At 64.0% G+C, this 56048-nt stretch carries 54 protein-coding genes (2 of these 54 running past the window's edge); 36 read left to right on the top strand and 18 right to left on the bottom strand.

Annotation, left to right across the window (positions count from 1 at the left end):
* The 3 genes from QQL28_RS12195 to QQL28_RS12185 form a co-directional block, all read left to right on the top strand.
* A protein-coding gene (locus tag QQL28_RS12195; RefSeq protein WP_284265243.1) for a 2Fe-2S iron-sulfur cluster-binding protein crosses the window boundary here: on the top strand, positions 1–165 show its 3' portion. Its footprint begins 159 nt before the window's first position; the window shows 165 of its 324 coding nt (coding positions 160–324); its start codon lies off the left edge, out of view; the stop codon is at positions 163–165.
* 75 nt (positions 166–240) lie between these two features.
* Positions 241–1452 carry an ABC transporter substrate-binding protein gene (locus tag QQL28_RS12190; RefSeq protein WP_284265237.1) on the top strand — a complete coding sequence of 404 codons (1212 nt, stop codon included), beginning with the start codon at positions 241–243 and terminating at the stop codon, positions 1450–1452.
* A 292-nt stretch (positions 1453–1744) separates the two neighbouring features.
* On the top strand, positions 1745–1984 hold the full coding sequence (locus tag QQL28_RS12185) for a hypothetical protein (protein ID WP_284265235.1): 240 nt from the start codon (positions 1745–1747) through the stop codon (positions 1982–1984).
* A gap of 180 nt (positions 1985–2164) precedes the next feature.
* Here the strand turns inward: QQL28_RS12185 and QQL28_RS12180 are convergent, their stop codons facing one another.
* A complete protein-coding gene (locus tag QQL28_RS12180) occupies positions 2165–3430 on the bottom strand; it encodes an NAD(P)/FAD-dependent oxidoreductase (protein ID WP_284265233.1) in 1266 nt (421 codons plus the stop codon).
* Positions 3431–3734: 304 nt separating this feature from the next.
* Between QQL28_RS12180 and QQL28_RS12175 the strand changes: the two genes are divergently transcribed.
* From QQL28_RS12175 to QQL28_RS12155, 5 genes are all read left to right on the top strand, one after another.
* The gene (locus QQL28_RS12175; RefSeq protein ID WP_284265231.1) at positions 3735–4907 is read left to right on the top strand and encodes an ABC transporter substrate-binding protein; all 1173 of its coding nucleotides are present in this window, start codon (positions 3735–3737) and stop codon (positions 4905–4907) included.
* 200 nt (positions 4908–5107) lie between these two features.
* Positions 5108–6499 (top strand): hypothetical protein, encoded by a 1392-nt coding sequence (locus QQL28_RS12170; protein WP_284265229.1) that lies wholly within the window; start codon positions 5108–5110, stop codon positions 6497–6499.
* A 275-nt stretch (positions 6500–6774) separates the two neighbouring features.
* Positions 6775–7233 carry a hypothetical protein gene (locus QQL28_RS12165; protein WP_284265227.1) on the top strand — a complete coding sequence of 153 codons (459 nt, stop codon included), beginning with the start codon at positions 6775–6777 and terminating at the stop codon, positions 7231–7233.
* 141 nt (positions 7234–7374) lie between these two features.
* A complete protein-coding gene (locus QQL28_RS12160; RefSeq protein WP_284265225.1) occupies positions 7375–9153 on the top strand; it encodes a type I secretion system permease/ATPase in 1779 nt (592 codons plus the stop codon).
* Positions 9150–10571, top strand: a complete 1422-nt coding sequence (locus tag QQL28_RS12155; RefSeq protein WP_284265223.1) for an HlyD family type I secretion periplasmic adaptor subunit — start codon at positions 9150–9152, stop codon at positions 10569–10571. The genes QQL28_RS12160 and QQL28_RS12155 overlap by 4 nt, the downstream gene beginning before the upstream one ends.
* Positions 10572–10590: 19 nt before the next feature.
* On the opposite strand, the gene QQL28_RS12150 is transcribed toward QQL28_RS12155, so the two are convergent.
* Together QQL28_RS12150 and QQL28_RS12145 are read right to left on the bottom strand one after the other, a co-directional pair.
* Entirely contained in the window at positions 10591–11370 is a 780-nt protein-coding gene (locus QQL28_RS12150) for a helix-turn-helix transcriptional regulator (RefSeq protein WP_284265221.1), read from the bottom strand.
* A gap of 262 nt (positions 11371–11632) precedes the next feature.
* A complete protein-coding gene (locus QQL28_RS12145) occupies positions 11633–12217 on the bottom strand; it encodes a hypothetical protein (protein WP_284265219.1) in 585 nt (194 codons plus the stop codon).
* 280 nt (positions 12218–12497) lie between these two features.
* Here QQL28_RS12145 and QQL28_RS12140 point away from each other — a divergent pair, with 280 nt between their 5' ends.
* Positions 12498–12788: a hypothetical protein gene (locus QQL28_RS12140; RefSeq protein ID WP_284265217.1), complete on the top strand. Its 291-nt coding sequence runs from the start codon at positions 12498–12500 to the stop codon at positions 12786–12788.
* A 106-nt stretch (positions 12789–12894) separates the two neighbouring features.
* Here QQL28_RS12140 and QQL28_RS12135 read toward each other — a convergent pair whose 3' ends face one another.
* The 9 genes from QQL28_RS12135 to QQL28_RS12095 all read right to left on the bottom strand — a co-directional run bounded on the left by QQL28_RS12135 (position 12895) and on the right by QQL28_RS12095 (position 21766).
* Positions 12895–14766 carry a bifunctional sugar phosphate isomerase/epimerase/4-hydroxyphenylpyruvate dioxygenase family protein gene (locus QQL28_RS12135; RefSeq protein ID WP_284265214.1) on the bottom strand — a complete coding sequence of 624 codons (1872 nt, stop codon included), beginning with the start codon at positions 14764–14766 and terminating at the stop codon, positions 12895–12897.
* Positions 14763–15500 (bottom strand): ABC transporter ATP-binding protein, encoded by a 738-nt coding sequence (locus tag QQL28_RS12130; RefSeq protein WP_284265212.1) that lies wholly within the window; start codon positions 15498–15500, stop codon positions 14763–14765. Before QQL28_RS12130 ends, QQL28_RS12135 begins: the two co-directional genes overlap by 4 nt.
* A gap of 10 nt (positions 15501–15510) precedes the next feature.
* A complete protein-coding gene (locus QQL28_RS12125; RefSeq protein ID WP_284265210.1) occupies positions 15511–16254 on the bottom strand; it encodes an ABC transporter ATP-binding protein in 744 nt (247 codons plus the stop codon).
* On the bottom strand, positions 16251–17249 hold the full coding sequence (locus QQL28_RS12120; RefSeq protein WP_284265208.1) for a branched-chain amino acid ABC transporter permease: 999 nt from the start codon (positions 17247–17249) through the stop codon (positions 16251–16253). The genes QQL28_RS12125 and QQL28_RS12120 overlap by 4 nt, the downstream gene beginning before the upstream one ends.
* Positions 17246–18121 (bottom strand): branched-chain amino acid ABC transporter permease, encoded by an 876-nt coding sequence (locus QQL28_RS12115; protein WP_284265206.1) that lies wholly within the window; start codon positions 18119–18121, stop codon positions 17246–17248. Before QQL28_RS12115 ends, QQL28_RS12120 begins: the two co-directional genes overlap by 4 nt.
* A 102-nt stretch (positions 18122–18223) precedes the next feature.
* The gene (locus QQL28_RS12110) at positions 18224–19351 is read right to left on the bottom strand and encodes an ABC transporter substrate-binding protein (RefSeq protein ID WP_284265205.1); all 1128 of its coding nucleotides are present in this window, start codon (positions 19349–19351) and stop codon (positions 18224–18226) included.
* 57 nt (positions 19352–19408) lie between these two features.
* Entirely contained in the window at positions 19409–20296 is an 888-nt protein-coding gene (locus QQL28_RS12105; protein WP_284265203.1) for a shikimate dehydrogenase, read from the bottom strand.
* A gap of 131 nt (positions 20297–20427) precedes the next feature.
* Positions 20428–21366, bottom strand: coding sequence for a LysR family transcriptional regulator (locus QQL28_RS12100; protein ID WP_284265201.1), 939 nt, complete (start codon positions 21364–21366; stop codon positions 20428–20430).
* Between the two features lie 223 nt (positions 21367–21589).
* On the bottom strand, positions 21590–21766 hold the full coding sequence (locus tag QQL28_RS12095; RefSeq protein ID WP_284265199.1) for a hypothetical protein: 177 nt from the start codon (positions 21764–21766) through the stop codon (positions 21590–21592).
* 171 nt (positions 21767–21937) lie between these two features.
* Here QQL28_RS12095 and QQL28_RS12090 point away from each other — a divergent pair, with 171 nt between their 5' ends.
* The 7 genes from QQL28_RS12090 (at position 21938) to QQL28_RS12060 (ending at position 27344) form a co-directional block, all read left to right on the top strand.
* The gene (locus tag QQL28_RS12090) at positions 21938–22666 is read left to right on the top strand and encodes a helix-turn-helix transcriptional regulator (RefSeq protein ID WP_284265197.1); all 729 of its coding nucleotides are present in this window, start codon (positions 21938–21940) and stop codon (positions 22664–22666) included.
* A gap of 80 nt (positions 22667–22746) precedes the next feature.
* The gene (locus QQL28_RS12085) at positions 22747–23406 is read left to right on the top strand and encodes an acyl-homoserine-lactone synthase (RefSeq protein ID WP_284265195.1); all 660 of its coding nucleotides are present in this window, start codon (positions 22747–22749) and stop codon (positions 23404–23406) included.
* 10 nt (positions 23407–23416) lie between these two features.
* Positions 23417–23635: a hypothetical protein gene (locus QQL28_RS12080; protein ID WP_284265193.1), complete on the top strand. Its 219-nt coding sequence runs from the start codon at positions 23417–23419 to the stop codon at positions 23633–23635.
* A gap of 372 nt (positions 23636–24007) precedes the next feature.
* Positions 24008–24925: a branched-chain amino acid ABC transporter permease gene (locus tag QQL28_RS12075; RefSeq protein ID WP_284265192.1), complete on the top strand. Its 918-nt coding sequence runs from the start codon at positions 24008–24010 to the stop codon at positions 24923–24925.
* A complete protein-coding gene (locus QQL28_RS12070) occupies positions 24922–25866 on the top strand; it encodes a branched-chain amino acid ABC transporter permease (protein WP_284265190.1) in 945 nt (314 codons plus the stop codon). The genes QQL28_RS12075 and QQL28_RS12070 overlap by 4 nt, the downstream gene beginning before the upstream one ends.
* Positions 25859–26626 carry an ABC transporter ATP-binding protein gene (locus QQL28_RS12065; protein WP_284265187.1) on the top strand — a complete coding sequence of 256 codons (768 nt, stop codon included), beginning with the start codon at positions 25859–25861 and terminating at the stop codon, positions 26624–26626. The genes QQL28_RS12070 and QQL28_RS12065 overlap by 8 nt, the downstream gene beginning before the upstream one ends.
* A 4-nt stretch (positions 26627–26630) precedes the next feature.
* Positions 26631–27344: an ABC transporter ATP-binding protein gene (locus tag QQL28_RS12060; RefSeq protein ID WP_284265593.1), complete on the top strand. Its 714-nt coding sequence runs from the start codon at positions 26631–26633 to the stop codon at positions 27342–27344.
* 178 nt (positions 27345–27522) lie between these two features.
* On the opposite strand, the gene QQL28_RS12055 is transcribed toward QQL28_RS12060, so the two are convergent.
* The 3 genes from QQL28_RS12055 to QQL28_RS12045 all read right to left on the bottom strand — a co-directional run bounded on the left by QQL28_RS12055 (position 27523) and on the right by QQL28_RS12045 (position 31341).
* Positions 27523–27921 carry a hypothetical protein gene (locus tag QQL28_RS12055; protein WP_284265185.1) on the bottom strand — a complete coding sequence of 133 codons (399 nt, stop codon included), beginning with the start codon at positions 27919–27921 and terminating at the stop codon, positions 27523–27525.
* Between the two features lie 342 nt (positions 27922–28263).
* Positions 28264–29700 carry a glutamine synthetase family protein gene (locus QQL28_RS12050; RefSeq protein WP_284265184.1) on the bottom strand — a complete coding sequence of 479 codons (1437 nt, stop codon included), beginning with the start codon at positions 29698–29700 and terminating at the stop codon, positions 28264–28266.
* Between the two features lie 282 nt (positions 29701–29982).
* On the bottom strand, positions 29983–31341 hold the full coding sequence (locus QQL28_RS12045) for an aromatic ring-hydroxylating dioxygenase subunit alpha (RefSeq protein ID WP_284265181.1): 1359 nt from the start codon (positions 31339–31341) through the stop codon (positions 29983–29985).
* 111 nt (positions 31342–31452) lie between these two features.
* Between QQL28_RS12045 and QQL28_RS12040 the strand changes: the two genes are divergently transcribed.
* From QQL28_RS12040 to QQL28_RS12030, 3 genes are all read left to right on the top strand, one after another.
* Entirely contained in the window at positions 31453–32238 is a 786-nt protein-coding gene (locus QQL28_RS12040) for an IclR family transcriptional regulator domain-containing protein (protein WP_284265179.1), read from the top strand.
* A gap of 113 nt (positions 32239–32351) precedes the next feature.
* Positions 32352–32681 carry a PRC-barrel domain-containing protein gene (locus QQL28_RS12035; RefSeq protein WP_284265177.1) on the top strand — a complete coding sequence of 110 codons (330 nt, stop codon included), beginning with the start codon at positions 32352–32354 and terminating at the stop codon, positions 32679–32681.
* A gap of 249 nt (positions 32682–32930) precedes the next feature.
* Positions 32931–34061, top strand: a complete 1131-nt coding sequence (locus tag QQL28_RS12030) for a glycoside hydrolase family 172 protein (RefSeq protein ID WP_284265175.1) — start codon at positions 32931–32933, stop codon at positions 34059–34061.
* Here the strand turns inward: QQL28_RS12030 and QQL28_RS12025 are convergent, their stop codons facing one another.
* Positions 34062–34970 carry a helix-turn-helix transcriptional regulator gene (locus tag QQL28_RS12025; RefSeq protein WP_284265173.1) on the bottom strand — a complete coding sequence of 303 codons (909 nt, stop codon included), beginning with the start codon at positions 34968–34970 and terminating at the stop codon, positions 34062–34064. It lies immediately after the preceding gene.
* 122 nt (positions 34971–35092) lie between these two features.
* Between QQL28_RS12025 and QQL28_RS12020 the strand changes: the two genes are divergently transcribed.
* The 5 genes from QQL28_RS12020 (at position 35093) to boxB (ending at position 41506) form a co-directional block, all read left to right on the top strand.
* A complete protein-coding gene (locus QQL28_RS12020) occupies positions 35093–36634 on the top strand; it encodes a benzoate-CoA ligase family protein (RefSeq protein ID WP_284265171.1) in 1542 nt (513 codons plus the stop codon).
* A gap of 114 nt (positions 36635–36748) precedes the next feature.
* A complete protein-coding gene (locus QQL28_RS12015; protein WP_284265169.1) occupies positions 36749–37567 on the top strand; it encodes an alpha/beta fold hydrolase in 819 nt (272 codons plus the stop codon).
* Positions 37568–37606: 39 nt separating this feature from the next.
* Entirely contained in the window at positions 37607–38110 is a 504-nt protein-coding gene (locus QQL28_RS12010; RefSeq protein WP_284265168.1) for a DUF309 domain-containing protein, read from the top strand.
* Positions 38111–38229: 119 nt separating this feature from the next.
* Complete coding sequence (gene boxC, locus QQL28_RS12005) at positions 38230–39918, top strand: 2,3-epoxybenzoyl-CoA dihydrolase (protein WP_284265166.1); 1689 nt, start codon at positions 38230–38232, stop codon at positions 39916–39918.
* A 136-nt stretch (positions 39919–40054) separates the two neighbouring features.
* Positions 40055–41506 carry a benzoyl-CoA 2,3-epoxidase subunit BoxB gene (gene boxB, locus QQL28_RS12000; protein WP_284265164.1) on the top strand — a complete coding sequence of 484 codons (1452 nt, stop codon included), beginning with the start codon at positions 40055–40057 and terminating at the stop codon, positions 41504–41506.
* Positions 41507–41686: 180 nt separating this feature from the next.
* Here boxB and QQL28_RS11995 read toward each other — a convergent pair whose 3' ends face one another.
* Complete coding sequence (locus tag QQL28_RS11995) at positions 41687–42745, bottom strand: polysaccharide deacetylase family protein (protein ID WP_284265163.1); 1059 nt, start codon at positions 42743–42745, stop codon at positions 41687–41689.
* Between the two features lie 165 nt (positions 42746–42910).
* Between QQL28_RS11995 and QQL28_RS11990 the strand changes: the two genes are divergently transcribed.
* The 10 genes from QQL28_RS11990 (at position 42911) to phoB (ending at position 52916) form a co-directional block, all read left to right on the top strand.
* Positions 42911–44305 carry an OmpA family protein gene (locus QQL28_RS11990; RefSeq protein WP_284265161.1) on the top strand — a complete coding sequence of 465 codons (1395 nt, stop codon included), beginning with the start codon at positions 42911–42913 and terminating at the stop codon, positions 44303–44305.
* 1 nt (position 44306) lies between these two features.
* Positions 44307–44603 carry a hypothetical protein gene (locus QQL28_RS11985; protein WP_284265159.1) on the top strand — a complete coding sequence of 99 codons (297 nt, stop codon included), beginning with the start codon at positions 44307–44309 and terminating at the stop codon, positions 44601–44603.
* Positions 44604–45075: 472 nt separating this feature from the next.
* Complete coding sequence (locus QQL28_RS11980; RefSeq protein ID WP_284265157.1) at positions 45076–46131, top strand: putative bifunctional lysylphosphatidylglycerol flippase/synthetase; 1056 nt, start codon at positions 45076–45078, stop codon at positions 46129–46131.
* Between the two features lie 33 nt (positions 46132–46164).
* Positions 46165–47463 (top strand): ATP-binding protein, encoded by a 1299-nt coding sequence (locus tag QQL28_RS11975; protein WP_284265155.1) that lies wholly within the window; start codon positions 46165–46167, stop codon positions 47461–47463.
* Positions 47464–47605: 142 nt separating this feature from the next.
* Positions 47606–48616 carry a phosphate ABC transporter substrate-binding protein PstS gene (gene pstS / locus QQL28_RS11970; protein WP_284265153.1) on the top strand — a complete coding sequence of 337 codons (1011 nt, stop codon included), beginning with the start codon at positions 47606–47608 and terminating at the stop codon, positions 48614–48616.
* A gap of 192 nt (positions 48617–48808) precedes the next feature.
* Positions 48809–49798, top strand: a complete 990-nt coding sequence (gene pstC / locus QQL28_RS11965) for a phosphate ABC transporter permease subunit PstC (protein WP_284265591.1) — start codon at positions 48809–48811, stop codon at positions 49796–49798.
* Positions 49799–49802: 4 nt separating this feature from the next.
* Complete coding sequence (gene pstA, locus QQL28_RS11960; RefSeq protein ID WP_284265150.1) at positions 49803–50648, top strand: phosphate ABC transporter permease PstA; 846 nt, start codon at positions 49803–49805, stop codon at positions 50646–50648.
* On the top strand, positions 50645–51463 hold the full coding sequence (pstB, locus tag QQL28_RS11955; RefSeq protein ID WP_284265148.1) for a phosphate ABC transporter ATP-binding protein PstB: 819 nt from the start codon (positions 50645–50647) through the stop codon (positions 51461–51463). Before pstA ends, pstB begins: the two co-directional genes overlap by 4 nt.
* Before the next feature lie 11 nt (positions 51464–51474).
* Positions 51475–52191: a phosphate signaling complex protein PhoU gene (phoU, locus tag QQL28_RS11950; RefSeq protein WP_284265145.1), complete on the top strand. Its 717-nt coding sequence runs from the start codon at positions 51475–51477 to the stop codon at positions 52189–52191.
* Positions 52192–52205: 14 nt separating this feature from the next.
* Positions 52206–52916 carry a phosphate regulon transcriptional regulator PhoB gene (phoB, locus tag QQL28_RS11945; protein ID WP_284265143.1) on the top strand — a complete coding sequence of 237 codons (711 nt, stop codon included), beginning with the start codon at positions 52206–52208 and terminating at the stop codon, positions 52914–52916.
* Between the two features lie 243 nt (positions 52917–53159).
* Here the strand turns inward: phoB and QQL28_RS11940 are convergent, their stop codons facing one another.
* Complete coding sequence (locus tag QQL28_RS11940) at positions 53160–53672, bottom strand: GcrA family cell cycle regulator (protein ID WP_284265141.1); 513 nt, start codon at positions 53670–53672, stop codon at positions 53160–53162.
* 458 nt (positions 53673–54130) lie between these two features.
* Between QQL28_RS11940 and QQL28_RS11935 the strand changes: the two genes are divergently transcribed.
* Both QQL28_RS11935 and argF read left to right on the top strand, forming a co-directional pair.
* Complete coding sequence (locus QQL28_RS11935) at positions 54131–55339, top strand: aspartate aminotransferase family protein (RefSeq protein ID WP_284265139.1); 1209 nt, start codon at positions 54131–54133, stop codon at positions 55337–55339.
* On the top strand, positions 55339–56048 hold the 5' portion of the coding sequence (gene argF / locus QQL28_RS11930) for an ornithine carbamoyltransferase (RefSeq protein ID WP_284265137.1). Its footprint extends 214 nt past the window's final position; only the first 710 of its 924 coding nucleotides appear in the window; the start codon lies at positions 55339–55341; the stop codon falls past the right edge of the window. Before QQL28_RS11935 ends, argF begins: the two co-directional genes overlap by 1 nt.

Raw genomic sequence — 56048 nt, 5'->3', positions numbered from 1 at the left:
GACGACGGCTGGCTCGCGCGCCTGCCGGCGATGGCGGACGACGAGGACGCGCTGCTCGACGGCGCCGCCGCCGAACGCACGGCCAACAGCCGGCTGTCCTGCCAGATCAAGATCACGCCCGAGCTCGATGGGCTCGTGCTGCGCCTGCCGGAGCGGCAAGTCTGAAGCGGTAGGTCTGAGTTCTGATCGGCATCGGCAACGACCGGTGGCGCGATCGAAAAGCCAACAGGAGAGGGAACGATGAAGCACCTGAAGTGGACGCTGGCGCTCGCGGCAAGCCTGATTGCCGGCTCAGCCAGCGCCGAAATATCCGACAATGTCGTGCGCATCGGCGTGCTCAACGACATTTCCGGTATCTTCCAGGACACCAACGGCATGGGCTCGGTGGAAGCCGCGCGCATGGCGGCCGAAGATTTCAACGGCGGCGGCAAGAATATCAAGGTCGAGATCGTCTACGCCGATCACCAGAACAAGGCCGACGTCGGCGCGGCGATCGCGCGCAAATGGCTTGACGTCGAGGGCGTCGATGCGATCGTCGACGTGCCGAACTCGGCGGTCGGCCTTTCCATCAACACGCTGCTGCGCGACAGTCGCATGACGTTTCTGGCATCGTCCACCGCAAGCGCCGATCTCACCGGCAAGGCCTGCTCGCCCAACACCATCCAGTGGGTCAACGACACCTGGGCGACCGGCAACACCACGGCGGCCGCGATGGTCTCGCGCGGAGGCAAGGAGTGGTACTTCCTCACGGTCGACTTCGCGCTCGGCAAGGGCATCGAGGCGGAGGCGCAGAAATACATCGAAGCGCATGGCGGCAAGGTGATCGGCTCGTCAAAGCATCCGCTCGGCACCTCCGACTTCGCCTCGTTCCTGTTGCAGGCGCAGGGCTCGAAGGCGCAGGTGATAGGGCTGGCCAATGCCGGCGGCGATACCATCAACGCGGTGAAGCAGGCGGCCGAGTTCGGCATCCAGCAGAGCGGGCAGAAGCTCGTCGCCTTCCTGCTCTTCATCAACGACGTCCACGGCATGGGCCTGAAGGTCGCGCAGGGCCTCCAGCTTATGGAAGCCTTCTACTGGGACATGAACGACGACACCCGCGCTTTCGCAAAACGCTTTGCCGCGCGCCCCGGCATGAACGGCAAGATGCCGAGCGGCAACCAGGCCGGCGTCTATGCCTCGACGCGCGCCTATCTCAACGCGGTCGCCGCTACCGGCAGCGATAACGCTGGGGATGTCGTGCCGGAGATGAAAAAGTTCAAGGCAAAGGACAAGCTGTTCGGCGACACCGCGATCCGTCAGGACGGCCGCGTCGTGCACCCGATGTACCTGTTCGAGGTGAAGAAGCCGGAGGAATCGAAATATCCGTATGACTACTACAAGCTGGTCTCGACGATCCCGGCGGACCAGGCGTTCCGGCCGTTGGCGGAAGGTGGGTGTGTGTTGGTGAAGTAGCTGACGGGTTGCCGCGAGCGATCTCCTCAGCTCTCGCCTGGTGGGAGAGGTCGGCGCGGTCGCGTCGGTCGGACACAGGACGTCAATGCGCGATGGGCGCAATAGGACCAAGGTAAGATGACAGGTCGACAGCCCTCTGTACGATGGATCTCCTTCGTCAGAACAGAGGCTGGAACATGCAGAGAAAGCCCATCGCGTTTGAGAACGGGGTCGCAACCCGGATGGTACCGGTGGTCGACACCCGCTTGCGGAGTTCGCCGCCGCCAATCTGCCGTAGGGAAGGGGGCGACGCATGTTCGTGACGGTCGTTGCCGTTCTCTGCCACTTCGGTGGCGTCGCTGCGGGAAGTTGCGTCGAGGAAATCGTTACCGACAGCAACATGACGCCGGAGATTACGTTTCAAGACTGCATGAAAGGTGCGCAAGCACCACTTGCGAAGTGGATGGGTGAGCATCCGATCTATCATTCAAACTGGCATATCGAGCGCTACAAATGCGTGCCGGGTCACTATGAGATCAAGGGCAGGGTCTAGGCAGGACGAATAAAAGAGGCCGCCCAACCGGGGCGGCCGAGAAGGCACGAGGCCCGGCAGGGAGAAGCCGGAAGAAACGATCCAGAACCTCGCATTCAGAACGGCCAAGAGGAGAGCCGTTCGACCGATACCGTAAGTCATTGGCGACGGAACAAGGACAGTCCTAAAGTACTAGATATTCTACCCCACCACCTTGCTTGAGCCTTGCGTGATCAGGCGTGCGGCGCGCTGGTCGCGGACGTAGATCCAGAGCCAGGTGAGCGCGACGGCAAGGCGGTGGCGCAGGCCGATCAGGAAGTAGATGTGGGCAATGCCCCAGATCCACCACGCGATCGCGCCGCGCAGTTTGACGCGGCCGAAATCGATCACCGCGAGGCGCTTGCCGATCTGTGCGAGGCTGCCGGCGTGCTTGTAGCGGAATGGGCCGAGCTTCTCGCCGCGCAGTCGTGCCTTGATGAGGTTCGCAACATAACGCCCCTGCTGCTTCGCGGCCGGTGCGATGCCGGGCACCGGCTTGCCGTCCCACGCTGGGATCGTGACGGTGTCGCCGATGGCAAACACATCCGGATGGCCGGGCACGGTCAGGTCGTCTGCGACCTCGACGCGGCCGGCGCGGTCGGCCGGTGCATTCAGCCATTCGGCGGCGGGCGAGGCGCGCACGCCTGCGGCCCAGATCCTTGTCTTCGCGTTGAGCCGCTGCCCGCCATGGACCACGCCATCGCGGTCGACCTCGGTGACGGGCTGGCCGAGCACGACCTCGACGCCGATCTTTTCCAGCGAGGCCTGTGCATATGCCGAGAGATCGTCGGCAAAGCCGGCGAGCACGCGCGGCCCCGCCTCGATCAGCACGACGCGCGCCTTGCGCGTGTCGATGTTGCGAAAATCGCCCGGCAGCGTGTGATGCGCCATTTCGGCGATGGTGCCGGCAAGTTCGACGCCGGTCGGACCGGCGCCGATGATGACGAAGGTCAGCCGAGCCGCGCGGCGCGCCGGATCGGTCTCACGCTCGGCGCGCTCGAAGGCGACGAGGATGTGACGGCGCAGCGTGGTCGCGTCCTCCAGCGTCTTCAGGCCCGGCGCGAACTGCTCCCATTCGTCATGGCCGAAATAGGCGTGGCGGACGCCGGTCGCCAGCACCAGCGTGTCGTAAGGAACTTCGCTGCCATCATCGAGCAGCACGGCGCGCCGCTCGGCATCGACGCCGCTCACGGTCGCAAACAGCGTCGTCACCTCGCGTCGCGCCCGCATGAGGTGGCGGATCGGCCAGGCGATGTCGCTGGTCGCAAGCGAAGCGGTCGCAACCTGGTAGAGCAGCGGCTGAAACAGATGATGGTTGCGGCGGTCGATCAGCGTGATCTCGACCGGGCTGCCTGCGAGCCGATAGGTCGTCTCTAGCCCGCCAAAGCCGGCTCCGACGATGACGACGCGGTGGGGTTTCGCAGTCATGAAAGCGGCCCTCGATTCGCTGGGTGTGCACCACTCATTAAAGAGCGAGGACGGGGTCTCGGTCCAATAGCCGTCCTCAATTGAGGAATAGAGCCGGTATATCGAAAGGGGGCGCGAACATGCGCCGCACCCCCATCAGAGTGAGTAGAACTATATTTCTTGCCATCGGGGATTAGGGCGAATTATGGTGCAGGAGCAGGCGCTGAGCCATTGACGGCTCACACGATTTTGCGTCCTAAACAGAATGATCCGGAAGCGGGCCATCCGCCATTTCGGGGCAATGAAAATGAGGAGGGGAGTGGTTATGAGGACAGCATTCTGGCTGGCGGGTGCGGCTGCGCTCGCGCTGGCAAGCCCGGCATCGGCCGGCGACACCATCAAGATCGGCTTCGTCTCGACCTTCAGCGGCCCGACCGCTGTCATCGGCAACGACATGCGTAACTCCTTCGAGCTCGCGCTCGACCATCTCGGCCGCAAGATGGACGGCAAGCCGGTCGAGGTGATCTACGAGGACGACCAGCAGAAGCCCGACGTCGGCAAGCAGAAGACCGAAAAACTCGTGCAGTCCGACAAGGTCGATTTCATCGTCGGCTACATCTGGTCCAACGTGCTGCTCGCCTCGCTCAAGACCGCGGTGGATTCAAAGACCTTCCTGATCTCGGCCAATGCCGGCCCCTCGCAGCTCGCCGGCGAGCTCTGCTCGCCTTACGTATTCTCGACCTCCTGGCAGAACGACCAGACGCCGCAGGCGATGGGCCAATACATGAATCAGAAGGGCGTCAAGAGCGTCTTCCTGATCGGGCCGAACTACGCCGCGGGCAAGGACATGCTCGCGGGCGTCAAGAGCACCTTCAAGGGCGAGATCAAGGGCGAGGAATATACGGTGTGGCCGAGCCAGCTCGATTTCTCCGCCGAGCTGTCGAAGGCCCGCGCCTCGGGCGCGGATTCGATCTTCGTGTTCTATCCAGGCGCGGCCGGCGTGCAGTTCCTCAATCAGTATGTGCAGGCGGGCCTGAAGACCCAGATTCCGCTCTACACTGTGTTCACCGTCGACGAGCTGTCGCTGCCGCTTCAAAAAGAGAATGCGCTGGGTATTCCCGGCGCGCAGGAATGGGTCAACGATCTCCCGAACGAGGAGAACAAGCGCTTCGTCGCCGACTATCGCAAGAAGTACACCAACCTGCGCCCGACCTATTACGGCGCGCAAGCCTATGACGCGGCCCAGCTCGTCAACAGCGCGGTCGTGGCGGTGAAGGGCGACACCAGCAAGAAGGACGCGATGAAGGCCGAGATGGAGAAGGCCAACTTCAAGTCGCTGCGCGGCTCGTTCAAATACGGCAACAACCACATCCCGATCCAGAATTTCTATTTGCAGGACGTGGTCAAGGATGCCGATGGCCAGCTCGCGCTGAAGACGGTCGCCACCATCGTCAAGGACGACCAGGACCGCTTCCACGACAAGTGCCCGATGAAGTGAGCTTGAGTCTCCTCCTCTCCCCGTTCTTCGCGGGGAGAGGGACCGCTCCCAAACGGGTGTAGCCGATCTGGCGTCCATTATCCGAATCGCTGCACCCGAATTGACGACTCGGCTTTTGGCCTTCCCAGGCCGACACTCTCCTTGAGGTCGGGGAGAGGCCCGTCGGATTGTGCAGAGCGATTGCGACGAGGGAGGCGGCCATGAATTTCCGTTACCCGTCGGACGCGATCGTACCGCTTGATCGGTTCCACGACCATGTTGGGCATGATGGTCATAGCGGGCCTGTCTGGGCACTGAAGGATTCTTTGCCTCACGCCATGCCGGTTTGGGGCGACGATGGAGCTGGCGTTCATAGCCGCGTCTCGTTTGCAGCCCCAGAGGCGCATTCTCCAGTCGAGATTTCAAGCCGGCTGGATACTGCCCCCGCCCACTCCGATAGCGTCAACCACATCACGCCATCGGGCGGAATCGAAGCAGGATCGAGCAATCCATTGCTCGGTTCGGGCTCGATCGGGAGCGGGGACAACACGGCCGGTGATGGTGGAAATGGCTATTCTTATGGAGGCGTCATTCATGCCTCCATTCTGATCTATGAGCCGATCAATATCTCGGTGGCGGTAGGTTACGGCTCTGTAGCCCTGGCGCAGCAAATCAACGACGTGACGGTCGATCAATCCGCCTTTCAGATGGCCGGCGTCGGCGGCAGCGGCGGCAACGGCAACATGGCATCGGGAGGAAGCGTTAGTGCTTCCCCGGGCTTCGACGTCATCTCGACTGGCGGCAATGGCGCCGGCAATGGCGGCAGCGGCTACTTCTCGGGCGCGCTGGTAGATGCTCCCATCGTGATCTACCATCCGGTCAACATTGCGGTGGCGGGCCCAGGCGGCACCGCCTATGCAAATCAGTCAAATTCGGTCGAGATCGATCAGTCGGCCGTCCAGATTGCAGGCGTTGGCGGCAATGGCGGAAACGGCAACGTGTCCGTCGGCGGCAGCGTCATCACGCTCGATCCCGCCTGGGGATCAAGCAACGGCGGAAGCGCCTGGCATCTGGTCGACACGGGCGGTAGCCAGGCCGGCAATGGCGGAGACGGCTCCTTCCAGGGAAGCCTCGTCCATACGTCCGTTGTGCTGTACGACCCGATCAACATCGCAGTTGCGGGTTATAATTCCAGCGCTTACGCGGTGCAGACCAATAACGTCTATGTGGATCAATCCGCCCTTCAGCTAGCCGGCATCGGGGGACATGGCGGCAACGGGAACGTTGCGATGGGCGGCAGCGGAAACCTTGCCTCACTCGGCTTGTGGGGCGGCTCCGATGCGATTGCGACCGGGTCGAACGGTGCCGGCAATGGTGGAAGCGGGCATTTCACGGGAAGCCTGATCGACGTCAGCGTCGCGATCTATGCTCCCATCAACATCGCCATCGCCGGTCCGCATTCGACGGCCGAAGCAGATCAGATCAACAACGTGCACATCGACCAGAGCGCAGTCCAGATCGCCGGAGTTGGCGGGGACGGCGGTCACGGTAATCTCGCATCGGGTGGCGATCTTGCCGCGCATCTGTTGTCGGATCTTCACCTGGTGGCATAACGAGGCTTTCCAGTGCTCGGCCGGCGCGGTCGCAAGGCGGCACGCCTTGCGACCACTCTGCGCATCCGCGCGATCGAACAGACAGCTCCTCCCCCGCGCCTTGCAGCATCTCGATTTCACGACGCGGGTCATACTTTCTAACGTAGGCCACCAAACCGGATGGTGTTCGATTTGACATCTATCATCGTCGAGCAAGCGCGGATCAGACTTGCCGAGCGCGTCCGTCTGATCGGGATGGATGATGCAGACAAGGCAACAGAACGACGGAGGCTCAAATGATGCCCAAGGCGATACACATCTCGGACTCAATCGACTTCAAATCGATCAACACCGGCGGTCAGAACGTCGGAAACGGCGGTGACGGCACCTTCAAGGGAGCCATCATCAACAAGCCGACGCTCACCTTCGACCCAACCAACAAGGCGGAAGGTGCCGACGTGCACGTCAACACCGGCGATCACGTCAAGCAAACGGCGGACTGGGACGCCGGCGGCGCGAACGCGACGGCCTCGTGGTTCGCAAAGGCTCATGGGGGAGAAGCCGAGTCGAACGGGAATCAGAAATCGTACAGCGGCTACGATACCTCGAAGGTCTATGCGAACACGGATGCCACCCAGATCAACAAGCTGTGGGTGGACCAGCACCAGGACGTCGTGGCCGGCATCGGCGGCAGTGGCGGAAACGGCAACGCCGCATTGGGCGGCGAGGTGGACTTCCACTTCGACGTACTCTGACCAGCGGCTCGTCTGCGCGGCGGAGACCGGCGGCGCGTGCCGCCGGTCCAGGATATGCCGCCCATGCTCCGTCGATCCGTTGTCCCGTCGGATCGACGGGCAAGTGTGGGGGCCAAGCCCAATCTCCGGCGGTGACGAAAAATGCTGATGGCGCCTTTGCGAACATCGATCCTGCCGCCGGCCCGGACTCCGTTGGAGGCGGCGCTTTGGGCCTGCGCGGGCCCGTTCGGCCTCGTGTTCGCATACAGTTGCAGCTACAATTTGCTTCTGTTTGCGCCTTCGATCTACCTTCTTCAGATCTATGATCGGGTCCTGTCGAGCCGGAGCGGTGACACGCTTCTGATGCTTACCCTCATCGTCGCGCTCACGGTCGTCGTCGGCGGAGTGCTCGATGCATTGCGCCGCGCCTTGCTGGGGCGCCTTGGCGCATGGCTCGAAGACCGACTTCGTCCTTCCGTGCTTGCGGCCTGTCTCGAATCTGCCTTTCGTGGCGATGGGACGCAGTCGCCGGAGGCATATCGGGATCTGACCGCTCTGCGCCAGTTCGTCGAATCCGGCGCATGTCCATTGTTGTTTGATGCGCTCTGGACGCCTTCCTTTCTATGTGTCCTCTTTCTCGTTCACCCCTTGCTTGGCGCGGTGGGGGCGTGCAGCGTGGTCCTGCTGTTTGGCGTCACGATTGCGGGCGACCTGGTCACGGAAGATGCGACAGCGAAATCCGGCGCCGCGTTGTCCAGGAGTTACGGCCGCCTCGCGGCAGCGGTCGGCAATATTCACCTGATCCGCGCCATGGGGATGCTCGACGGCACGGCGCGCCTGATCCACCACGACGCACAGGACGCGCGCAGAGAGAGCGATCTGGCGCTCTCGCGGTACGAGATCGTCATGCTCGCCGCCAAGCCGCTGCGTGCGCTGTCACAGGTCCTGATGATGGGGGCGGCCGCCTGGCTTGTCCTCGATTACGGCAAGAGCCCGGCCATCATCTTTGTGGCGACGCTGATGTCTGGCCGGGCCATCGCACCGGTGGAGAGCGCGATTGCCAGCTGGAAATCACTTGCGATGGCAGTGAAAGCCTATCGGCGGCTCGCCGCCGTGCTCACCGTGCTGCCGCCCGCGCGAGCGAATGCAAAAGTCGCGTCCCAACGGCCGCTGAGCGGCCTCGTCGTCGATAACGTCGGCCTGAAGCTGCCGGGCTCCAACAATTTCCTGCTGAAGGGCGTCTCGTTCAGCCTCGCGCCCGGAGAATGCCTTGGCATCATCGGTCCCTCCGGCTCCGGCAAGTCACTGCTCGGTCAGGTCATCGCCGGGCTCACCGCCCCGACACACGGTCGCGTCTTGCTCGACAATACCGACGCATCGCTGGGACGAAGCGGGTATCGTCTCGGATACCTCCCGCAGGACATCAACCTCCTCGGCGAAACGATCAACGACATCATTGCGCGACTTGATGATGCCGATCCGCAGAAAGTCGTCGAGGCCGCCAGGCTGGTTGGCATCCACGATGCGATCATGCGGATGCCGCAGGCTTATGCCACCTTGGTTCCCAATGGGGGTTTGGTCTTTTCGCGCGGCTATCGGCAGCGCCTTGGCCTTGCCCGCGCCTTCTTCGGCAATCCGCGGCTCGTCGTTCTCGACGAGCCGAATGCCAGCCTCGACTACGCAGGGGAGCGGGTCCTTCTGGACGCCATCGAGCAGATGAAGATGGCCAACGCCACGGTGATCGTCGTCACCCATCGAATGGGCATTCTCGCGGCCACCGACAAGATCGCCATCATGGAAGGCGGCGCGGTGATCGCGTTCGGCGAAAGCGAGGAAATATTTGAACGGCATCTGAGCCGGCCCCAGGTGGCATCGCAAGTTGAACCACCCGGCAACGCGTCCGCAACCGCCAACATTCCGGCACAGCCGGTTCGCCCATGATCCCAAGGCAGCAAAGGCGTGTGCCCCGAAGCGCCCCACCGGTCGGGCGACGGTTTGGAATCGTGATTACCGCAATCGACGATTTCGAGCCGCTCGAGTTTCCATGGTGCTCGGTCCCAACCCCGATCTCGCCACGCGTGAGGCTCCGCGGCGTTACGCTCGCAGGCAATCTGCTCGTGCTCTGTTTCATGCTGGGCCTCGGCACGTGGTCCGGCCTCGCACCCCTGGAGAGCGCGGCGATCGCCTCCGGCGTCGTCGAATCGGAGTCGAGCCGCAAGACGATCCAGCATCTGGAAGGCGGCATCGTCGGGAAAATCCTGGTTTCTGACGGTGACGTCGTGCGCGGTGGCCAGACATTGATCGCGCTGGATGACACAAAGGCGCGTGCCGAGGTGCAAAGCCTTCAAGGCCAGATGTGGGACGCGATGGCGCGTGAAACTCGGCTGGATGCAGAGCAGCGGGGATATGAGAAGCTCTCGTTTTCGAGCGATCTCGAGCGCGAAGCGGACGCGAATGTAGCCGCCGCCACCATTCTATCGGCCCAGCAGACGATCTTCATGTCGCGGCGGAAGGTCTATCAGTCGCAGGTTGCGGTTGTCAGGGAAAGGAGGGGGCAGGTCGAGAAGGAGATCGAGGGCCTCAAGGCCCAGGAGGGCGCAGTCGCGCAGCGCATCGATATTGCCCGAGAGGAACTGGACATGGTTGCCACCCTCGTCAACAAGGGTCTAGAGCGGCGGCCGCGTCTTCTGAACCTCCAACGAGAACTGGCTGACATCGAAGGGCGCCGCGGCGAGATCGCCGCGCAGATTTCACGTGCCGGGCAAGTGATCAACGAATCGCAGGCCAACTTGTTCAAGCTCGAGAGCGACAGGCAAAACGAGATCGCACAGGCATTGCGAGAGGCACAGAACCAGATATTTCAGCTGCGGGAGAGGCTGCTCTCGGCCAGGGATCAGCTATCGCGAACGGAGGTCAAGGCGCCTGAGGATGGCGTGGTGACTGACCTGCGGATTCACACGCCGGGTGGCGTGATCGGAGCGGGGGCGCCACTGATGGATCTGGTGCCGCGGCAAGATCGCCTGATCGTCACTGCGCGGCTGCGGCCCGAGGACATCGATGTGGTTCATCCCGGGCTGAATGCCGAGGTGCATCTCGTGCCGTACAATCAGCGTCGCGTCCCGCGGCTGAAGGGCATCGTGACGCAGGTGTCTGCCGACCGGCTCCTCGACAAGCGCACCGACCAGCCGTACTACGCGACGAAAATTCGCATCGACGACGCACAGATCGCCGCAAACGATATCCAGATTATCCCGGGAATGCCGGTTCAGGTGTTCATCACGACAGGGCGCGGCACAGTGGCGCTCTACGCGCTGCGGCCTTTGCTCGACAGTTTCCACGGCGCGTTCCGCGAGGATTGAGAGTTCGCTCGGGCGCGACCTACGCCTCGGGAATTGAAGCACCGTTTGTGCCGTTGTCGCGACCGTTTCCCGACAATCGGCCGCTCCAGCGGAGAACTGCTTCAGTGCGATTGCGTGCGGCGCATTTTCGCATGATGTGCTGAATATGCATTTTGACGGTGTTTTCGGAGAGGTTCAGCTTGGCGGCGATCAGCTTGTTGGGCAGACCAAGCTCCAATTCCGTCAGCACCTGCTGCTCGCGTGGCGTGAAATCGCTCGTATTCCTGTCGGGCACGTTCCTGTCGCCATTGGCGGAATATGCAGACGCAAGTGCGCGGGGATATGGCTGTTCGAACCCCGGCGTCTTGCTCAACTCGATGATCGGCAGAGGCCTGTAGACTCCACCGGCCAGAACAAGGCGCAGACCAGCAACAGCGACCTCGATGGGAAGCGAGGTCGGGAAGAAGCCACGCACCCCCCGCTGCATCGCTGCCAGCGCGGTGGCCTCGTCATCACGATTGGAGATGAGTGCGATGGAGGCGTTGGGGCAGTACTCTGCGACCAGCGCTAGGTCGTCTTCGACGGCGGGATCATCGATCGTCTTATCGCCGATGCTCAGCGCCACCAGACGAACATCCCGTGCGGACACGTCGTCCAGGCTTCGGGTAGTCGCCATGTCGACGATCTCGATCGACGCCAATTCCTGCCTGAGAATGCTCAGAATGGAGGTTCGCGTAAGCGTGAGCGGCTCGATGAGCGCCAGGACAGGCGATTGCAGGGATTCGTTGAGCCGCTCGGCGGAATAAACCTGATCGTGCATAATGTCCTCGAATGCAAAGAATTCTGGAAGCCAACCTCACCAATTCCGTGACCGCATCGCACATCGGGGAAACCGATGCTACGACTCGATCTTATGGTCTTGCCCGCGCACCCCGACTTGGGCCGGGCCGCTGGTTTCAGTTCAGCTGCTTGGAAATTCTTTCCACGCAATTCAATCGTTCAGTCGCGCGATTGATGTCGCGAGCACACTCTGGTCTTCGATTGAGCGCACGCGCCTGCGACTTTTCGTCCTGCTTTCACCCCTAGTTGCAGATATTGCGATATGCGATCGCTGACGCCGAATTTGTCGGTCCGTCGACGACGTAGGCATCATCGTCCTTGACGAGATAGAGAAAGGACATTTCTCTCGCCTCTCCGCCCGACGCGTCTCTCCCTTTGACGCGGCCGCAAATCGTATCCACGGGGCGCCCGAACGTGTTCTTCCTGGTTGCCCGCTTCATCTCGCCGAATTCGGCGGAGTTCGGATCCCCCAACTTTGCGGCAACTGAAATCCTTGCTTTATTCGACACGGGATCCGAAACCTCCGTGGCCGAGCTGGACGGCGAGACGTTGATCCGCGTCGTCGGTGGTGCCGCTTTCGCGAGATGGACGATGCTGCGCTTCTTCTCCGATAGTTTCTTGTCCGGCCCGGGCGGGGTCGCAGGGCGTACTCTTGCAATCAGAGGATCTGGGCCGAGTGCCGCCGGCTTCGTCGGGGCCGGGTGAGCCACTGCCATTCTGTCGAAACAGGGTTGCGAACCGCAGCCCAGGAAGTAACTCTGGGAGGGGGCAAAGAAGCCAAAGCCGATCAAGATTCCGGCCACCACGCCAATGAAAAGCAGTCCCATCCGATTCGCCTCCTTGGGGGCGGGGCTCGGCTTGCACTATGACTAAGACGTACTTTCGCGCTGGTGACCCATTAGTTGCGCAAAAGCATTAAGCGCTCATTAAGCGTTTTGTCGATTACAGGTTGCACATCATATCTTGCAAAACTCCAAGATTGATTTGGGCGTTCTTTGGTTAATTTGGTGCAGCGCTATCTCGCGCCGGTCCGATTTCAGACTCAAATCCGCCGGCGACTCAGTGAAGTTGTCGGATCCGGCGGGGGCATGTCCTTGAGGGGTTGCCATGAGTAGCGAATATTCGTCGTGCAATGAGAAACAGGAAGTCATTTCAACCTTGGACGATGTCATGTCCAGTGATGCGCTCAAGCTCCTGTCGCCACAGCTTCTGGAAGAGTTCGATGACGATGAGTCGCCGTCAGATGAAGTTCTGCGGCTCCTTGAGGAGAATGCACGGCTTCGCGCGCTCGCAGTCGAGCTCTCGAGATTGCTTGGAAACCTGTCCGGTCGAGAGTGGGATGCTGCGCTGGCGCCTCTGGACCCCGCCACCCGCGATCGCCGAAAGGCAGGTGGCTAAAGCGCGATGAGATTGGAATGAATCGTCATCGCGCTTTAGGTGATTGTTTGAGCATCGAGCTGGCTATCGTCGTCGTCGGATGTAGCGTCAACGGCGCTGCATCCGATCAGATTCGCGGCATGCTCGCGGGGCGCACCTCGCGCGCTTGCGCGCCGAGGCGGATGGCGGCATTCGCTGCGCCAAAGCCCTGATAGTCGCGACGCTCGACGATCTCGAAGAAGAAGCGCTCGTCGAAGATGTGCGTATAGACCTGGAAGAACTCGCCGTCGCCCTCGCGATCGTAGAGAATCTGGTTCTCGCGAAGCTGCGCCATCACCTCGGGCGCGAGATCGTATTTGGCTTCGATGTCGTCGTAGTAATTGTCGGGGATTTCCAGAAACTCCGCGCCGCGCTCACGCATGGCGGCCACCGTCGCAAAGATATCCCGGCAGGAGAAGGCGACATGCTGCACGCCTGAGCCAAAGAATTCCGAGATGAAGCGCGCCGGCAGCGTACGGTTGGCCGAGGAGCCGTTGAGCACGAAGCGCAGGCTCTGGTCGCCATTGATGATCGCCTGGCTCTGCACGAGGCCGCGGGGGTCCGCAATCTCCATCTGTGGCAGGCGGGTCAGGTCGAGGATGCCGGTATAGAACAACAGCCACGACAGCATCTCGTCATAGGGCATCGACTGCGCGATGTGGTCGACCGCGAGAAGCTGATCGGCGCCGGCATTGCTCGCGACCTCTTCGAAATCGGTGTCCCAGTTCTTGCCGGCCTGGTCGAGGAAATACAGCAGGCTGCCGCCGACGCCGTGGATCGCGGGGATCTCCAGCTCACCCGGGCCGACGGGTTGATAGAAGGTGCGCGCCTTCAGGGCTTCCGCGCGCGCCATGGCGCGGCTGGAATCGTCGACGTCGAGCGCGATGGCGCAGACGCCCGGACCGTGCGTGACATAGTGCGAATGCGCAAAGCCGTCGGTCTCGCAATTGATCACGAGCTCGACCTTACCCTGCGACCAGCGCTCCACCGCCTTGCTGCGATGCTTGCCGGTCTTGCGGAAGCCGAGCTGCGACAACAGGCCGGCAAGCTCGCTCGCCTTGGTCTCGTTGACCGCGAATTCGACGAAGCCCGTGCCACTGGTCTTCGCGTTCGGTGCGAGTTGCTTGTCGGCGAGCTTCGGCCATTTTGCCGCGAGCTGGTCCTGCAACAGGATCAGCGAGCGCAGGCCGTCGGTCGCCGTCTGCGCAGCGGAGCCGGCGCGGAACTGGTCGTTGAAGATTTCGAGCGACAGCGGTCCGGCATAGCCGGTCGCCGCGATCGCCTGCATGAATTCGCCGACCGGCAGGTCGCCCTGGCCGGGGAAGGAGCGGAAGTGCCGGCTCCAGGAGAGGATGTCGAGCTCGAGCTTCGGCGCGTCGGCAAGCTGCACCAGAAAGATCTTGTCGCCGGGGATCGAGGCCATCGCGCGCGTCGGAAAGCCCGGCGCCAGCGCGTGAAAGCTGTCGAGGATGACGCCGATTGCGGGATGGTCGGCGCGGCGCACGATCTCCCAGGCATCGCGGTAGTCGTTGACGTGGCGTCCCCAGGCTAGCGCCTCGTAACCGACGCGCAAAGAGCGCTTGGCTGCGCGATCGCCGAGCTCGCGGAAATCGTCCGCGGCACGGTCGATGCCGCCGAGCGAAGCCGGCGAGACGTTGCTGCATATCAGAAGGAGGTTGGTGCCGAGCTCCTGCATCAAATCGAACTTGCGCTCGGCGCGGGCAAAGTTGCGCGCGCGCTGCGGCTCGGGCATGCCCTCGAAATCGCGGAACGGCTGGAATGCGCAGATCTCGAGATTGAGATCCTTGCAGAGGCGCGCCACCTCGCGCGGGCTCGCGCCGAACGACAACAGGTCGTTCTCGAAAATCTCGACGGCATCGAAGCCGGCCGATGCGATGGCGCGGAGCTTTTCGTCCAGCGCGCCTGAGAGGGAGACCGTTGCGATGGAGCGCTTGTTCATGCCGCACTTTCCTCCATGGCGCCGCCCAGGAACAATTGCCCGATGCGGGGATCGTTCAAAATCCGCTCGGCCTTGTCGAACATGCGGGTCTGGCCGAGCTCGAGCACGATGCCGAAATTAGAAATCTCCAGCGCCGAGCGCGCGTTCTGCTCGATCATCAAGATCGTCACGCCGCGGTCGCGCAGGGATTTGAGGATGTCGAAAGTCTGCTGCACCATCAGCGGCGACAGACCGATCGATGGCTCGTCGATCAGCACGAGCTTTGGCTCGAGCAGCAGCGAGCGCGCGATCTCGAGCTGCTTCTGCTCGCCGCCCGACAGCGTCGAGGCCTGCTGCGCCGACTTGCGCCGCAGCGCCGGGAACAGGTCGAGCGCGGCCTCGATACGCCTCTGCAGATCGTTGCCCTTCTCCGCTGCGACGCCGCCGAGCTCGATATTGTGGCGTACCGACAGCTCGGGGAAGATGTTGCGGCCCTGCGGGACATAGCAGATACCGGCATTGAGCAGCGCGCGCTGGCTCAAATTCGTGACGTCGCGGTCGGCAAAGCTGATCTTGCCCTCGCGCAGCTTCAAGAGACCAAAGATTGCCTTGAACACGGTCGACTTGCCGGCGCCGTTGGGACCGATGATGGTGGTGATGGTGGCCTGCGGCACGGCGAAACTCGTGCCGTTCAGGATGGTCATCTTGCCGTAGCCGCCGACGAGATTGTGAACCGAGAGAATGGTGTCGCTCACCGCAGGCTCCTCAATGTCCGAGATAGGCTTCGATCACGGCGGGGTTCTTGCGGACCTCGTCCGGCCGCCCCATCGCCAGCACCTTGCCTTCCGCCATCACCATCACGCGCGAGCACAACGACATCACGAATTCCATGTTGTGCTCGATCACCACGAAAGTCGCGTTCTTCTCGCGGTTGATCGCGATCAGGCGTTCCTTGAGGTCCGCGAGCATCGTCGGGTTCACGCCGCCGGCGGGCTCGTCGAGCAGCACCAGCCGCGGTCCGCCCATGAAGGCCATCGCGGCGTCGAGCAGCTTCTGCTGGCCGTAGGACAGGCCGCCGGCGGGCTCGGCAGCGAGATGGTCGAGCTTGAAGAAGCCGATCATCTGGTTGGCGGCCTCGGTCAGCCCGGCGTCGGAGCGGCCGACGAGGCGCGAAGCCATGTTGCCCTGGTGCTCCTGCCCGGCAAGGATCAGGTTCTCGCGCACCGAGAGCTTTGGAAACACTTGCAAGAGCTGGAAGGTGCGGCTGACCCCGAGCTTGTTGAGCTCGGAGGGGCGGAGGCCCGTGACGGTCCTGCCGTCGAGCTTGACCTCGCCGCCGCTCGGCGTGAGCTGGCCGAGGATGCAGTTGAACAGGGTCGACTTGCCGCAGCCGTTCGGCCCGATCAGGCCGAGGATCTCGCCCTCGCGGACGTCGAAGCTGACGTCGTCGACCGCGTTGATGCCGCCAAAGTTCTTCTTGATGTCCGTGACTTCGAGCACCGCACTCATTGCGCGGTCTCCAGGCGAGATTTTGCGACGGCACGCAGCGCGGACGCAGCCTTGGTGCGCCGCGCGGCCATATAGCGATCGAGGATCCCCAGGATTCCCGTCGGCGACCAGATCAGCAGCAACATCACCGCGATCGCGTAGAGCATCAGATAGTAGCCCTCGGTGAAGCGAAGCCATTCCGGCAGCAGCACCGCGATCATCGCGCCGAGGAAGGGACCGAGGTAGAAGCCGGCGCCGCCGACGATCACCATCATCAACAGATCCAGCGAGAGCGACAGGTTGAACGGCACCGGATCGATATATTGCGTCAGCGGCGCATAGAGCGCGCCGGCGACGCCGCCGAGCGCCGAGCCGATCGCGAACGCCATCAGCGTATAGCGGCGGGTATCGACGCCGAGCGACTGCGCGCGCAGCGGATTCTCGCGCAGCGCGATGAAGGCACGCCCCCAGGGCGAGCGGATCAGCCACCACACCGCGAGCGATACGATCGCAAGCGAGCCGAGGCAGACATAGTAGAACGGCAGCGGCTTGTTGGTGGCGATGCCGAAAATATGGGGCCGCGGAATATTGGAGATGCCGTAGATGCCCCCCGTGAGCCAACTCTCGTTGCGGAACACCAGGAAAGCGAGGGTGGAGAAGGCGAGCGTGACGAAGGCGAGGTAGTGGTGCTGCACGCGCAGCGCCGGATAACCGAGCACCCAGCCGACCGCGAAGCTAAGCACGATGGCGACTGCGATCGCGGCGGGCAGCGGCCAGCCATGGGTCGTCATGATCGCGGCCGCATAGGCGCCGATGCCAACGAAGGCGCCCTGTGCCAGCGACACCTGGCCGGCATAGCCGAGCGTGAGGTTGAGCCCCATCGCGGCGATGGTCATCACGGCCCACTGGCTCAGGATGAACAGGCCATAGCGGTTGAAGTTCATGGGCACGACGATCAGCGCGGCGATGACGGCGAGGCCAAGCGCGATCTTTAGGGGTTTGGCAAATCCGGTCATACCGTGCGCTCCTCGGCGCGGCCGAGCAGGCCCTGGGGACGGAACAGGATGACGATGATCAGGACGAGCAGCGGCACTGCGGCGCGATATTGCGTCGAGACGTAGGAGGCCGCGAGATTGTCGAGCACGCCGATCAGGAGGCCGCCGGCAATCGCGCCGCGCACCTGGTTGAAGCCACCGACGATCGCGGCGATGAAGGCGGCCTGGCCCAGCACCTCGCCGGAGGAGAATTTTGCCAGATAGATCGGTGTGATCAGTAGCGAAGCCAGCGCGACCAGGAAGGCGTTGATCAGGAAGGTCAGCAGGATCATCCGCTCGACCGGCACGCCGATGATGCGCGCAACCGTCGGGTTCTGCGCCGCCGCCTGCATCTGGTGGCCGAGCGAAGTGCGGTTCAGGAGCGTGGTCAGTCCGACGACGGCGAGAATGGCGACGACGAGCACGCCGATGCTTTGCAGCGAGATGGCATGGCCGAGAACCGAAATGTCGCCGGTCGGCACGATCGAGGGAAAGGGCGAGGCTTCGGCGCTGAAGAACTGCTTCACGGCCTCCTTGATGCCGATCGCCAGCGCCATGGTGGCGATCGCGAGCGGCAGCACGCCGTGGCGCATCATCGGATCGACCAGCAGCATCTTGAAGGCGAGGCCGAGCAGGATCATCGACAAGAGGATGCCGAGGATGATGGCGAGCCAGAACGGTGCCCCCACATGCATCACCGCCAGCATCAGGAACGCCGGCAGCATCACGAACTCGCCTTGTGCGAAATTGATGGTCTGCGAGGTCTGCCAGAGCAGCGTGAAGCCGACCGCCACCAACGCGTAGATCGCGCCTGTGGCAAGTCCCGCGACCAGAAGGTCGAACAGATTGGACATTTTCCCCTCTCCCCGCTCAGCCCCCTTCTCCCTCTCCCCGTTCTTACGGGGAGAGGGAGAAGAGCGCTCGCCTCTCCCCGCAGGCGGGGAGAGGCGAAGACCTCACTTCACCTTCGGCAGCACCTGCTTTACGACCTGCTTACCTTCCACGACCTCGACCAGAAAGCTCTGGCGATCGATGTCGCCGGTCTCGCTGAAGGTGACGTCCATCAAAATGCCCGGCTCGTCAGCGGCCTTGATGGTCAGCCCGTGCAGCGTGTCGGCGAACGCCTTCGGGTCGACCTTGCCCATCTTCTCGGTGGTGGCCTTCACCATGTAGACGGCGAGATAGCCTTTCAGGCCGTTATGGTCGGGCACGTAGTTGTACTTCTTGGAGAACCGATCGCGGAAACCCTTGATCAGGTCGACCGGCGCGTCGGTGGTGAGGCCGACATGGCCGCGTGCACCGTTGGCGGCATCACCGGCAAGCTCGATCACCTTCTGGCCGATTAGCGTGGTCTCGCCCATCAGCGGCGCGGTGACGCCCTGGCGCTTCAGCTCTTTAAGGATGCGCGCGCTCTCTTCCTCGTTGAGGTAGACGAACACAGCGTCCGGATTGGCGGCCTTGATCTTGCCGACGTCGGCGGCGAAGTCGGCTTGTCCCGCTTCGGTCGAGAGATCGGCGACAACCTTGGAGCCGAGGCGGTCGAGCTCCTTGACGACGACGTCGCGTCCGCCGCGGCCGAAATCATTGTTGACCCAGACCACCGCGACCGTTTTCGCCTTCATGTCGTCGTGGATGTACTTGGCGACCTTCGGCATCGAGGATTGCTGGCCGAAGGAGGTGCGGAACAAGAACTTGTTGCCTCCTTGCGTCAGCTCGGCGGCTTCGCCGCCCATGATCTGCGCGATGCCGGCTTCGGCGGCGAGCGGCGCGGTGACCTTCACCGAGCCGGAATAGCCGGGCCCGAGCAGCACGTAGGGCTCGGCGTCGAGCGCCTTCTGCACCTGCGCGCGGGCCACGCCCGGATTGGACTGCGAGTCGGCATGGGTGACCTCGAGCTTGCGGCCGAGCACGCCGCCCTTGGCGTTGATCTCCTCGATCGCGAGATCGATGCCGTTCTTCCAGTTGGTGCCGACGGTGGCGCCGCCGCCCGACAGCTCGGCGACGTCGGCCAGCTTGATCGGCTGCGCGAACGCGCTCGTTGCCATGGCAACTGCAAGCAGTGTGCCCAGTAGTGTCGATTTCATCTCACTCCTCCCGTTTCTCTTCAGTTTTGCAAGCGGCCTTGTTTCCGGCCGCTTTGGTCAGGCTGCCTGATAGGCGGCGCTACGCGCCGCCATCACGGCGTCAAAAGCCTCTCCCATGATCTCGGTCGACGGGGCAAGGCCGGTGAACAGTTCGAACGCGTCCGCGGCCTGGTAGATCGCAAGCTCGCGGCCGGTCATGATCCGCGCGCCCTTGGCCTGCGCGGCCGCGAGCAGCGGGGTGATCAGCGGTGAATAGACGGCGTCGGCGACCCAGAGGTTTGCACGCAGCAGCGCTGGCGGCGCCGGCGTGTCCCGGTTCGGCAGCATGCCGACCGGCGTGCCGTTGATCAGGCCGGTTGCGCCCTCGAGCGCATCCTCGACGCTCGAAGCGACCCTTGCGCCAACCTTGGTACCGTTCGTGTTCAGGAGCGAGGCGAGTTTCTCGGCCCGCGCCGGCTCGCTGTCGACGATGCGGATGTCGGAGACCTTCTGGCTCGCCAGTGCAAAGGCGATCGCCTTGCCGACGCCGCCGGCGCCGATCACGGCGACCGCGTTGTCCGCGGGCGCCAGCAGCGGCGCCACCGCGCGGGCAAATCCCGTGGTGTCGGTGTTGTGGCCGATCAGCCGGCCATCCCGGACGACGACGGTATTGACCGCGCCCATGGCGGCTGCGCCAGGCGCAAGCTCGTCGAGCAGCGGCACCACCGCTTCCTTGTAGGGATAGGTGACGTTGACGCCGGCAAAGCCGAGCCGCCGCACCCCCTCGAGCATCATGCTGAGGCCGGCAGAATCCGCGCCGGCGACCTCGATGAGCTGGTAGTGGCCGCGCAGCCCCAGCGCCTCGGCGGCGCGCTCGTGCATGGAAGGCGAGGCTGAATGCGCGATCGGCGCGCCGATCAGGCCGGTGAGGAGTTTCTGAGATGCGGCAGGTCGGCGCGTTGACATGATCCGGATTGGTCTTGGTGTGTGTGTTTCGCCACGCGGTGTTGCGCGGAAAAAGGCAAAGCTCAAGCCCGACGATAGCTGGTCCCTTGCCTAACACAATTACCCATTTATCCTACAAACCTAACATAAAGTTATTTCTTGCGTCCGCGTGCCGCGACGCCCTTCGCCCCGTTGCGCGAGGGCTCGACCGCACGCATCTCGGCGCGGAGCTGCTCGATGAAATATTCGACGTGGAGCGAGAGCGGCGCGCCGCGCTTGACCGCGATGTAGGTGTCGAACCGCGTCGGCTCGGTGATCTTCAAGAGCTCGATGCCGGGATAGCCGCCATGGGCGACCGTGAACTGGTCGATGATCGCGATCCCGAGGCCCGCCTTCACCAGCGCGCACACCGTGGTGCCGAAGCGGGCGCGGATGGTGATGTTGTAGTCGAGCCGGTGACGGGCAAAGATCTCGGCCATGATCCGCCCGTAAGGATCGTTCGGATCGATGCCGATCAGCGGATAGCGCGTGATCTCGGCCGCCGAGACCTGCTTGCGGCCGGCGAGCTCGTGGCCCGGCGGCACGATGCAATAGAGCTCGCCGGAGGCGAGCGGCATGAAGTCGAGGCCGGAATGTTCGAGGCGGTAGCTCATCGCGACGCACTCGCCGCGGCCGAGCAGGAGATAGTCGATCGCTTCCTCGAGCTTGAGGATGTTGATGTCGATGCCGAGATCCGGATAGCGGCGCCGCACGCGCTCGATCGCGCGTGGCACCATCACCTGCGAGATGCTCGGCACCGAGCCGATGCGCAGCTCCGACAATCCGCCGCGGCCGATCTTGGAGATGATCTCGGAGAGATCGTCGACCTTCTTGTAGACGCCGTTGATCTGCTCAAAAATGTTCTCGGCCTCGGGCGTCGGGAAGTAGCGTCCGTTCTGGCGCTGGAAGAAGCGGATACCGAGCGAGCGTTCGGTGTATTTGACGAGACGGCTGATGCCGGGCGCCGAGACGTTCAACAGCTTCGCCGCGCCGCCAATGGTCCCCGTCACCATCACGGCACGGATCACTTCAACCTGGCGCAGCGTCATCATGCTCTAGGACAATCCCCGATGGACGACCGTGAGTGACGATCATCTCACGACAGGCGTCATGTCATCCAGCCGCAAATGCCTGTCAACGTGAATAGGGCGGGAGGGGAGGAGGGGACTTCGAAACTCGCGGTCAGATTGTTTCGACTAAAATCAGTGCGTTCGAATTGAAAGCGGGCGCAGATTGCGCGAGCGGTTGCATCCGCGCGGTTGCTGCAACTGCGCTCTAGCGCAGCGGCCCTTCCGGCGAAACGCTGTCGGGCAGCCCGGCGCGTTCGCCTTCCAGCACCTCGCGCGCGAACTCGATGATCTTCTGTTTGTTCGCGGTCTCGCGCACAGCGAAGAACACGCGGTTGAGTTCCAGGCCGAGCACGCTGTTGAGGGCGATGTTCTCGTTTTCCATCGTAGCTTTCCCGCTCCAGACGATGCAGGTGTATCTTGACCCCCCTTCTTCCACAAGTAGATTAAATCTTCAGAGCTGAGCGTTCCGTGAAACTACGGAGGCGGCGCATTGAGGCAACGCCCGAGTCAGGCTACAAAGCAATCTACGAAGCCAGGGGGCAGGAACGAACCGATGTCCGCCGTGGACTATGGCCGCGAAGCACTCGACTTCATCGAAGGCCTGGAAGCCTACAGCAAGGTTCCGGATGCGATGGACGCGCTTGAAGCGGCATTTGGCCGCTTCGGCTTCGAGCACATCATCGTCACTGGATTGCCGAATCCGGAGCAGCACTTCGAGCAGATGGTGCTTGCGAAGCGCTGGCCGGCGGAATGGTTCAGGATGTACACCGAGAGGAACTACGTCCGCTTCGATCCGGTGATCCGGATGTGCCGGCAGTCGGTGAATCCCTTCGAATGGTCGGAAGCGCCTTACGATGCCGAGCGCGAGCCCGGTGCGGTGGAGGTGATGAACCGCGCCACCGATTTCCGCATGTCGCGCGGCTTCGTCGTGCCGATCCACGGGCTGACCGGTTATGAGGCCGGCGTTTCGCTCGGCGGCGTTCATCTCGATCTCAACGCGCGAAGCAAGCCGGCGCTGCACCTGATGGCGATGTACGGTTTCGACCGCATCCGCCGCCTGCTCGATCCGCGTCCGACGCCGCCGGCGCTGCTAACGCCGCGCGAGCGCGAGGTGATCGCCTGGGCCTCGCAAGGCAAGTCCGCCTGGGAGATCGGCGAGATCCTGCACATCACGCAGCGGACCGCGGAAGAGCATCTTGCAACCGCTGCGCGCAAGCTCGGTGCCGTCAACCGTACGCATGCAGTTGCGATCGCCATCAGGCACAAAATCATCAATCCATAAGCTCTCACTGGGAAATTTCCCAATATCGAATCCGCCTCGTTTCAACGAGGCTGCCCCCGTTTTGAGGAACGGGGGTTTTCATGATCCACGCAATTTCATCCGCGAACCGCCATCTGTATGAGGACGTCGTCGAACAACACTTCCGCTTGCGGCACGAGATCTTCGTCGACGAGCGCAAGTGGGAGGCGCTGCGCAAGCCCGATGGCCGCGAGATCGACGTCTACGACGACGAGGACGCGATCTACATGCTCGCGCTGGAGAGCCGCCGCGTGATCGGCGGCTACCGGCTGTATCCGACCACCAAGCCGACGATGATGAGCGAGATCTTTCCGCATCTCGCTGCGGTGCGCGGCTGCCCGACCGACCCGCTGATCTGGGAGTGGTCTCGCTTCTTCGTTGCGCGTGACCGCCGCGACGGAACCGTCAATCTCCAATTGATGGCCTCAGCGCAGGAGTTCTGTCTCGACCAGGGCATCGAGCGTCTCTGCCTGGTCATGGAGACCTGGTGGCTGCCGCGCTTCCAGGACATCGGATTCGTCGTCACGCCTCTGGGATTGCCCGCGCTGGTCGACGATTCCTGGACCATGGCTGCCACGATCGACGTTTGCCGGCAGTCGCTCGATATCGTGCGCGAGCGGATCGGCATGGCGACGGTCGTGCGCCAGGACGGTCCGCGCCTCGATGCCATCGCCCGTGCCAACACCTGCGGCCTTGCTGCCGCGCAACGAAAGACCGCCTGAGATGTCGAACATGATGCGAGACAGCCAATTCCTTGCGAAGCTCAAGATGAAGAAGAACGAAGAGAATCTCGGCTACATGTCCGACATGGCGCTCGAACTGGCGCAGATGGCGGATGATTGCGGCCACGCCACGCTCGCCTATCTGTTCCGGATGGCGGCGCTGGAAGCTTCTACCGCCGACACCGCCGGCACCGGCCACGATTTCCCTCACCAGGTGACGTCGCACTGAGTGCGGCGGGACGTTGCTCCATCTCTCCCTCTCCCCGCTCTTACGGGGAGAGGGTTGGGTGTGTGAGTGCGTGAGACGATCGCCGGCGAGCACCGGCAACAACCTCCCCGTTCAACATCGGCCCGGCACCTCGTCTGAATTGATGAGAGGTGCGGCAGGTTGACCCATCCTCCGCGCCAATCTTCTTGCAACGCGCGCTCATCGCCTGTTCGATGAGATGCAACAAAGTGCATGTCGGGCGCAGAATCGCTCTTGCGTCGGAACGATACTGCCATTACCGATTTTGGCCTTGAAAAGGCAGGGGGAGCTCTTTCACTGATGGCGACCGTGTTCGAACATCGGCGCAACGTGATGCGTGGCTGAAAGAGCTCGATGCTGCTCGTCGTCGAACAATTCCTCAACGGATTGCAGTTCGGGCTGCTTCTCTTCCTGCTGGCCGCCGGCCTGACGCTGGTGTTCGGGATCATGGATCTCGTCAACCTCGCGCACGGCTCGCTCTACATGATGGGTGCCTATTTCGCCGCGACCTTCGTCGCCTGGACCGGCAATTTCCTGCTGGGAGCGCTGCTCGCGCTCGGCGCGACGCTCGTGCTCGGCATCGTGCTCGAAGTGGTCGCGCTCAGGCATCTCTATGGCCGTGATCATCTCGACCACGTTCTCGCGACCTTCGGCCTGATCCTGTTCTTCAATGAAGCGGTCCGGCTGATCTGGGGGCCGGCGGGCCTGGCGCTGCCGCTGCCGCCCTGGCTCACCGTTCCGGTGCCGATCCTGCCCGGCATCTATTATCCGGCCTATCGGCTTGCGATCATCGTGGTCGCGCTGCTGGTCGCGCTCCTCCTTTACCTCGGCGTGATGCGCACGCGCATCGGCATGCTGATCCGGGCCGGCGCCTCCAACCGTGAGATGATCGGCGCGCTCGGCATCAACATCAAGCTGCTCTACACGCTGGTGTTCGGCCTGGGTGCCGCACTTGCCGGACTCGCCGGCCTGATGCAGGCGCCGATCCTCACCGTGCAGATCGGCATGGGCGAGAACATCCTGATCCTCGCCTTCGTCATCATCGTGATCGGCGGCATCGGCTCGATTCGCGGCGCGTTCCTCGCGGCGGTTTTCGTCGGCATGATCGATACGCTCGGCCGCGCCTTCCTGCCGAACCTGCTGCGCCAGATCCTGAGCTCAACCGCGGCGTCCACCGCCGCGCCCGCGCTGTCCTCGATGCTGATCTATCTCTTGATGGCGATCGTGCTGGTGGTGCGGCCGGAGGGGCTGTTTCCGGCCAATCGTCGATGAAGGCTTTGAGCGTGAGCAAGGCCGTCACGGCCCTGGTGCTGGCAGGCCTCGTGCTGCTGCCGCTCTATTCGCAGCTGTCGGGCAACATCTTCATCCTGACACTGTTCACCCGCATCGTCATCCTGGCGCTTGCGGCCGCCAGCCTCAACCTCATCATGGGCTATGGCGGCATGATGAGCTTTGGCCACGCCGCCTATCTCGGCATCGGCGGCTACGCGGTGGGCATTCTGGCGCAGGAAGGTGTTGGCTCCGGCTTCATCCAGTTCCCGGTCGCGCTTGCGGCGTCCGCGCTTTATGCGCTGGTGATCGGCGCGCTCTCCTTGCGCACCCGCGGCGTCTATTTCATCATGATCACGCTCGCTTTCGCGCAGATGGCCTACTACGTCGCCTCGGGCCTCGCGCGTTACGGCGGCGACGACGGTCTCACCGTCTACAAGCGCAGCGACTTTTTCGGGCTGATCGATCTCTCCAGCCGTGTGCAGTTCTACTATCTCTGCCTCGCCTGCCTGTTCGGCGTGGTCTTCCTGATCTGGCGCATCGTCAATTCGCGCTTCGGTCTCGTCGTGCAGGGCCTGCGCTCCAACGAGCAGCGCATGCAGGCGATCGGCTTTCCGGCAAAGCGCTACCAGCTCGTCTGCTTCGTCATCTCGGGCACCATGTGCGGGCTCGCCGGCGCGCTGCTCGCCAACAACACCGACTTTGTCAGCCCGGCGGTGATGTACTGGACGCGCTCCGGCGACCTCATGGTGATGGTGATCCTCGGCGGCATGGGTGCGCTGTTCGGCCCGGTCATGGGTGCGGTGGTGTATCTGCTGCTGGAAGAATTCCTGTCGCAGATCACCGAATATTGGGCGCTGATCATGGGCCCGCTTCTGCTGCTGATCGTGCTGTTCGGGCGCGGCGGCATCATGGGCCTGCTCGGGAGGGCCGATCGTGGCTGAACCCTTGCTCCGCGTCGAAAAGCTGGTGCGCCGTTTCGGCGGCATCACCGCGACCGATCACGTCTCGCTCGATGTTTCGGCCGGCGAGCTGCACGCCATCATCGGTCCAAACGGCGCCGGCAAGACCACGCTGATCAGCCAGCTGACCGGGCATCTCTCGCCGCATGCGGGCAGCGTCTCGCTCGGCGGGCGCGATATCACTTATCTGCCGGCCTATCGCCGCTGCGCGCTGGGGCTGGCGCGCTCGTTCCAGATTACCTCGCTGCTGCTCGACTTCACCGCCGCCGACAATGTCGCGCTGGCGGCACAGGCGCATGCCGGCACGTCGTTCCGCTTCTTCGCCGATGCGCGGAAGGAGAGGGGCCTGCGCGATGCCGCCCATGCCGCGCTCGATCGCGTCGGCCTGTCGCATCGCGCCGATGTCGTGGTGAGCAGGCTCAGCCATGGCGAGCGGCGCGAGCTCGAGCTTGCGGTCGCGCTGGCGAGCAAGCCAAAAATCCTGCTGCTGGACGAGCCGATGGCCGGCCTTGGCGCCACCGAATCCCAGCGCATGGTGAAGCTGCTTCAGGATCTGCGGAAAGAAGTCTCGATCGTGCTGGTCGAGCATGACATGCCGGCGGTATTCGCGCTCGCCGACCGCATCTCGGTGCTGGTCTATGGCCGCGTCATCGCCTCCGGCGATCCGGCCGCGATCCGCGGGAACGACGAGGTCAAGCGCGCCTATCTCGGCGATCAGCACGTGGTGACGCGCCATGACTGACGGGATGGCTGACACGCTGCTCGACGTCGACGGCATCGAGACCTGCTACGGCCTTTCCCAGGTGCTGTTCGGCCTGTCGCTGTCCATCAAGCCGGGCGAGATGGTCTCGCTGATGGGCCGCAACGGCATGGGCAAGACGACCACCATCCGCTCCATCATGGGCCTGACACCGGCTCGCGCCGGCGCGATCCGCTTTGCGGGCTCGGAGGTGCGACAGCTTCCATCCTACAGGATCGCAAAGCTCGGCGTCGGCCTCGTGCCCGAGGGGCGCCAGATCTTTCCGAACCTCACCGTGCGCGAAAATCTCGTCGCCGCGGCCGCCGACCGCTTCGGCAGCGACAATCCCTGGACGCTCGCCGCGATCTACGTCCTGTTCCCGCGCCTCGCCGAGCGCGCGTCCAACATGGGCAACCAACTCTCGGGCGGCGAACAGCAGATGCTCGCCATCGGCCGTGCGCTGATGACCAATCCAAAGCTCCTGATCCTCGATGAAGCGACCGAAGGCCTCGCCCCGCTGATCCGCGAGGAGATCTGGAATTGCCTGTCGCTGCTCAAGAAGCGCGGGCAGTCGATCCTGGTCGTCGACAAGAACGTCGACCACCTCGCCCGCATCTGCGACCGCCACTACATCATCGAGCGCGGCAAGACGGTGTGGAGCGGCACCTCGGACCAGCTGACGGCCGAACCGGAGCTGCAGCATCGGTATCTGGGAATTTAGGGTTGGCGCGGTGTGTTTGGTGCGAGCTTGCGCCGTGCACCCGACGTCGTCCCGGCGAAGGCCGGGGCCCATAACCCCAGGGAAAAGTTTTGCGAAGATTGGTTGTTCGGGATAAGCACCGACCCAATCGATGGATCACGCGGTATGGGTCCCGGCCTTCGCCGGGACGACATCCAGATCACCAATAAATCCCGTGGCGGTGCAGTTCGCGGATCACGCGGGCTTCGACCGAAGGCTCGCGACGCTTCGGCTTGCTTGCGACCGTCGTCTTGGCCGGCTCGGTTGTCGCGACGGGAGCGGTGGTCTGCGGCGTGGATGGCGTCGTCACCGGAGCTGCCGTTGGCGTGGTGGTCGTTGCCGTCACGGTCGGCTGCGGCGTGGTCACGGGCGTTTGTGTGGTGGCGGCCGGCGTCGTCACCGGAGCCTGCAGCGCTTGCGGCGTTGCGGGCGCCTGCGGCGTCGCTGGCTGGGTCGCCTTTTCGCTTGCGTTGGCTGCGGCGAGGCTGAGGCTCCGAGATCCGGCATAGGCTTGGCTGGCCAGCAACGACATCGCAACGATCAGGATCAGCTTGCGCATCGGAAACCCCGTTATTTGGTCAATCCGTCTTACCTAAACCAATCAGTCGCTCTCAACGCGCCAAGTGGTGCACGCCGATCTTCATCAAGGTGGCCCGGCAGGACAGGCGGTAAATCAGGCTGAACAATTGACCCCACATGACCGAACTCCATTGTCTGATCACATGGTGCCAGCCTAGCGCCTTAGTCTTTCCGGCGGTTTTCGAGGGATGCGGAAAATGGCTTCGTCGGACAGCGATCTGATGTCGTCGGCACAGGTGGGACGAAGTCGCCTCACAGCGGTGTGAGGCGTGAGCGGGAGGCGCGGTACGGCGTTGCCGTCACCACCCTCCAAGAGCCGGTCTCAGAACATCTCGAAATATTCGCGATGCTCCCAGTCGGTCACCTCGGCCAGGAAGCGGTCGATCTCGGCATTCTTGATGTGGGTGTAGTAGTCGACGAATTCCGCCCCCAGCTTTTCGCGGAAGAATGGATCGTCCTTCAGAGCGCCGACGGCATCGCGCAAGGATTTTGGCAGCAGCGGTGCCTTGGTCTCGTAGGGTGCGTCGGCCGACGGGCCGGGATCGAGCTTGCGGTCGACGCCGTCCAGCCCCGAGAGGATTTGCGAAGCCATGTAGAGATAGGGGTTGGCGGCGGGCTCGCCGATGCGGTTCTCCAGGCGCGTCGCCGGATCGTTGGCGACGCCGAGCACGCGGATCATCACGCCGCGATTGTCACGGCCCCAGATCGCGCGGTCCGGCGCCAGCGAATAGGAACGATAGCGCTTGTAGCCGTTGATGGTCGGTGTCGTGAACACGGCGGAGGCGCGGGCGTGATCGAGCAGGCCCGCGAGCCAGGCGCGGCCGAATTCGCTGAGCGGCTGACCGGCCTCTTTCGCCATGAACAGATTCTCAGCCGTCGCGCGCGAGACGATCGACTGGTGCAGATGCCAGCCACTCGCGAACACGTTCGGCAGTTTGGGCCGGCACATGAAGGTGGCGTGATAGCCGTGACGGCGCGCGATCTGCTTCACGGCAGAGCGAAACAGCACCATGTTGTCGGCGGGCTCGATGCCCTTCCGCGGCTGGAACGTGAATTCGCACTGGCTCGGCCCGAACTCGACCTCGACGGAGCGCAAGGGAAGCCCGAGTGCGACGATGTCGCGGCGCAGGATCTCCAGAACCGGCTCCATCTGATCGAAGCGCTGCTCGGTGAGGTACTGATAGCCGTGGCTGAGCAGGCTCACCGACGGCGGCGTGCCGGGCTGACCGGCATCCTCCGGGCGCATCTGCGCGTCGTCGAGCTTGAAGATGTGGAACTCGACTTCGAGGCCGGCGACGAAATCATGACCGCGCGCGCCGAGCTCGTCGAGCACGCGCTTGTAAATCCCACGCGTCGCGAACGGCACCGGCCGTCCGTCATTGAAGTAGAGATCGCACAGCAGCCAGCCGCTGGTCGGCGCCCAGGGCAGCACGCGGAACGTGGTGGGGTCGGCGACCATCAGCACGTCGGCCGCGCCCTCCATCTCCTTCATGCCGAAGCCGCCGCCGGCGGTGAACACCGGGAATACGGTCCGATGCGAAGAGTCCTTGGCGAGCATGGTCGTGGTGATGGAGCAACCGCTCTCGAGCGAGGCGATCGCCTCGGCCGCGATGATGGTCTTGCCGCGCAAAATGCCGTGCTGGTCGGGGAAGGCGAGGCGGACGACCTCGAGGTTCTTCTCCTCGACCATTCGCCGCACGCGCGGCGCCGCGTCCTTCTGCTCCGCCGACCAAAGCCCATGACGCGCGACGAAAGTCACTTTGGTTGCTCCTCAGTCCACTCTGTCATCGTCCGCCTTGTGCGCAATTGCGCACTGGGGCGGACGATCCAGTATTCCAGAGACGGTCGTGTGTCCACGAGAGGCCGCAGCGTACTGGATGCCCCGCCTTCGCGGGGCATGACAGCGGAGCATGTGGCGTCCGCCACATTCTCCGTCATTGCGAGGAGCGAAGCGACGAAGCAATCCAGAATCTTTCCGCAGATGCATTTCTGGATTGCTTCGCTTCGCTCGCAATGACGAAGGTGGGATCTTCACTCCAATTCACTCCGCCGCCGTCAGCCGGTGCACGTTATCGGCAATGTCCTTCGGCACCGGCGCCATCCAGGGGGCGCCGCGCCGCCGCTTGACGTCGACTTCCATCCAGTAGGTCTCCCAGCCCTGGGTCGGGCCGATGCCGTCCATGGTCGCCGGCCCCTGGATGCTGCGTGCGTTGCCCTCGTCCAGATGCAGCATCGGCTTCTCGCCGCCCAAGACTTTCTCGATCTCCTGCCGCAACAGGCGGCGATACTGCACGATCGCCTTGTCGCTCTGGCCGAGATGCTCCTTGGTGCGATCCTGGATCGCGCCCATCGATTCCACCGCCCACTGGTCGTGGACGTTGATGTCGGTGCCCATGCCGGTATAGGTCGCGGTCTGCTGCTCGTGCGGATCGAAGCCGTAATCGTTGGCCTTGTTCTTGCGCGAGATGTAGTCGGGCAGCTCGTAGAGCTCGAGCCGCTGGTCGCGCATCTTCTGCTTGTCGACGGGGTTCGTGTAGCTGGTGAAGATCGCGTACCAGTAGCAGTTCTCGTCATCGACCGGCACGTGCCACTGCGTGATCGTCATCTCCGTGCTCATGGGAATGACGAAGCCGTGCGGGAAGAGCTGGTTGGTGACGCGCACATGGGTGCGCTCCTGGTCGATCTCGCGCAGCGCGATCAGTCGCAGACCATATTCGGTATGCTCGACATTGATGATCGGGCGGTCGTACTCTCGCAGAATCTTCGTCATCGGCAGGTCGCTTCCGGCGGAGGCGCCGCGGAACTGCTTGCCGTAGGCGGTCGAGGTGTCCTCATCCTCGAAGAAGCGGTGCAGATAGGAGGCGTGCGCGGGATCGATGCCGACCTCCAGCGCCTGGAGCCAGTTGCAGGCCATGTGGCCCTTGAATGCAAAAGTATGCGTGCCGGGCGCGACGAAGCAGTCGATCTCGGGAAAAGCGGGCGGGGTGCCCTCGCCGAGCCACGCCCAGAGGATGCCGCTCTTCTCCACCACGGGATAGGAGCGCTGCCGGATGTTCTGGCAGAGCTTTGAATCCTGTGGCTCGGCCGGCGTCTCGATGCACTGCCCCGTCGCGTCGAACAGCCAGCCATGGAAGGCGCAGCGCAGGCCGCCATGCTCCAGCCGACCGAAGGCGAGGTCGGCGCCACGATGCGCGCAGTGCCGGTCGATCAAGCCATAGCGGCCACTCTCGTCGCGGAACAGCACCAGGCTTTCGCCGAGCAGCTTGACCGGGCGGATTGGACGCGCGCCCTCCAGCTCATCCACCAGCGCCGCCGGCTGCCAGTAGCTCCGCATCAGCTTGCCGCACGGGTCTTTCGGCCCGGTGCGGGTGATCAGGTCGTTCTGCTCCTGGCTCATCATGGCGGGTCGCGTCCTCTTGCTCGGAGTGGCGTTGTTCGCCTATTGAACGAATGGGCGAATTATGACATGCCTTGATTTGGCAGCAAGCAATATTTTGCAGGCGCGGATCCGATGCCCAAGCTGAAGCGGAACGAGACGGAGGAGCGCGCGACGGATTTCGTCGAGAGCCTCGATCGCGGCTTGCGGCTGTTGCAGATGTTCGGCACGACCGCCGGCCCGATGACACTCAGCGATCTTGCCCGCGCCGCCGAGCTGCCGCGCGCCACCGCCCGGCGCATCCTGTTCACGCTCCAGCGCGGCGGTTTCGTCGCGACCGACGGCAAGCTGTTCTCGCTGACGCCGCATGTGCTGACGCTGGCGGCGTCGTATTTGCGCTCCAACCAGCTCGTCGCCGTGCTGCAACCGGTGCTCGACCGTGTCGCGACCGCGGCGCAGGAGATCTCCTCCCTCGCGGTGCTCGACGGCGACGACGTCGTGTTCATCGCGCGCGGCAGTCCGATGCGGGTGTTCTCCGGCGGGCTCGAGATCGGCTACCGCCTGCCGGCCTTTTGCACCTCGGTCGGCCGCGCCATGCTCGGCCAGTTCGACGATGCCGCGCTCGCCGCACGCCTGAAAAAGATGAAGCGCGAGGCGCTGACGCCGCGGACGGCGACCGATCCGAAGCTGCTCCTTGCGCAGATCGCCGCCGATCGTGCCCGGGGTTTCTCGCTGGTCGATCGCGAGGCCGAGCCGCATTTCCGCTCGATCTCCGTTCCCGTCCGCCGCTACGACGACACCATCGTTGCCGCCATAAACATGGGCGCCCATGTCGATCGCGTGCCGACGCAGGAGCTGATCGACCGCTTCCTGCCGCTCCTGCGCGAGGGTGCCGTGTCGGTGCGCTCGCAGTTGCTGTAGCCTTGTAGCCCGGGTGAGCGCAGCGATACCCGGGGTCTTCCCGGATGTCGCTTCGCTCATCCGGGCTACAGGGCTATAATGCGTGCAAACGCAAGAACCCCAGGGAGCACGCCATGCACACCATGGTTCCCAGTGATCGCGTGGAGCATGTCGCCGTCTTCGGGCGCGACGGCACGAAGCTCGGCACGATCGAGCGGCTGATGCTCGACAAGGTGAGCGGAACGGTCGCCTATGCCGTAATCAAGACCGGCGGGCTGCTCGGCACGCATCACCATTATCCCGTCCAGTGGAGCGCGCTGAAATACGATCCGCACCGCCAGGCCTTCCAGGTCGAGGTGACGCTGGACGAGCTGAGCGCCGGCCCTTGCGAGTTCGACGGCGAGGAGTTCGACTGGGGCGACCGCTCGCGAGCCTATCAGCATCCGAACTACTGGTCGGTCTAGCGGCGTGGCTGCGTCGGGTGGGTTGGCGTCGGCGTAACCCACCTCGTTGCCCTCCGGATGTCGAGAGAAGTGGTGGGTTACGCTTCGCTAACCCACCCTGCGATCCCTGCCTGGACCAAGCTCCTGCCTCCTAGCCTTGTAGCCCGGGTGAGCGTAGCGATACCCGGGGAAGCGCCGCAGAGTCCCGGATGTCGCTTCGCTCATCCGGGCTACGGAGGCTTTCGAATCGTGACCGCAAGGTGAGACACAATGACATTCTCCGGACTAGGCCTCCATCTCGGCAACCTCTCGCGCCTGTCGAACGCGCAGTCGCGCTCGATCAGTCCGGAAAATTTCACCGGCGAAAAAGGCAAGGGCGGCATGGCCGTCGATGGCCCGGCGGCACCGCAGGCGCGTGACCTCGGACGAGGCTGGAAGATCTCGCCTTACGTCGTCATCGAGCCCGGCGCGACCTTTACGCTGGCCGACATCGAAGGTGCGGGCGCGATCCAGCAGATCTGGATGACGATTTCGCGCGGCCGTCTGCGCCGTTTCATCCTGCGCATCTATTGGGATGACCAGGCGTTGCCCAGCGTCGAATGTCCGATCGGCGATTTCTTTGCCTGCGGCTGGGAGGAATTTGCGCAGGTGTCCTCGCTGGCGGTCTGCGTCAATCCGGGCCGCGGCTTCAATTGCTATTGGGAAATGCCGTTCCGCAAGCGCGCGCGGGTCACGCTGGAGAATCGCAACGAGGAGGCGCAGACCATCTACTACCAGATCAACTACACGCTGACGGACGTGCCGGAAGATTGCGCCTATTTTCACGCGCAGTTCCGCCGCACCAATCCGGTGCCGTACAAGGAAGTCCACACGTTGCTCGATGGCGTCACCGGACACGGCCACTATGTCGGCACTTACATGGCCTGGGGCTCGAACAACAATGGTTGGTGGGGCGAGGGCGAGATCAAATTCTTCATCGACGGCGACGGTGAGTTTCCGACCATCTGCGGCACCGGCACCGAGGATTATTTTGGCGGCGCCTACAATTTCGATCCGCGCGTGCCGTGGCAGCTCGCCAATCCCGGCGCGAGCGGCGGGCCAGCGTCGCGCTATCTCGAATTCACGACGCCCTATGCCGGCCTGCCGCAGGTGATCCGCCCCGACGGCGTCTACAAGTCGCAGCAGCGTTTTGGCATGTACCGCTGGCACATTCCCGACCCCGTGCGCTTCCGACGCGATTTGCGCGTGACGATGCAGGCGCTCGGCTGGCGCTCCGGCGTGAAGGAGCCGAAATATCTGCCCTTGCAGGACGACGTGGCGTCGGTCGCGTTCTGGTACCAAACGCTGCCGACGGCGCCGTTCCCCGAGCTGCCGGGCGTGCATTATCTCGAGGTGGATTGATTAGAGCGCCACGCTTCGCAGCCCAAAGCTGCGCGCTTCGTTCTGCAACACCGGTCGCACCGCGTCGATCAGCCGCGCTGCGGCGGCGTCGACACTCAGCCCCGCCGTATCGACCACCGCCGTCGCGCGCGAATACAGCGGCTCGCGGCTGAGCAGGATGTTGCGCAGCTCCGTCATCGCGGAGCGATCATCGGCCATCGGGCGCAGGTCGCCCTGGCGGCGCACGCGGGCCATATGCTCTTCCGGCTCGGCCTTTAGCCAGATCGTGTAGAACGAGGACAGGATCTGGTCGAAGGTCAGCGGCTCCGAGACGATGCCGCCGCCGGTCGCGAGCACCATCAGCTCGTGGCGCGCGAGGAGCTGTTGCAGCGCTGCCTGCTCCATGCGGCGAAAGCCTTCCTGGCCGTAGAGCGCAATGATCTCGGCGATCGACAGCCCGTTCTGCTCCTCGATCGCCTTGTTGAGCTCGACGAAGCTCCAGCCGATCTTCTTCGCCAGCATCCTGCCGAGCGTGGATTTACCGGCGCCGCGCAGGCCGATCAGCGCGATGCCGCAGAACGGCGCACGCCGCGGAGCGGACGCGCTGCCCCCAGTGAGGAGGTCCTTGGCCTGTGCGATCTGGCCAGGCGTTGCCTTGCGCAGGAGATCGCGGAACATCTGCCAGTCCGGCGCAGGCTCGATCGTCGGCAGCAGGTCTTCCAGATGCGCGCCCATCGCGTTCGACACGCGCCTGAGCAGCACGATCGAGACATTGCCTTTGCCGCCCTCGAGCTGGGCGATGTAGCGTTCGGAAATGCCGGACACCTTGGCGAGGACTTTTCGCGACATGCCGCGCAGCGCGCGCGTGGTGCGCACGCGCTGGCCAAGCTGTTCGAGGAATTGGGATTCGGCGTCGGGGCTTTCGGTCATTTGCCTTCTTTAGCGGATGTCCGGCGGCGCATTTGTCGGAAACATAATGCCTGATGGCATTGACAGCAAGCCGACGGAGTGTCTTTCTATGAATTATAATTCAAAATTCGGGGGAGAAGTCCGTGAGCGAGGCATCCTATAACGCGGTGACCTGGCTGCTCGACCGTAACGTCGCGGAGGGCAGGGGCAACAAGCTCGTCTTCGACGACACCGTCTCCCGCCTGACCTATGGCGAGCTCCAGCAACAAACGCGTCGCGCCGCCAACATGCTGCGCCGTCTCGGCGTCCGCCGCGAGGAGCGCGTGGCGATGATCATGCTCGACACGATCGATTTCCCGATCGTGTTTCTCGGCGCGATCCGCGCCGGCATCGTGCCGGTGCCGCTGAACACGCTGCTGACCGCGGAGCAATACGCCTACATTCTCGCCGACTGCCGCGCGCGCGTGCTGTTCGTCTCCGAGGCGCTCTATCCCGTCATCAAGGACGTCGTCGGCGGCATGCCGGATCTCGAGCATGTCGTCGTCTCCGGTAAGAAGCAGAACGGCCACAGGCAGCTCGCGGAAGAGCTCGCGCAAGAGACCGATGATTTCGCAACTGTGGCGACGCATCCGGACGAGCCCGCGTTCTGGCTCTATTCGTCCGGCTCGACCGGCATGCCCAAGGGCGTGCGCCATCTGCATGCGAACTTGCAGGCGACCGCCGACACCTATGCCAAGCAGGTGCTCGGCATTCGCGAGGACGACGTCTGTCTGTCCGCGGCAAAGCTGTTCTTCGCCTATGGCCTTGGCAATGCGCTGACCTTTCCGATGTCGGTCGGCGCCACCACGGTGCTGAACACCGAACGGCCGACGCCGGCGCGCATGTTCGAGCTGATGAACCGATACAACCCGACCATCTTCTATGGCGTGCCGACGCTGTTCGCGGCCATGCTCAACGACGAAGCCGGTAAGCAGGAGCGCGGCGGCAACAAGCTTCGCATCTGCACCTCCGCCGGCGAGGCGCTGCCTGAGTCGGTGGGCAACGCCTGGAAGGCACGCTTCGGCGTCGACATCCTCGACGGCGTCGGCTCGACCGAGCTGTTGCACATCTTCCTGTCGAATGCGCCGGATGACATCAAATACGGCTCGTCCGGCAAGCCGGTGCCGGGCTATGCCGTGCGGCTCGTGAACGAGGCCGGCCAGGACGTGCCTGACGGCGAGGTCGGCGAGCTCCTGGTCGATGCGCCGTCGGCCGGCGAGGGCTACTGGAATCAGCGCCACAAGAGCCGCCGCACATTCGAGGGGCCGTGGACGCGCACCGGCGACAAATATGTTCGCGACGCCGATGGCCGCTACACCTTCTGCGGACGCTCCGACGACATGTTCAAGGTCTCGGGCATCTGGGTCTCGCCGTTCGAGGTCGAGAGCGCATTGATCACGCACCCGGCCGTGCTGGAAGCAGCCGTCGTGCCAGAAGCCGATCCGGAAGGCCTGTTGAAGCCGAAAGCCTTTGTCGTGCTGCGTCCCGGTGCCAAGACGAGCGATCTCCAGGAGATGCTGAAGGAGCACGTCAAGCAGAAGATCGGCCCCTGGAAATATCCGCGCTGGATCGATGTCGTGGAGTCGCTGCCGAAGACGGCAATCGGCAAAATCCAGCGCTTCAAGCTGCGCGAAGGCGCGCATTAGCGGCAGCTCGTCATGGCCGGGCTTGACCCGGCCATCCACGCGCCACAGCGGCTAGGGATAGACGTGGATGCCCGGGTCAAGCCCGGGCATGACGATGGAGAGAAGAGCAACAGCATGATCAACCTCACCCCCGCAGGCTTTCTCACCAACGGCGGCGCCAGCCTCGAATACAAATGGCTTGCGCCGAAATCCGCAGATGCGCCCACCATCGTCATGCTGCATGAGGGGCTCGGCTCGGTCGGCCTGTGGGGCGACTTTCCGGAAAAACTGCAAGCGGCGACCGGGGCCGGCATCTTCCTCTATTCGCGCGCGGGCTATGGCCAGTCGAGCCCGGTGACGCTGCCGCGGCCGCTCGACTACATGCATCGCGAGGCGCTCGACGTACTGCCGAAGCTGCTTGACGCGATCGGCTTCAAGCGCGGCCTGTTGCTCGGCCATTCCGATGGTGCCTCGATCGCGACTATTTACGCCGGTTCACATCAGGATCATCGCCTGCAAGGCATTGCGCTGATCGCGCCGCATTTCATCGTCGAGGACATCTCGGTGAAGTCGATCGCCGAGATCAAGACGGCTTACGAGACCACGGATCTCAAGGCCAGGCTGGGGCGCTGGCACAAGGACGTCGACAACGCCTTCTATGGCTGGAACGGCGCCTGGCTCGACCCAAAATTCCGCAGCTGGGATGTTTCCGAGTACCTCGCCTATATCCGCGTTCCCGTCCTGGTCGTTCAAGGTGTGGATGACCAGTATGGGACAATGCGACAGGTCGAGATTGCGCAGGAAGAGTGTTATTGTCCGGTAGATTTGAAAGTCATTTCAGAGGCGGGGCACTCCCCGCATCGTGAAGCGCCGGGGGCGACGCTTGACGCTATTGCAGAATTTGCCCGGGCGGCGTTGCGCGCCGACCTGGGTCTTGAGGGACATGCCGCATGAATCATCGGGGGCTCCGCTCCGATGATCGCGCGACCATCCGTGACCGGCTCCCTGCCATGGCCGCAATGGGCCTATGTGCCCGGCGAAACCGACCTCGACGCCGATTGCGAGACGCTCGACGTGGCCAAGGCGCTGGTGCCGGCGGCGTTCCGCGGCCACGTGCCGGCACGGCATCCGGCGCTGCGCTACGGGCTCGCGCTCAACGATCGCGGCTACTTCTGGGAATCGCAGGAGATCCTGGAGGCGGTGTGGGCGGCAGCTCCCCAGCGCGGCCGCGAGCGCATCCTGCTGCGCGCCTGCATCTATGTCGCCAACGCGAACCTGCGGCTGCGCATCGTCAGGCCGCATTCGGCCTCGTGCCTGTTCGGCGAGGCGCTGGAGGAGCTGCGCGAGTTGCGGACACGCAAGGCATCCGGAGGCGCCGACGGCTTCGTCGACCGCTTTCCGACCGAGGCGTTGGTCGCTCTTCTCCAGGCCAAGCTCGGCGGGCAGCAGCTGTCCAAGGCCGATTGGGTCCCGCTCGGGACGATTCCACGCTCCTGAGCCATCATGAAGCAAAATGCATGTATGGTCCGCAAAGGACTAGACGCGCTCTAAAAGATGCACTATTGTGCATGTAACGGTTAAAACCAAACGCGCATAGTCAAGCTCAAGGGTGGCTCATGGCCGGGGAAGATCGTCGCCTCGCAGGCGGAGCGAAATTCATCGATTTCCAGACCGATCCGTCGCGCTACCGGCACTGGAAGCTTGCGATCGACGGTGATGTCGCGACGCTGACCATGGACGTCGACGAGAACGGCGGCCTGTTCGAGGGCTATCTGCTCAAGCTCAATTCCTACGACCTCGGCGTCGACATCGAGCTGGCGGACGCGATCCAGCGGCTGCGCTTCGAGCACCCCGAGGTGAAGGTCGTGCTGATGCGCTCGGCCAAGAACCGCGTGTTCTGCGCCGGCGCCAACATCCGCATGCTCGCCGGCTCGACCCACGCCCACAAGGTCAACTTCTGCAAGTTCACCAACGAGACCCGCAACGGCATGGAGGACTCTTCGGAGAATTCCGGCCAGCGCTTCATCACCGTGGTGAACGGCTCGGCCGCCGGCGGCGGCTATGAGCTGGCGCTCGCAACCGACCACATCATCCTCGCCGATGACGGCTCGTCTGCTGTTGCTCTGCCCGAAGTGCCGCTGCTCGCGGTGCTGCCGGGCACCGGCGGGCTCACGCGCGTCGTCGACAAGCGCAAGGTGCGCCGCGACCATGCCGACTTCTTCTGCACCATCGAGGAAGGCGTGAAAGGCAAGCGCGCGGTGGCCTGGCGCCTGGTCGACGAGATCGCGCCCAACTCCAAGCTCGAGGCGAAGATCACCGAGCGCGCCAAGGAATTCGCAGCGTCATCCAAGCGCAAGGGCAGCGGCAAGGGCGTGGCGCTGACGCCGCTCAAGCGCATCATCGACGAGACCGGCATCCGCTACGGCTTCGTCAGCGTCGATATCGATCGCGCCGCGCGCATCGCCACCATCTCGATCAAGGCGCCGGAGGCTGCGCCTCCCGCCGATATCGACGGCATGCTGGCGCAGGGCGCCTCCTTCTGGCCGCTCCAGGTCGCGCGCGAGCTCGACGATGCGATCCTGCACCTGCGCATCAACGAGCTCGAGATCGCGATGCTCGTGTTCAAGAGCCATGGCGAGCGCGTCCATGTGCTCGCCTGCGACGCGTTCCTCGAAGCCAACAAGGCGCACTGGCTGGTCAACGAAATCAGGCATTACTGGAAGCGCGTGCTCAAGCGCATCGACGTCACCTCGCGCACGCTGGTGACGCTGGTCGAGCCCGGCTCCTGCTTTGCCGGCACGCTCGCCGAGCTCGTGTTCGCCGCCGACCGCTCCTACATGCTGATCGGCACGCGCCAGGGCGACAATCGTCCGCCGCCGTCGATCGAACTCTCCGCGATGAACTTCGGCCCCTATCCGATGAGCCATGGGCTGACCCGCCTGCAATCGCGCTTCCAGGCCGATCCGTCCGATGTGGAGCGCGCGGAAGCGACCGTCGGCACCAGCCTCGACGCCGAGGAGGCCGAGGAGCTCGGCCTCGTCACCTTCGCGCTCGACGATATCGACTGGGATGACGAGGTCCGCGTGTTCCTGGAGGAGCGGGCGAGCTTCTCACCCGACAGCCTCACCGGCATGGAAGCGAGCCTGCGCTTCGTCGGTCCGGAGACGATGGAGTCAAAAATCTTCGCGCGCCTGACCGCGTGGCAGAACTGGATCTTCCAGCGCCCGAACGCGGTCGGCGAGGAAGGCGCGCTGCGCCGCTACGGCAGCGGCCAGAAGCCGAAATTCGATATGACGCGGGTGTAGCTATCGCGTCCCGGGCGCGCTGCGGCACGAAGTGACGCTGCGCAGAACCGGGACCCAGATTGACCGGACAATGGGTCCCGGCTCTGCAGCGCGCCGCGCAGCGTCCGGGACACGAGACAGACCAAGGAGCACGGCCATGAACATGAACATCATGAACGTCGACTACTCGACCAAGATTCCCAACAACGTGAATCTCGCCGAAGACCGCCAGGTGTTGAAGGCGCTGGAAGGCTGGCATCCCGGCTACATGGACTGGTGGAGCGACATGGGCCCGGAAGGCTTCCAGGAATCGCTCGTTTACTTGCGCACCGCCTATTCGGTCGATCCGCGCGGCTGGGCCAAGTTCGACTATGTGCGCATGCCCGACTATCGCTGGGGCATCCTGCTTGCGCCGCAGGAGGAAAACCGCGTCGTGCCGTTCGGCGAGCATTATGGTGAGCCGGCCTGGCAGGAGGTGCCCGGCGAGCATCGCGCCATGCTGCGCCGCCTGATCGTGATCCAGGGCGACACCGAGCCGGCTTCCGTCGAGCAGCAGCGTCATCTCGGCAAGACCGCGCCGTCGCTCTACGATATGCGCAACCTGTTCCAGGTCAATGTCGAGGAAGGCCGTCACCTCTGGGCGATGGTGTACCTGCTGCAAAAATATTTCGGCCGCGACGGCCGCGAGGAGGCGGACGAATTGTTGCGCCGCCGCTCCGGCGATGCGGACGCGCCGCGCATGCTGGGCGCCTTCAACGAGGCGACGCCGGACTGGCTGTCCTTCTTCATGTTCACCTATTTCACCGACCGCGACGGCAAGATGCAGCTGCACAGCCTCGCGCAGTCGGGCTTCGATCCGTTGTCGCGCACTTGCCGCTTCATGCTGACCGAAGAAGCGCATCACATGTTCGTCGGCGAGACTGGCATCACCCGCGTGGTGCAGCGGACCTGCGAGGCGATGAGCGAGGCGGGCATCTCCGATCCCACCGACATCGCCAAGGTGCGTGCGCTCGGCGTCATCGATCTGCCGACCATCCAGAAGAAGCTGAACCTGCACTATTCGCTGTCGCTCGACCTGTTCGGCTCGGAAGTGTCGACCAACGCTGCGAACGCGTTCAACGCCGGCATCAAGGGCCGCTACAAGGAAACGTCGATCGAGGACGATCACCAGCTCAAGAGTGCGACCTACCCGGTCATGAAGTTCGTCGACGGCCAGATCAAGATGGTCGACGAGCCGGCGCTGACGGCGCTCAACATGCGGCTGCGTGACGACTACACCCAGGACTGCGTCAAGGGCATGCTGCGCTGGAACAAGGTGATCTCGACGGCCGGCTACGACTTCAAGCTGACGGTGCCGCACGTCACCTTCCACCGCCACATCGGCGAGTTCAAGGACGTGCATGCCACGCCCGAGGGCATCCTGATCGACGACGCCACCTGGGCCAAGCGCAAGGACGACTGGCTGCCGTCAACGAACGACGGCGACTTCATCGCCTCGCTGATGAAGCCCGTCACCGAGATCGGCCAATTCGCCTCCTGGATCTCGCCGCCGAAAGTCGGCATCGACAACAAGCCGGGCGATTTCGAGTACGTGAAGATCGAGTCATAAGGCTGTTCGCGAGACGCAACGGCTGCGCCACACCATCCCTGTCGTCCCGGCGAGGGCCGGGACCCATAACCACAGGAGAAGTTTGGCGAAGACTCGTTGTTCGGGACTCCTACCGACAGCGATCGATAGACTCTGCGGTATGGGTCCCGGCCTTCGCCGGGACGACAGCGGAGAGGGAGGCTACGCCGCGGCAAACCGGCGAAAGCCGTTCCACATTGCGGTGGCGGCGCCTGAAGTCAGCACTGGCAGGATGCGGGCGTCCTGGTAATTGCCGTTGAGCGAGACGCGCGGCAGCGCGGTCGGCTGGCCGGCATTCTCGGCAAACAGCATGCCCGGGCGCGTCGTCACCGCAGTCTTGAAGCCGCTCGCTGCGGCAAGTGTGAATTCGCGATCGCCCGCGGCATGACGATCGCCATAGGGATAGGCGAAGTGCTGGACGGGGCGGCCGAGCGCGTGCTCGATCCGCACGCGGCTCACCGCCATCTCCTGCGCCACGATCTCCTCACTTTGCTTGGCGAGGTTGCAATGGGTGATGGTGTGGGCGCCGATCGTCACCAGCGGATCTGCAGCCAGCGCTTTCAGCTCGTTCCAGGACAGGCAGAGGTCGCGGCACAGCGCGGCCATGTCGACATCATACTTCGCGCAGAGCGCCTTGATCTCGCGATCGAGGTCGTGCTCGCCCGGGAGTGCGCGCAGCCAGTCATGCAGACGGTCGAACGCCGCCTGTTTCGCCGCAGGTGTCGTGGCATCGAGACGGAGCGCGCCACGGCCGATCTGTACGTCGATCTGGCTCGCCTTGGCGATGATGGCCTCGAGCGCGATCCACCAGAGACGTCCGGTGCCCTCGGCGAAATCGCTCGCGACATAGATGGTCGCCGGTGCGTCGAATTCGCGCAGCACGGGAAGCGCAAAATCCCGGTTGTCGCGGTAGCCGTCGTCCAGCGTGAAGGCAGCGAAGCGGCGGGTGAACCGGCCCTGCGCGAGCCGCTCATGCAGCTCGTCCATCGAGACGATGTCGATGTCATGCGAGCGCAAATGGCACAGCGTAGCGCGCAGGAAGTCCGGCGTGACTTCGAGATGCCGGTTGGGTTGGAACGCATCCTCCCGGGACGGCCGCACATGGTGCAGCATGAAAATAGCGCCGACGCCGGCGAGCAACGGCCGCAGCAGGTGGTGCGCCCCGCTGAAATAGAGTGCTTCCAGCCCGACGCGGATGACGTTGTTGCGCAGTTGTTTCATTGAAGGCTGGTTGACCCCCGGCATTCCAAGGTCAACCTAGGGGGGAACCCTTGAAGAAAAAGTTAGTCCGGTTGCTTACCCAGGGCCTTCACAAGGCCGCCATTTCCGGTTTGACAGCCCGCCAAGGGTTTGTTTTGTCTCCGGTTCCAGAGTTCGGGTCGTCGAATGCAGAAGCTTTTCAGGTGGGCCAGCAAATGGTGGCCGGGGTTGATCCCCTTGGCCGTCATGTGGGGAATTGCGGCCTGGAATAACACCTTGCCGCTGGAAGCCGACCTGTCCGCCCGCTCCGCCGCGGCGCTCAAGAATACCGTTCTGGACAAGACCCGGATCGCGGTGGCCGGCCGCGACGTCAGCTTTGCCGCGGAGGCGTTCTCGGAGGAGGGCCGTCGCGACGCCGTCACGGCGGTCGAAACCGTGCCGGGCGTGCGCCTGGTCGACGACCTGACCCGGCTGGTTCCCGAGGCCAAGCCTTTCGTCTGGAACGCGGAACGGGACGTCGTTCGGGTCACCCTGTCCGGCAGCGCGCCGCTGCCGGGGGTCAAGGGCCGGCTCGTGGAGGTCGCCCGCAAGGATCTCGGCGGCATCGAGGTCGCCGATCAGATGGGATTGGCGCGCGGCGCGCCGCCGCGCTTCGAGAATGCCGCGATGCTGCTGCTCGACCAGGTCGGCAAGCTCAAGGACGGCAAGATCACGGTCTCCGACACCAGTGTCAGCCTGTCCGGCATGGCGCGCGAGCTCGGCGGCCGGGAAGCCATTGCGGCGGCGCTGAAAAACCTGCCCGAAGGTTTTTCGGTCGCAACCAACGACATCAAGGCGCCGCCTTACATCTTCCAGGCCTACAAGGACCCGGTCGCCGCGACCGTGACGCTGACCGGGTACGTCCCCGACAACACGATCCACGCGGCCATCGCCACGGCGGCGGGACGAAAATTCTTCGGCGAGAAGGTCGTCGACAATCTCAAGGCCAGCATCGGCGCGCCCGCGTCGTTCGGCAATTCGGTGGTCGCCGCGCTTGGGGCTCTGTCACGGCTCTCGACCGGCACGCTGGTGGTGACCGACCGCGAGGTCAAGCTGTCGGGCGATGCGCTCTATGAGGGCGCGGCCGCCGATATCCGCGCCGGCCTCGGCAAGGATTTTCCCAAGACCTGGCAGTACAAGCCGGAAATCACCGTGAAGCCCGCCGCTGGTCCCGTCGATGGCACGGTCTGTCAGCAGCTGTTCTCCGAGCTCCTGACCAAGGGCAGGATCCGCTTCGAGCCGAAGCGGGCCAATATCGACCCGGATTCCGCGGGCCTGCTCGATCACCTCATCGAGACGGCGCTGCGCTGCCCGAACGCCATGATCGAGGTCGCCGGCCACACCGATTCCGACGGCGAAGATTCCTTCAACCAAGCGCTGTCGGAGAAGCGCGCCCAGGCGGTGATCGACTATCTCGTCAAGGCGGGCCTGCCGTCCGATCGCTTCACCGCGGTCGGCTACGGCAGCACGCAGCCGGTCGCCGGCAACGATACCGACGAAGGCAAGGCGCAAAACCGCCGCATCGAATTTCTGGTGAGGTGACATGTCCTTTCTGCTGTCGTTCCATTGGGGCTGGCTGGTCGGATCGCTGCTGCTCGGGCTGGCGATGGGTTGGATCTCGGTGGTCCAGCGCGGCAGCGGCACCTCGAAGGTGCTGGCACGCTGGCTCGCGGTCCTCGTGGCCGTGCTGGTCGCGGTCTCGCTCGCCCGCGTGATCCCCGGCCGTTTCGGCTACTGGCTCGACCTCGGCCTGACCATGTTCGGCTGCTATCTCGTCGGCTGCACCATTGGCGCATGCCTGCGCGACTGGGTGGTCTCGCGCAGCGCGCCCGCGGCCTGAGCTTTGCGCTTGCAGCCTGCCTATCCGCAAGGCGCGCTGACTGCCCTGGTGACTGCGCCTTGGGCGCTGCGCAGGACTGCGGCGCTCCGGCGCCGGCCAAAATTGCCTTCAGGCCGCCTTTCCACCGCCGATCGCCGGCCCAAAGATTGACGCCGGCTTAAGCCGCGGTGGAACATTACAGGGCTGAAATCATCAAAGCTTCATGGCCCATACGCAGGATCGCGATAGAGATTCGGCAGAGGCCGCGGCGGGAAAGAGCCAAACGGTGCAGGACAAGCGCGGATGCCCGCCTAAAATATTGAAGAAACGCGTTTTTGTGCGTATTGGCGAATTCCACTCCGGCTCAAAACGCGCTACTGGAGGGACGGAGGGCATGCGCGAAGCTGGAGCTGGCGCCAAAGGTATGTTGAATATCCGTACGTCCGCCAGTTCGTCGGCCGACACGGCCGCGGAAGCGTAGTTCGAGGTCTAGATGCTGGAAGCCATACGCAGGGCGATGACGTTTCTGCGCCAGAAGCAAATCCTGCATAAGCTTGGCGTCGTGATCAGCGTGACGGTCATCGGCATCGCTTGCTACGTGCTCTACCACATGCTGCGCGGCATCGACCTCAACGAGGTGGTCGAGGCGATCAAGAGCACCGAGCCGAGCCAGATCGCGATGGCGGCGCTGTTCGTAGCCGCCGGCTATTTCACCCTGACCTTCTACGATCTGTTTGCGACGCGCGCGATCGGTCACGCCCATGTGCCCTACCGCATCAACGCGCTCGCGGCCTTCACCAGCTACTCGATCGGCCACAATGTCGGCGCCAGCGTCTTCACCGGCGGCGCGGTGCGCTATCGCATCTACTCGGCCTGGGGGCTGAACGCGATCGACGTCGCCAAGATCTGTTTCCTCGCCGGCCTGACCTTCTGGCTCGGCAACGCCGCGGTGCTCGGCCTCGGGATCAGCTATCACCCCGAAGCTGCTGCCTCGATCGACCAGCTGCCGCCCTGGCTCAACCGACTGGTTGCCCTGGGCATCATCGTCGCGCTGGTCGCCTATGTCGTCTGGGTGTGGACCCAGCCGCGCGTGGTCGGTCGCGGTCCCTGGACTGTGGTGCTGCCGGGCGGCCCGCTGACGCTGCTCCAGATCGCGATCGGCATCGTCGATCTCGGCTTTTGTGCGCTCGCGATGTACGTGCTGGTTCCGGACGAGCCCAATCTCGGCTTCGTCGTGGTCGCGGTGATCTTCGTCTCCGCCACGCTGCTCGGCTTCGCCAGCCACTCCCCCGGCGGGCTCGGTGTATTCGACGCCGCCATGCTGGTCGGGCTGTGGCAGATGGACCGCGAGGAGCTGCTCGGCGGGATGCTGCTGTTCCGCGTTCTCTATTATCTTTCGCCCTTTGTCATATCTGTAATCTTGCTGACGTTTCGAGAGGTTATTATCGGCGCCCGATCGAAACGGCTGCAGCAGGCGGCCCTCAAGCTCGATCCCGGCCCTGCGCGCGAAGCCGCTTATGTGAGAGAGCGCAGCGACAAGAGCGCCTGACCGGCCGACAATCTTTAAGGAGAGGCCTGCCCGATGGCGATCGACGCCCACCCTTCTCCCACGGTCCAGCCCTGGTCCGACCGGCTGCGGCATTCTGCGATCATCCTGATCGCCGCGGCGCTGGCGCTGTCGGTGGTGGTCTCGCTCGGGGAATTGTCGGCAATGCGTGCGGTGGCGGTGTTCCTCTGCATCGCGGCGGCGGCGCTGGTCCCCTGGCGGCTGCACGATACCGCCGCCTCGCGCGACGACGTCCGCCGCATCAACCCGGTCGAAGGCGCGTCGGTGGCCGCGGTGGTCTCGGGCATGCCCGATCCGGCCGTGCTGCTCGACCGCGCCGGGCGTGTCATCCATCTCAATGCCGCAGCAGCCCAGCTTGCGCCGGCGCTGCGCAAGAACGAGCTCGCCCAGTTCGCACTGCGCTCGCCCGAGATCATCACCGCGCTGCGCGAGGCGATTGCTACATCCGAGCCGCGCCGTGCGGACTATCTCGACCACGTGCCGGTCGACCGTTGGATGGAGCTGATCATCACGCCGGTGCCGGTGCCGACCTCGTTCGGCGGCGCCGACAAATGCATGCTGATGACCTTCCACGACCAGACGCCGCTGCGCCGGGTCGAGGAGATGCGCGCCGATTTCGTCGCCAATGCCAGCCACGAGTTGCGCACGCCGCTCGCCGCGCTCTCCGGCTTCATCGACACGCTCCAGGGCCAGGCCAAGGACGATCCCAAGGCGCGCGAGCGCTTCCTCGGCATCATGCACACCCAGGCGACCCGCATGGCGCGCCTGATCGACGATCTGTTGTCGCTGTCGCGGGTCGAATTGTCGGCGCATGTGCGCCCCGACACGCTGGTTGATGTCGTGCCGATCATCCGCCAGGTCGCCGACGGGCTCGAACCGCTGGCGCGCGAGCGGCAGGTGGACGTCGAGATCGATCTGCCGGAAGCGGCGGTGATGATCGCGGGTGACCGCGAGGAGCTGTTGCGGCTGTTCGAGAACCTGATCGAGAACGCACTGAAATACGGTGCCTCGGGCGGGCGGGTGATCGTCTCCCTCACCATGGTCACCGCGGCCGATGGCTCGCCGGAAATTCGCGTCATGGTGCGCGACTTCGGTCCCGGCATTGCCCCGGAACACCTGCCGCGGCTCACCGAGCGCTTCTATCGGGTTGACGTTGGCGACAGCCGCTCACAGGGCGGGACCGGCCTCGGATTATCGCTGGTGAAACATATCGTTAACCGGCACCGGGGCCGGCTTTTGATCGAAAGCGTGCCCAAACACGGTGCCACTTTCACCGCTTGTTTTCCCCAGGCCAAGCCCCCGGCGCTGAGCTGAAAAGCAAGCTGTTTCAGTCGCTTAAGCCTGTCATCCGACTGTCACGAAACCTTCGTAAAAGCACTACCGACCGCTCCTAAAGGGGCGGCGCGGGAGCGCGATCGGGCGCGCATGGCGCTTCGCTCCCCCTTTGGAGACCAGCATGAATTTTATCAAAACCATCGTCGCTGCTGGCTTGGTGGCCGCATCGACGTCGGCCTTCGCTGCCGATATCACCGGCGCCGGCGCGACCTTCCCGTTCCCGATCTATTCGAAGTGGGCTGACGCCTACAAGAAGGAGACCGGCAACGGTCTGAACTACCAGTCGATCGGCTCCGGCGGCGGCATCAAGCAGATCCAGGCCAAGACCGTGACCTTCGGCGCCAGCGACGCGCCGCTCAAGGCCGAGCAGCTCGAGAAGGACGGCCTCGTTCAGTGGCCGATGGTGATGGGTGCGATCGTTCCCGTCGTCAATATCGAGGGTGTGAAGGCCGGCGAGCTGACGTTCGACGGCGAGACGCTCGCCAGCATCTATCTCGGCAAGATCACCAAGTGGGATGATCCGGCCATCAAGAAGCTCAATCCCAACGCCAAGCTGCCCTCCGACGCGATCACCGTTGTGCGCCGTTCGGATGGTTCGGGCACCACCTTCAACTTCACCAACTACCTCTCCAAGGCCAGCGCGGACTGGAAGAGCAAGGTCGGCGAGGGCACGGCCGTCGAGTGGCCGGTCGGCGTCGGCGCCAAGGGTAACGAAGGCGTCTCCGGCAACATCAGCCAGACCAAGAACTCGATCGGCTATGTCGAGTACGCCTATGCCAAGCAGAACAAGCTGACCTACACCGGTCTCGTCAACAAGGCCGGCAAGCCGGTGCAGCCGACGGTCGAAGCCTTCCAGGCGGCCGCCTCCAACGCCGACTGGGCCAAGGCTCCCGGCTACTATGTCATCCTGACCGACCAGCCCGGCGAGAAGTCCTGGCCGATCACGGCGGCGACCTTCATCCTCATGCACAAGGATGCGACCGACAAGGCGGCCTCGCAGGAAGCTATCAAGTTCTTCCGCTGGGCCTTCAAGAACGGCGGCAAGGCGGCCGAGGAACTCGACTACATCCCGATGCCCGACGGCGTCGTCCAGCTGATCGAGAAGACCTGGGCTGCCGAGATCAAGAGCTGATCGCAGCGTGGATGCTCGCGCTCCGGCACTTCTTCCGGGGCGCGGGTGAAAGATGGACCCCGGAATCCCCAGGGATTCCGGGTCTGGTCCTCCGGGGCCATCCCGAATGACGCGGGACAGATCGTCGACAAGATCGCCTTCATCGGCGGCGTGCAGATAGCGTAAATGACACAGGGGATCGGCGTGGCAGAGATGGCCGTTCAGAGCGATATCGTCGACGACGCCGGACCGTATGATCGCGCCAAGGCCCTGAGCGCGTTCAAGCTCGGCGACCTCACCTTCTACTGGATCACCCGGCTCAGCGCGATCTCGGTGCTCCTGATCCTCGGCGGCATCATCCTGTCGCTGATCGTCGGCGCTTTCCCGGCGATGAAAGAATATGGCCTGTCGTTCCTGTGGACGCAGCGCTGGGCGCCGTCGGCCGATCCGCCGGTGCTCGGCGCGCTCGGGCCGATGTACGGCACGCTCGTCACCTCCTTCATCGCGATGCTGATCGCCATCCCCGTTGGCATTGGCATTGCGATCTTCCTTACCGAACTCTGCCCGCAATGGCTGCGCCGCCCGATCGGCATGGCGGTCGAGCTGCTCGCCGGCATTCCCTCGATCATCTACGGCATGTGGGGCTTCTTCGTGCTGGGCCCGTTCCTGGCCAACACCTTCCAGCCGTTCATGATCAGGCTGTTCGACGGCGTTCCCGTGCTGGGCGCGGTCTTCGCCGGGCCTCCGTCTTATCTCAGCCTGTTCAACGCCGCGCTGATCCTCGCGATCATGGTGCTGCCCTTCATCACCTCGATCTCGGTCGACGTGTTCAAGACCGTGCCGCCGGTGCTCAAGGAGGCCGCCTACGGTGTCGGCTGCACCACCTGGGAGGTCGTGCGCAGCGTGGTGATCCCCTACACCCGCGTCGGCATCATCGGCGGCGTCATGCTGGCGCTGGGACGCGCGCTCGGCGAGACCATGGCGGTGACCTTCATCATCGGCAACTCCTTCCGCATCCAGTCCTCGATCTTCGCGCCTGGCACCACGATCTCGGCGGCGATCGCATCCGAGTTCGCCGAGAGCGACGGCCTGCACCAGTCCGGCCTGATCCTGCTCGGCCTGCTCCTGTTCGTCCTCACGTTCTTCGTGCTGGCGGGTGCGCGCCTGATGCTGCTGCGGCTGGAAAAGAAGGCGGGGAAGTGACGTCATGAACCCGATCTATGTACGCCGTCGCCGCAAGGACATCGTCGTCCGCGGGCTCTGCATTGCCGCCGCCGCCTTCGGCGTCACCTGGCTGGCGCTGATCCTGGTCACGCTGCTCTACAACGGCCTCGCCGGTCTGAACCTGGAGATCTTCGTCGCGGACACTCCGCCCCCGGGCTCGACCGAAGGCGGCCTGCGCAACGCCATCATCGGCTCGCTGATCATGACCGTGCTCGGCGTCGGCATCGGCGCGCCGCTCGGTCTGTTCGCCGGCACCTATCTCGCCGAGTACGGCCGCAACGACAAGCTGACCTCGGTGATCCGCTTCATCAACGACATCCTGCTCAGTGCGCCCTCGATCATCATCGGCCTGTTCATCTATGGCGCAGTGGTGGTGCCGATGCGCGGCTTCTCGGCGATCGCCGGCTGCCTCGCGCTGGCCGTCATCGTGATCCCAGTCGTGCTGCGCACCACCGAGGACATGCTGCTGCTGGTGCCGAACGCGCTGCGCGAGGCGGCTTCCGCCCTTGGGCTGCCGCGCTCGCTGGTGATCAAGCGGATCGCCTACCGCGCGGCGCGCTCCGGCCTCATTACGGGCGTGCTGCTCGCGACCGCCCGCGTCGCCGGCGAGACCGCGCCGCTGCTGTTCACCGCCTTGTCGAACCAGTTCTTCAGCCTCAGCCTGAACAAGACGATGGCGAACCTGCCGGTGACCATCAACAATTTCGTGCAGAGCCCCTACGCCTACTGGAAGCAGCTGGCCTGGAGCGGGGCGCTGCTGATCACCCTGACCGTGCTTGCCCTGAACATTGGCGCGCGCATTCTTGGCGCCGAGAGGACTGCAAAATGAGCGATCTGTCCGTTTCCGTAAGTTCCACCGGGCGCGCGGCGTCGCCGACACTGCCTGAGGCGCCGGCGAAGGTGACGGTGCGCAACCTCAATTTCTACTACGGCGAGCACCACGCGCTGAAGAACATCAACCTGACGCTCGGTACCAACCGCGTCACGGCGTTCATCGGCCCGTCCGGCTGTGGCAAGTCGACCCTGCTGCGCATCTTCAACCGGATGTACGATCTCTATCCGGGCCAGCGCGCCACCGGTCAGCTCATGCTCGACCAGACCAACATCCTCGACCCCAGGCTCGACCTCAACCTGCTGCGGGCCCGGGTCGGCATGGTGTTCCAGAAGCCGACGCCGTTCCCGATGACGATCTACGAGAACATCGCCTTCGGCATCCGCCTCTACGAGAAGATCTCGAAGTCCGAGATGGACGACCGGGTCGAGAAGGCGCTGCGCGGCGGCGCGCTGTGGAACGAGGTCAAGGACAAGCTCAACGCGTCCGGCCTGTCGCTCTCCGGCGGCCAGCAGCAACGCCTCTGCATCGCCCGCACCGTGGCGGTGCGTCCCGAGGTGATCCTGTTCGACGAGCCCTGCTCGGCGCTCGATCCGATCTCGACCGCCAAGGTCGAGGAGCTGATCCAGGAGCTCGCCGAGGACTACACAATCGCGATCGTCACGCACAACATGCAGCAGGCGGCGCGCGTCTCCGACAAGACCGCTTTCATGTATCTCGGCGAACTGATCGAGTTCGACGAGACCAGCAAGATCTTCACGTCGCCCAGCGACCGGCGCACCCAGGACTACATCACCGGCCGCTTCGGCTGAGGAGACAAGAAATGGCTTCTGAACATACCGCAAAGGCCTTCGACACCGACCTCCAGGAGCTCACGCGGCTCGTTGCGGAGATGGGCGGCCTTGCCGAACGCATGATCGTCGATTCCGTCGATGCGCTGATCCGCCGCGACGTTGCGCTCGGCCAGCGCGTGGTGGCGACCGATGCCGAGATCGACGCGCTCCAGAAGAAGATCGAGGAGCGTGCCGTGCTCACGATCGCGCGCCGCCAGCCGATGGCGGTCGACCTGCGCGAGATCGTCGGCGCGATGCGCGTTGCGACCGACCTGGAGCGGATCGGCGACCTCGCCAAGAACATGGGCAAGCGCGTCGCCGCGCTCGAGACCGATTTCCATCCGCTCAAGCTGTTCCGCGGCCTGGAGCACATGACCGACCTCGTGCAGCAGCAGGTCAAGTCGGTGCTGGACGCCTATGCGGCGCATGACCTGCCGGCGGCGATGATGGTGTGGAAGGGTGACGAGGAGGTCGACGCGATCTGCACCTCGCTTTTCCGCGAACTCCTCACCTACATGATGGAGGATCCGCGCAACATCTCGTTCTGCATCCACCTGATGTTCTGCGCCAAGAACATCGAGCGGATCGGCGACCACGCAACCAACATCGCCGAGACCGTCTTCTACATGATCGAAGGTCAGGCCATCGCGGACAAGCGTCCGAAGGGCGACATGACGACCTTCGCCACGACCTTGCCGAACACTTAAGGAGCGACGACGCCATGGGCGCACGCATTATGGTTGTTGAGGACGAGGAAGCGCTGACCGAGCTGTTGCGCTACAACCTCGAAGGCGACGGCTACGATGTCGAGACGGTGATGCGCGGCGACGACGCCGATACCCGCCTCAAGGAGCACATCCCCGATCTGATCGTGCTGGACTGGATGCTGCCGGGACTGTCCGGCATCGAGCTGTGCCGCAGGCTTCGTACACGGCCCGAGACCAAGGGGCTGCCGATCATCATGCTCACCGCACGCGGCGAGGAGAGCGAGCGTGTGCGCGGGCTTGCCACCGGCGCCGACGACTACATCGTCAAGCCGTTTTCGGTGCCCGAGTTGCTGGCGCGTGTGAAGGGTCTTCTGCGGCGTGCAAGCCCGGAGCGGCTTGCGACCGTGCTCGCCTATGGCGACATCGAGCTCGATCGCGAGAAGCGCCGCGTTGCGCGCTCCGGACGGCCGATCGACCTCGGCCCGACCGAATATCGCCTCCTGGAGTTCTTCCTGGAGCATCCCGGCCGCGTGTTCTCGCGCGAGCAGCTGCTCGACAGTGTGTGGGGCCGCGACATCTATATCGACGAGCGCACCGTCGACGTCCACATCGGACGCCTGCGCAAGCTGCTCAATCTCGGCCGCGAGCAGGACCCGATCCGCACCGTCCGCGGCGCCGGCTACGCGCTGGATGATCGTTTCGCGAAGGCCGAGCAAACGGGTTAGTGGGCTGCCGCCAGAAGCTCAGTCGTGCGCCGCAAATTCAGTCGTCATCCCGGGGCGTGCAAAGCGCGAGCCCGGGATCCATGAACACAGGCGGATGTTGTCAGGGGGACTCTGGGTTACTACCTCGCGCAGCAACTGCGCCCTGGGGGTAATTGTCCCGGCCTTCGCCGGGGCGACACCTAGTGAGGTGAGCCGTCATCGTGTGACGGCCCACAACTTGATCGCCGACTAAAATCAGCTCTCTCACCGCGTGCCGGGTTTCGCCGGTGCACGCCGGCGATCCGCCGCCGGCTGGTAGGCGACGCGCGAGTGCTGCGCGCAGTAGGGCAGGCCCGAGAGTGATTTGCCGCCGCAGAAGAAGAAGTCCGGGCTCGAGGGATCGCCGACCGGCCAGTGGCAGGTCGCCTCGTTGAGCTCGAGCAGCGACAGGCGCTGGCTCATCGGAACGACATTGTCATAGGTGATCGGATCGGGCTCGACTTCGACCTCGAAGGCCTGGGCGAGTGCGGTGTTGCCGCGGGCAATCGGGCGGCTCACCCGCATCATGTGCTGTGCGGGGCGCGCCTTGCGCGGCCGGGGAGCCGCCGAGGACGGGCTCTTGGCGCGGCCGGACAGGCCCAGCCGGTGCACCTTGCCGATTACGGCATTCCGCGTCACGTTGCCGAGTTCGGCAGCGATCTGGCTGGCCGAAAGCCCGGCCTCCCAGAGCTTTTTCAACTGCTCGACGCGATCGTCGGACCAGGTCAAAACCGTCATTGCACCCTTCCCCTCGCCGCGCGCCTGCCAATCCTTGGGGCTGCGTGACGATGTCTAAGCCTCGAAAAACCCGTGCCGCCAGAATCCCTTAAGGCTCGCCGGGCGCGATCGAGGCACCCGAACGTTACGCCGGTACATAAGGACTTAGAGGATCAGAACTGCTGCACGAGATGTCGTATCTGACAGGGGAAACGCTACAATATGGCGTGACTCCCGCGCAAGAGTCTGCGGCTCCGCGTCCACATGTTCCGTCGCAAAAATAGCTCAAAATTGCCACCGCAAGACTACGGGTCGCACGCCTTGCAGGGCCTTCTGGCGGCATTGACAGCGGTTTTTCCAGGCATAAAATAGTGACACGTGCCGCCCTTAAAAGGCGGCACGTTTCGTTTTCCGGGCAGGTCAATGATGCGCTGCGCAACGCAGTCTCGTGAGCCAGCCTCAACATCCAAGTGACCGTCATGACCAAAAGCGCCGCGACGCATCTGCTTCCCGTATTCGCCAGGGCCGAGCTCGGCTTCGAGCGCGGCGAAGGCTGCTGGCTGGTCGCGACCAACGGCGAGCGCTATCTCGATTTCACCTCGGGTGTCGCCGTGAATGCGCTGGGACATGCGCATCCTGCCTTGGTCAAGGCCTTGCAGGAGCAGGCCACGAAACTCTGGCACATGTCGAACCTGTTTCAGAGCCCGGATGGCGAGAAGCTCGCGGTCAGGCTCTGCAACGAGAGCTTTGCGGACTTCGTGTTCTTCTGCAATTCCGGCGCCGAGGCGATGGAATGCGTGATCAAGGTGGTACGCCGCTATCATGCCACCAAGGGCCATCCCGAGCGCTACCGCATGATCACCTTCGAGGGCGCCTTCCATGGCCGCACGCTGGCAACGCTCGCCGCCACCGGGTCTGCAAAATATCTCGAAGGCTTTGGTCCGCCCATGGACGGGTTCGACCAGGTGCCGCATGGCGACCTCGAAGCCGTCAAGAAGGCGATCGGCCCGCAGACCGCGGGCATTCTGATCGAACCGATCCAGGGCGAGGGTGGCGTGCGCTCGGCGCCTCCCGCCTTCTATCGCGCGCTGCGCCAGCTCTGCGACGAGCATGGCCTTTTGCTTGCCTTCGACGAGGTGCAGACCGGCATGGGCCGCACCGGCGATCTGTTCGCGCATCGCCGTCTCGGCGTGACCCCTGACGTGATGTCGCTTGCGAAAGCGCTCGGCGGCGGCTTTCCGATCGGCGCCTGCCTTGCGACGGCCGAGGCAGCCTCCGGCATGACGCCGGGCTCGCACGGCTCGACCTTCGGCGGCAATCCGCTCGCCGTCTCCGCGGCGAACGCCGTGCTCGACGTCATGCTCCAGCCCGGCTTCTTCGACCACGTGCAGAAGATGTCGCTGCTGCTCAAGCAGAAGCTCGCCTCCGTGATCGACCGCCATCCCGAAATCGTCAGCGAGGTGCGCGGCGAGGGGCTCTTGATCGGCATCAAGGCCGTGGTGCCCTCGGGCGACCTCGTCTCGGCCTTGCGCGACCAAAAGCTTCTCACCGTCGGCGCCGGCGATAATGTCGTGCGCTTCCTGCCGCCTTTGATCGTCACGGAAGGCGAGATCGAGGAAGGCGTCGCGCGACTCGAGCGCGCCTGCACGGCGCTCGCATCCAGTCTCAAGACACCGGCGGCAAGCTGATGAGCAAAGCGCCCAAGCACTTCCTGGACATCAACGAGCTGCCGCTGTCCGAGCTCAAGAGCATGCTCGCCGCCTCTTCCGCAATGAAGGCGAAGCAGAAGGCGCATCAGCCGGTCAAGCCGCTCGAGGGCAAGACGCTGGCGATGATCTTCGAGCGCCCGTCGACGCGGACGCGGGTGTCGTTCGATGTCGCCATGCGCCAGCTCGGCGGCGAGCCCATCATGCTCACCGGTGCCGAGATGCAGCTCGGCCGCGGCGAGACCATCGCCGACACCGCGCGCGTGCTGTCGCGCTATGTCGATGCGATCATGATCCGCATCCTCAATCACGATGCGCTGCTCGAGCTCGCGGCCAACGCGACCGTGCCCGTCATCAACGGGCTGACGCGGCGCTCGCATCCCTGCCAGGTGATGGCCGACCTCATGACCTATGAGGAGCATCGCGGGCCGATCGAGGGCAAGACGGTGGCCTGGACCGGCGACGACAACAACGTGCTCGCCTCCTGGGCGCATGCCGCCGAGCGCTTCAAGTTCAATCTCAATGTCGCGACCCCGCCGGAGCTCGCGCCGAAAAAGGCGATGCGCGACTGGGTCAAGGCGACGGGCGCATCGATCATGCTCGGCACCGATGCGGAAGCCGCGGTGCGCGACGCCGATTGCGTCGTCACCGACACCTGGGTCTCGATGGGCGACAAGGAAGGCGAGCACCG

This window comes from Bradyrhizobium iriomotense (genome assembly GCF_030160715.1).
Classification (GTDB): Bacteria; Pseudomonadota; Alphaproteobacteria; order Rhizobiales; family Xanthobacteraceae; genus Bradyrhizobium; species Bradyrhizobium iriomotense.
Note: the sequence above shows the minus strand (reverse complement) of the source record. Positions and strands in the feature narration are given on the sequence as shown.

Coding starts and splice junctions, on each gene's coding strand:
- QQL28_RS11940 (WP_284265141.1), bottom strand. CDS start 53,672: ATGACGGTTTTGACCTGGTCCGACGATCGCGTCGAGCAGTTGAAAAAG.
- pstB (WP_284265148.1), top strand. CDS start 50,645: ATGAGCGATCTGTCCGTTTCCGTAAGTTCCACCGGGCGCGCGGCGTCG.
- QQL28_RS11990 (WP_284265161.1), top strand. CDS start 42,911: ATGCAGAAGCTTTTCAGGTGGGCCAGCAAATGGTGGCCGGGGTTGATC.
- phoB (WP_284265143.1), top strand. CDS start 52,206: ATGGGCGCACGCATTATGGTTGTTGAGGACGAGGAAGCGCTGACCGAG.
- QQL28_RS12080 (WP_284265193.1), top strand. CDS start 23,417: ATGATGCGAGACAGCCAATTCCTTGCGAAGCTCAAGATGAAGAAGAAC.
- QQL28_RS12175 (WP_284265231.1), top strand. CDS start 3,735: ATGAGGACAGCATTCTGGCTGGCGGGTGCGGCTGCGCTCGCGCTGGCA.
- boxB (WP_284265164.1), top strand. CDS start 40,055: ATGAACATGAACATCATGAACGTCGACTACTCGACCAAGATTCCCAAC.
- QQL28_RS12165 (WP_284265227.1), top strand. CDS start 6,775: ATGATGCCCAAGGCGATACACATCTCGGACTCAATCGACTTCAAATCG.
- QQL28_RS11995 (WP_284265163.1), bottom strand. CDS start 42,745: ATGAAACAACTGCGCAACAACGTCATCCGCGTCGGGCTGGAAGCACTC.
- QQL28_RS12090 (WP_284265197.1), top strand. CDS start 21,938: ATGTCCGCCGTGGACTATGGCCGCGAAGCACTCGACTTCATCGAAGGC.
- QQL28_RS12115 (WP_284265206.1), bottom strand. CDS start 18,121: ATGTCCAATCTGTTCGACCTTCTGGTCGCGGGACTTGCCACAGGCGCG.
- QQL28_RS12060 (WP_284265593.1), top strand. CDS start 26,631: ATGGCTGACACGCTGCTCGACGTCGACGGCATCGAGACCTGCTACGGC.
- QQL28_RS12145 (WP_284265219.1), bottom strand. CDS start 12,217: ATGGGACTGCTTTTCATTGGCGTGGTGGCCGGAATCTTGATCGGCTTT.
- phoU (WP_284265145.1), top strand. CDS start 51,475: ATGGCTTCTGAACATACCGCAAAGGCCTTCGACACCGACCTCCAGGAG.
- QQL28_RS11975 (WP_284265155.1), top strand. CDS start 46,165: ATGGCGATCGACGCCCACCCTTCTCCCACGGTCCAGCCCTGGTCCGAC.
- QQL28_RS12185 (WP_284265235.1), top strand. CDS start 1,745: ATGTTCGTGACGGTCGTTGCCGTTCTCTGCCACTTCGGTGGCGTCGCT.
- QQL28_RS12085 (WP_284265195.1), top strand. CDS start 22,747: ATGATCCACGCAATTTCATCCGCGAACCGCCATCTGTATGAGGACGTC.
- QQL28_RS12140 (WP_284265217.1), top strand. CDS start 12,498: ATGAGTAGCGAATATTCGTCGTGCAATGAGAAACAGGAAGTCATTTCA.
- QQL28_RS12100 (WP_284265201.1), bottom strand. CDS start 21,366: ATGATGACGCTGCGCCAGGTTGAAGTGATCCGTGCCGTGATGGTGACG.
- QQL28_RS12025 (WP_284265173.1), bottom strand. CDS start 34,970: ATGACCGAAAGCCCCGACGCCGAATCCCAATTCCTCGAACAGCTTGGC.
- pstS (WP_284265153.1), top strand. CDS start 47,606: ATGAATTTTATCAAAACCATCGTCGCTGCTGGCTTGGTGGCCGCATCG.
- QQL28_RS12095 (WP_284265199.1), bottom strand. CDS start 21,766: ATGGAAAACGAGAACATCGCCCTCAACAGCGTGCTCGGCCTGGAACTC.
- QQL28_RS12055 (WP_284265185.1), bottom strand. CDS start 27,921: ATGCGCAAGCTGATCCTGATCGTTGCGATGTCGTTGCTGGCCAGCCAA.
- QQL28_RS12160 (WP_284265225.1), top strand. CDS start 7,375: ATGCTGATGGCGCCTTTGCGAACATCGATCCTGCCGCCGGCCCGGACT.
- QQL28_RS12030 (WP_284265175.1), top strand. CDS start 32,931: ATGACATTCTCCGGACTAGGCCTCCATCTCGGCAACCTCTCGCGCCTG.
- QQL28_RS11985 (WP_284265159.1), top strand. CDS start 44,307: ATGTCCTTTCTGCTGTCGTTCCATTGGGGCTGGCTGGTCGGATCGCTG.
- QQL28_RS11935 (WP_284265139.1), top strand. CDS start 54,131: ATGACCAAAAGCGCCGCGACGCATCTGCTTCCCGTATTCGCCAGGGCC.
- QQL28_RS12180 (WP_284265233.1), bottom strand. CDS start 3,430: ATGACTGCGAAACCCCACCGCGTCGTCATCGTCGGAGCCGGCTTTGGC.
- QQL28_RS12105 (WP_284265203.1), bottom strand. CDS start 20,296: ATGTCAACGCGCCGACCTGCCGCATCTCAGAAACTCCTCACCGGCCTG.
- QQL28_RS12035 (WP_284265177.1), top strand. CDS start 32,352: ATGCACACCATGGTTCCCAGTGATCGCGTGGAGCATGTCGCCGTCTTC.
- QQL28_RS12045 (WP_284265181.1), bottom strand. CDS start 31,341: ATGATGAGCCAGGAGCAGAACGACCTGATCACCCGCACCGGGCCGAAA.
- QQL28_RS12015 (WP_284265169.1), top strand. CDS start 36,749: ATGATCAACCTCACCCCCGCAGGCTTTCTCACCAACGGCGGCGCCAGC.
- QQL28_RS12150 (WP_284265221.1), bottom strand. CDS start 11,370: ATGCACGATCAGGTTTATTCCGCCGAGCGGCTCAACGAATCCCTGCAA.
- QQL28_RS12170 (WP_284265229.1), top strand. CDS start 5,108: ATGAATTTCCGTTACCCGTCGGACGCGATCGTACCGCTTGATCGGTTC.
- QQL28_RS12070 (WP_284265190.1), top strand. CDS start 24,922: ATGAAGGCTTTGAGCGTGAGCAAGGCCGTCACGGCCCTGGTGCTGGCA.
- QQL28_RS12040 (WP_284265179.1), top strand. CDS start 31,453: ATGCCCAAGCTGAAGCGGAACGAGACGGAGGAGCGCGCGACGGATTTC.
- QQL28_RS12110 (WP_284265205.1), bottom strand. CDS start 19,351: ATGAAATCGACACTACTGGGCACACTGCTTGCAGTTGCCATGGCAACG.
- pstC (WP_284265591.1), top strand. CDS start 48,809: ATGGCCGTTCAGAGCGATATCGTCGACGACGCCGGACCGTATGATCGC.
- boxC (WP_284265166.1), top strand. CDS start 38,230: ATGGCCGGGGAAGATCGTCGCCTCGCAGGCGGAGCGAAATTCATCGAT.
- QQL28_RS12120 (WP_284265208.1), bottom strand. CDS start 17,249: ATGACCGGATTTGCCAAACCCCTAAAGATCGCGCTTGGCCTCGCCGTC.
- QQL28_RS12075 (WP_284265192.1), top strand. CDS start 24,008: ATGCTGCTCGTCGTCGAACAATTCCTCAACGGATTGCAGTTCGGGCTG.
- QQL28_RS12190 (WP_284265237.1), top strand. CDS start 241: ATGAAGCACCTGAAGTGGACGCTGGCGCTCGCGGCAAGCCTGATTGCC.
- QQL28_RS12135 (WP_284265214.1), bottom strand. CDS start 14,766: ATGAACAAGCGCTCCATCGCAACGGTCTCCCTCTCAGGCGCGCTGGAC.
- QQL28_RS12155 (WP_284265223.1), top strand. CDS start 9,150: ATGATCCCAAGGCAGCAAAGGCGTGTGCCCCGAAGCGCCCCACCGGTC.
- pstA (WP_284265150.1), top strand. CDS start 49,803: ATGAACCCGATCTATGTACGCCGTCGCCGCAAGGACATCGTCGTCCGC.
- QQL28_RS11980 (WP_284265157.1), top strand. CDS start 45,076: ATGCTGGAAGCCATACGCAGGGCGATGACGTTTCTGCGCCAGAAGCAA.
- QQL28_RS12125 (WP_284265210.1), bottom strand. CDS start 16,254: ATGAGTGCGGTGCTCGAAGTCACGGACATCAAGAAGAACTTTGGCGGC.